The 57,671-nt window shown below is 38.7% G+C and carries 46 protein-coding genes (2 of these 46 only partly in view); 22 read left to right on the forward strand and 24 right to left on the reverse strand.

Annotated features, from left to right (window positions below):
- A protein-coding gene (locus ACQ334_RS23285) for a gliding motility-associated C-terminal domain-containing protein (protein WP_430990689.1) crosses the window boundary here: on the reverse strand, positions 1 to 1,258 show its beginning. It extends 1,760 nt beyond the left edge of the window; only the first 1,258 of its 3,018 coding nucleotides appear in the window; the start codon lies at positions 1,256 to 1,258; its stop codon lies off the left edge, out of view.
- Between the two features lie 166 nt (positions 1,259 to 1,424).
- On the opposite strand from ACQ334_RS23285, the gene ACQ334_RS23290 reads away from it, so the two are divergent.
- Positions 1,425 to 4,694 (forward strand): YCF48-related protein, encoded by a 3,270-nt coding sequence (locus tag ACQ334_RS23290; protein WP_430990690.1) that lies wholly within the window; start codon positions 1,425 to 1,427, stop codon positions 4,692 to 4,694.
- Positions 4,695 to 4,713: 19 nt separating this feature from the next.
- Positions 4,714 to 5,610, forward strand: coding sequence for a PorP/SprF family type IX secretion system membrane protein (locus ACQ334_RS23295; RefSeq protein WP_430990691.1), 897 nt, complete (start codon positions 4,714 to 4,716; stop codon positions 5,608 to 5,610).
- An 82-nt stretch (positions 5,611 to 5,692) separates the two neighbouring features.
- Here the strand turns inward: ACQ334_RS23295 and ACQ334_RS23300 are convergent, their stop codons facing one another.
- Positions 5,693 to 7,207, reverse strand: a complete 1,515-nt coding sequence (locus ACQ334_RS23300; protein WP_430990692.1) for a c-type cytochrome — start codon at positions 7,205 to 7,207, stop codon at positions 5,693 to 5,695.
- 156 nt (positions 7,208 to 7,363) lie between these two features.
- On the opposite strand from ACQ334_RS23300, the gene ACQ334_RS23305 reads away from it, so the two are divergent.
- Both ACQ334_RS23305 and ACQ334_RS23310 read left to right on the forward strand, forming a co-directional pair.
- Positions 7,364 to 8,635: an NAD(P)/FAD-dependent oxidoreductase gene (locus ACQ334_RS23305; RefSeq protein WP_430990693.1), complete on the forward strand. Its 1,272-nt coding sequence runs from the start codon at positions 7,364 to 7,366 to the stop codon at positions 8,633 to 8,635.
- 36 nt (positions 8,636 to 8,671) lie between these two features.
- A complete protein-coding gene (locus ACQ334_RS23310) occupies positions 8,672 to 9,385 on the forward strand; it encodes a YqjF family protein (protein WP_430990694.1) in 714 nt (237 codons plus the stop codon).
- A 68-nt stretch (positions 9,386 to 9,453) separates the two neighbouring features.
- On the opposite strand, the gene ACQ334_RS23315 is transcribed toward ACQ334_RS23310, so the two are convergent.
- From ACQ334_RS23315 to ACQ334_RS23330, 4 genes are all read right to left on the reverse strand, one after another.
- Positions 9,454 to 12,051 (reverse strand): PKD domain-containing protein, encoded by a 2,598-nt coding sequence (locus ACQ334_RS23315; RefSeq protein ID WP_430990695.1) that lies wholly within the window; start codon positions 12,049 to 12,051, stop codon positions 9,454 to 9,456.
- Between the two features lie 116 nt (positions 12,052 to 12,167).
- Positions 12,168 to 12,698 carry a hypothetical protein gene (locus tag ACQ334_RS23320; RefSeq protein ID WP_430990696.1) on the reverse strand — a complete coding sequence of 177 codons (531 nt, stop codon included), beginning with the start codon at positions 12,696 to 12,698 and terminating at the stop codon, positions 12,168 to 12,170.
- A gap of 105 nt (positions 12,699 to 12,803) precedes the next feature.
- On the reverse strand, positions 12,804 to 13,892 hold the full coding sequence (locus ACQ334_RS23325; RefSeq protein ID WP_430990697.1) for a DUF2279 domain-containing protein: 1,089 nt from the start codon (positions 13,890 to 13,892) through the stop codon (positions 12,804 to 12,806).
- A gap of 79 nt (positions 13,893 to 13,971) precedes the next feature.
- Entirely contained in the window at positions 13,972 to 14,355 is a 384-nt protein-coding gene (locus ACQ334_RS23330) for a hypothetical protein (protein ID WP_430990698.1), read from the reverse strand.
- A 71-nt stretch (positions 14,356 to 14,426) separates the two neighbouring features.
- On the opposite strand from ACQ334_RS23330, the gene ACQ334_RS23335 reads away from it, so the two are divergent.
- The 6 genes from ACQ334_RS23335 to ACQ334_RS23360 all read left to right on the forward strand — a co-directional run bounded on the left by ACQ334_RS23335 (position 14,427) and on the right by ACQ334_RS23360 (position 21,387).
- Positions 14,427 to 16,151: a phospho-sugar mutase gene (locus ACQ334_RS23335; protein WP_430990699.1), complete on the forward strand. Its 1,725-nt coding sequence runs from the start codon at positions 14,427 to 14,429 to the stop codon at positions 16,149 to 16,151.
- Between the two features lie 95 nt (positions 16,152 to 16,246).
- Positions 16,247 to 18,331 (forward strand): carboxy terminal-processing peptidase, encoded by a 2,085-nt coding sequence (locus ACQ334_RS23340; RefSeq protein WP_430990700.1) that lies wholly within the window; start codon positions 16,247 to 16,249, stop codon positions 18,329 to 18,331.
- A gap of 137 nt (positions 18,332 to 18,468) precedes the next feature.
- Positions 18,469 to 19,497, forward strand: coding sequence for an LIC11966 family surface protein (locus ACQ334_RS23345; RefSeq protein WP_430990701.1), 1,029 nt, complete (start codon positions 18,469 to 18,471; stop codon positions 19,495 to 19,497).
- Positions 19,498 to 19,607: 110 nt separating this feature from the next.
- Positions 19,608 to 20,264, forward strand: a complete 657-nt coding sequence (locus ACQ334_RS23350; protein WP_430990702.1) for a protein-L-isoaspartate(D-aspartate) O-methyltransferase — start codon at positions 19,608 to 19,610, stop codon at positions 20,262 to 20,264.
- A 34-nt stretch (positions 20,265 to 20,298) separates the two neighbouring features.
- Positions 20,299 to 20,601 carry a hypothetical protein gene (locus ACQ334_RS23355; protein ID WP_430990703.1) on the forward strand — a complete coding sequence of 101 codons (303 nt, stop codon included), beginning with the start codon at positions 20,299 to 20,301 and terminating at the stop codon, positions 20,599 to 20,601.
- A gap of 3 nt (positions 20,602 to 20,604) precedes the next feature.
- A complete protein-coding gene (locus ACQ334_RS23360; RefSeq protein ID WP_430990704.1) occupies positions 20,605 to 21,387 on the forward strand; it encodes a queuosine precursor transporter in 783 nt (260 codons plus the stop codon).
- A 2-nt stretch (positions 21,388 to 21,389) separates the two neighbouring features.
- Here ACQ334_RS23360 and ACQ334_RS23365 read toward each other — a convergent pair whose 3' ends face one another.
- Complete coding sequence (locus ACQ334_RS23365) at positions 21,390 to 21,959, reverse strand: DNA alkylation repair protein (RefSeq protein WP_430990705.1); 570 nt, start codon at positions 21,957 to 21,959, stop codon at positions 21,390 to 21,392.
- A gap of 203 nt (positions 21,960 to 22,162) precedes the next feature.
- Here ACQ334_RS23365 and ACQ334_RS23370 point away from each other — a divergent pair, with 203 nt between their 5' ends.
- A complete protein-coding gene (locus ACQ334_RS23370) occupies positions 22,163 to 25,132 on the forward strand; it encodes a PKD domain-containing protein (protein ID WP_430990706.1) in 2,970 nt (989 codons plus the stop codon).
- Between the two features lie 64 nt (positions 25,133 to 25,196).
- Here ACQ334_RS23370 and ACQ334_RS23375 read toward each other — a convergent pair whose 3' ends face one another.
- Both ACQ334_RS23375 and ACQ334_RS23380 read right to left on the reverse strand, forming a co-directional pair.
- Positions 25,197 to 25,964 (reverse strand): sulfite exporter TauE/SafE family protein, encoded by a 768-nt coding sequence (locus ACQ334_RS23375; protein WP_430990707.1) that lies wholly within the window; start codon positions 25,962 to 25,964, stop codon positions 25,197 to 25,199.
- Positions 25,964 to 26,632 carry a YggS family pyridoxal phosphate-dependent enzyme gene (locus ACQ334_RS23380; RefSeq protein ID WP_430990708.1) on the reverse strand — a complete coding sequence of 223 codons (669 nt, stop codon included), beginning with the start codon at positions 26,630 to 26,632 and terminating at the stop codon, positions 25,964 to 25,966. The genes ACQ334_RS23375 and ACQ334_RS23380 overlap by 1 nt, the downstream gene beginning before the upstream one ends.
- Positions 26,633 to 26,714: 82 nt before the next feature.
- Between ACQ334_RS23380 and ACQ334_RS23385 the strand changes: the two genes are divergently transcribed.
- The gene (locus ACQ334_RS23385; protein ID WP_430990709.1) at positions 26,715 to 27,374 is read left to right on the forward strand and encodes a hypothetical protein; all 660 of its coding nucleotides are present in this window, start codon (positions 26,715 to 26,717) and stop codon (positions 27,372 to 27,374) included.
- Between the two features lie 49 nt (positions 27,375 to 27,423).
- Here ACQ334_RS23385 and ACQ334_RS23390 read toward each other — a convergent pair whose 3' ends face one another.
- From ACQ334_RS23390 to ACQ334_RS23400, 3 genes are all read right to left on the reverse strand, one after another.
- The gene (locus tag ACQ334_RS23390) at positions 27,424 to 29,088 is read right to left on the reverse strand and encodes a hypothetical protein (protein WP_430990710.1); all 1,665 of its coding nucleotides are present in this window, start codon (positions 29,086 to 29,088) and stop codon (positions 27,424 to 27,426) included.
- 2 nt (positions 29,089 to 29,090) lie between these two features.
- On the reverse strand, positions 29,091 to 29,864 hold the full coding sequence (locus ACQ334_RS23395) for an ABC transporter ATP-binding protein (protein WP_430990711.1): 774 nt from the start codon (positions 29,862 to 29,864) through the stop codon (positions 29,091 to 29,093).
- Between the two features lie 114 nt (positions 29,865 to 29,978).
- Positions 29,979 to 31,133, reverse strand: a complete 1,155-nt coding sequence (locus ACQ334_RS23400) for an acyl-CoA dehydrogenase family protein (RefSeq protein WP_430990712.1) — start codon at positions 31,131 to 31,133, stop codon at positions 29,979 to 29,981.
- 145 nt (positions 31,134 to 31,278) lie between these two features.
- On the opposite strand from ACQ334_RS23400, the gene ACQ334_RS23405 reads away from it, so the two are divergent.
- The gene (locus ACQ334_RS23405; protein ID WP_430990713.1) at positions 31,279 to 32,274 is read left to right on the forward strand and encodes a cation diffusion facilitator family transporter; all 996 of its coding nucleotides are present in this window, start codon (positions 31,279 to 31,281) and stop codon (positions 32,272 to 32,274) included.
- 79 nt (positions 32,275 to 32,353) lie between these two features.
- Here ACQ334_RS23405 and ACQ334_RS23410 read toward each other — a convergent pair whose 3' ends face one another.
- The 3 genes from ACQ334_RS23410 to rocD all read right to left on the reverse strand — a co-directional run bounded on the left by ACQ334_RS23410 (position 32,354) and on the right by rocD (position 37,255).
- Positions 32,354 to 34,519 (reverse strand): right-handed parallel beta-helix repeat-containing protein, encoded by a 2,166-nt coding sequence (locus ACQ334_RS23410; protein ID WP_430990714.1) that lies wholly within the window; start codon positions 34,517 to 34,519, stop codon positions 32,354 to 32,356.
- A 763-nt stretch (positions 34,520 to 35,282) separates the two neighbouring features.
- On the reverse strand, positions 35,283 to 35,990 hold the full coding sequence (locus tag ACQ334_RS23415) for a VIT1/CCC1 transporter family protein (protein WP_430990715.1): 708 nt from the start codon (positions 35,988 to 35,990) through the stop codon (positions 35,283 to 35,285).
- A gap of 29 nt (positions 35,991 to 36,019) precedes the next feature.
- Positions 36,020 to 37,255, reverse strand: coding sequence for an ornithine--oxo-acid transaminase (gene rocD / locus ACQ334_RS23420; protein ID WP_430990716.1), 1,236 nt, complete (start codon positions 37,253 to 37,255; stop codon positions 36,020 to 36,022).
- A gap of 190 nt (positions 37,256 to 37,445) precedes the next feature.
- Here rocD and ACQ334_RS23425 point away from each other — a divergent pair, with 190 nt between their 5' ends.
- Complete coding sequence (locus tag ACQ334_RS23425; protein ID WP_430990717.1) at positions 37,446 to 37,931, forward strand: VOC family protein; 486 nt, start codon at positions 37,446 to 37,448, stop codon at positions 37,929 to 37,931.
- Here the strand turns inward: ACQ334_RS23425 and ispE are convergent.
- The 6 genes from ispE to ACQ334_RS23455 form a co-directional block, all read right to left on the reverse strand.
- Positions 37,928 to 38,749 (reverse strand): 4-(cytidine 5'-diphospho)-2-C-methyl-D-erythritol kinase, encoded by an 822-nt coding sequence (gene ispE, locus ACQ334_RS23430; protein ID WP_430990718.1) that lies wholly within the window; start codon positions 38,747 to 38,749, stop codon positions 37,928 to 37,930. The two genes, ACQ334_RS23425 and ispE, sit on opposite strands and share 4 nt — an antisense overlap.
- A gap of 135 nt (positions 38,750 to 38,884) precedes the next feature.
- Positions 38,885 to 39,469: a bifunctional nuclease domain-containing protein gene (locus tag ACQ334_RS23435; RefSeq protein ID WP_430990719.1), complete on the reverse strand. Its 585-nt coding sequence runs from the start codon at positions 39,467 to 39,469 to the stop codon at positions 38,885 to 38,887.
- A 91-nt stretch (positions 39,470 to 39,560) separates the two neighbouring features.
- The gene (locus tag ACQ334_RS23440) at positions 39,561 to 40,385 is read right to left on the reverse strand and encodes a hypothetical protein (RefSeq protein ID WP_430990720.1); all 825 of its coding nucleotides are present in this window, start codon (positions 40,383 to 40,385) and stop codon (positions 39,561 to 39,563) included.
- Between the two features lie 35 nt (positions 40,386 to 40,420).
- On the reverse strand, positions 40,421 to 41,233 hold the full coding sequence (locus ACQ334_RS23445; RefSeq protein ID WP_430990721.1) for a hypothetical protein: 813 nt from the start codon (positions 41,231 to 41,233) through the stop codon (positions 40,421 to 40,423).
- A gap of 83 nt (positions 41,234 to 41,316) precedes the next feature.
- Positions 41,317 to 42,279, reverse strand: coding sequence for an electron transfer flavoprotein subunit alpha/FixB family protein (locus ACQ334_RS23450; RefSeq protein WP_430990722.1), 963 nt, complete (start codon positions 42,277 to 42,279; stop codon positions 41,317 to 41,319).
- 21 nt (positions 42,280 to 42,300) lie between these two features.
- On the reverse strand, positions 42,301 to 43,044 hold the full coding sequence (locus ACQ334_RS23455; protein WP_430990723.1) for an electron transfer flavoprotein subunit beta/FixA family protein: 744 nt from the start codon (positions 43,042 to 43,044) through the stop codon (positions 42,301 to 42,303).
- Between the two features lie 122 nt (positions 43,045 to 43,166).
- On the opposite strand from ACQ334_RS23455, the gene ACQ334_RS23460 reads away from it, so the two are divergent.
- Both ACQ334_RS23460 and tilS read left to right on the forward strand, forming a co-directional pair.
- A complete protein-coding gene (locus tag ACQ334_RS23460; RefSeq protein ID WP_430990724.1) occupies positions 43,167 to 43,478 on the forward strand; it encodes a tetratricopeptide repeat protein in 312 nt (103 codons plus the stop codon).
- A 363-nt stretch (positions 43,479 to 43,841) separates the two neighbouring features.
- Positions 43,842 to 45,179, forward strand: a complete 1,338-nt coding sequence (gene tilS / locus ACQ334_RS23465; protein WP_430990725.1) for a tRNA lysidine(34) synthetase TilS — start codon at positions 43,842 to 43,844, stop codon at positions 45,177 to 45,179.
- On the opposite strand, the gene ACQ334_RS23470 is transcribed toward tilS, so the two are convergent.
- The 3 genes from ACQ334_RS23470 to ACQ334_RS23480 form a co-directional block, all read right to left on the reverse strand.
- Positions 45,160 to 45,780 (reverse strand): rhomboid family intramembrane serine protease, encoded by a 621-nt coding sequence (locus tag ACQ334_RS23470; protein WP_430990726.1) that lies wholly within the window; start codon positions 45,778 to 45,780, stop codon positions 45,160 to 45,162. The genes tilS and ACQ334_RS23470 overlap by 20 nt on opposite strands.
- Before the next feature lie 18 nt (positions 45,781 to 45,798).
- Entirely contained in the window at positions 45,799 to 46,272 is a 474-nt protein-coding gene (locus ACQ334_RS23475; protein ID WP_430990727.1) for a 23S rRNA (pseudouridine(1915)-N(3))-methyltransferase RlmH, read from the reverse strand.
- 61 nt (positions 46,273 to 46,333) lie between these two features.
- Entirely contained in the window at positions 46,334 to 47,377 is a 1,044-nt protein-coding gene (locus ACQ334_RS23480; protein WP_430990728.1) for a LacI family DNA-binding transcriptional regulator, read from the reverse strand.
- A gap of 236 nt (positions 47,378 to 47,613) precedes the next feature.
- Here ACQ334_RS23480 and ACQ334_RS23485 point away from each other — a divergent pair, with 236 nt between their 5' ends.
- The 6 genes from ACQ334_RS23485 to ACQ334_RS23510 form a co-directional block, all read left to right on the forward strand.
- The gene (locus tag ACQ334_RS23485; RefSeq protein ID WP_430990729.1) at positions 47,614 to 50,856 is read left to right on the forward strand and encodes a SusC/RagA family TonB-linked outer membrane protein; all 3,243 of its coding nucleotides are present in this window, start codon (positions 47,614 to 47,616) and stop codon (positions 50,854 to 50,856) included.
- A 22-nt stretch (positions 50,857 to 50,878) separates the two neighbouring features.
- Complete coding sequence (locus ACQ334_RS23490; protein WP_430990730.1) at positions 50,879 to 52,744, forward strand: RagB/SusD family nutrient uptake outer membrane protein; 1,866 nt, start codon at positions 50,879 to 50,881, stop codon at positions 52,742 to 52,744.
- Between the two features lie 71 nt (positions 52,745 to 52,815).
- Positions 52,816 to 53,778 (forward strand): pectinesterase family protein, encoded by a 963-nt coding sequence (locus tag ACQ334_RS23495; protein ID WP_430990731.1) that lies wholly within the window; start codon positions 52,816 to 52,818, stop codon positions 53,776 to 53,778.
- Positions 53,779 to 53,799: 21 nt separating this feature from the next.
- Positions 53,800 to 55,668 (forward strand): pectinesterase family protein, encoded by a 1,869-nt coding sequence (locus tag ACQ334_RS23500; protein WP_430990732.1) that lies wholly within the window; start codon positions 53,800 to 53,802, stop codon positions 55,666 to 55,668.
- 132 nt (positions 55,669 to 55,800) lie between these two features.
- Positions 55,801 to 56,589: an SDR family oxidoreductase gene (locus ACQ334_RS23505; protein ID WP_430990733.1), complete on the forward strand. Its 789-nt coding sequence runs from the start codon at positions 55,801 to 55,803 to the stop codon at positions 56,587 to 56,589.
- Positions 56,590 to 56,739: 150 nt separating this feature from the next.
- On the forward strand, positions 56,740 to 57,671 hold the 5' portion of the coding sequence (locus ACQ334_RS23510) for a Gfo/Idh/MocA family oxidoreductase (protein WP_430990734.1). The gene runs 112 nt beyond the window's last position; only the first 932 of its 1,044 coding nucleotides appear in the window; the start codon lies at positions 56,740 to 56,742; the stop codon falls past the right edge of the window.

The raw sequence follows: 57,671 nt of genomic DNA on the forward strand, positions 1-57,671 counted from the left end.
GACAACTAACGGTATGGGTGAAACTATCTACAGGATAAAAATAACTTTGGATAAAAGTAGGTAAGCCAAATGTTGACTTTTGGTTTGATTGCGACCACTGTATCGCACTATTGGTAAAATTGCATCCGCTGCCGTAAACATTAGGGCTGCTGATTGAGGAAATATATGTAGGAGAAGTAAGCGGGGATAAATTTTGTGCCATATACATTTTTCCGTCAGGAGCTATCTGTAAAGCTGCATATATTTCACCCGGATTAAATAGTCCTGATATGATTTGCCTGGATGCTCTTATTGCAGCAGGGGAACCAAGGGTAATATCATATTGATGCAGTTCGTTTTTACTAAACGCACTAGTTGCATCACGCCAGACAGTGGTGTATAACAGATCGCTGTTTGGCGAAAACTCAACGCCATAGGACAGGTAATGAGGATCGGTTGGCTGGAATAAGCTTATGGAGTTGGATACAATGCCTGTTGCATTGTCAAAATCACTTACATCAACGTTTACATTCCAGAAAGCAGTAGCTATTTTTTTTCCATTTGGCGAAGCTTTCATATAACCAAGAAAAGAAGAATCAATACGTGTAGTAGGTGTGCGGGGAAGGCCTGGTAGTACTGTGCCGGTATGGCTGATAATTGGTGTGGTGTTTACACCTGTGGCATTCACCAGGTAGGCATAATAACCATTTGAGGCCGTATCATGAGCCAATACCCAAATATCCTTATTGTTACAATGTTTTACGGCAGTAATTTTTTCTAAGCTGTTTTGTGTGAGCGGCACATTTTTTATCTCCACATCTCCCTTACCATTATCCAACGTCATGTTCACGACTGAATAATTTAATCCCTTGGTGGGGGTAAACGTTCCGGTAGGTGGCACAAACTGTACTGCATCTACAGTAAAAACATAATACCTTGCAGGGTCCCCGATTTTTGGAACAATAACTGCCGACTGCGTGGAAGAAGGGTCACCAAATAAACCAGTACCATTAGGCATTACCTGGTGTACTTTGTTCCAGATACTAATACCATCAGTATAAAAAAGTAAACCTCCGTTTGCATCGCAGATAGTAGCCACACCTTCAATTGTATGTAATTGCCCATTATTTAATGGAACGGGAGTTCCACTATTAAAGTCAATTCCTAAATAATTTCCAAAGTACCAGATATTCGCTTCCTTCTGAAAATTCTGCGCAAACAGCTGCTGCTTTGAAAAGGAAAACAGTAAAATAATAAGGCTTAATATATACCGCATCATAAAAAGTAAAATGACTGGTGACGATCAATTATACATCAAAAGAACTTCAAAATAGTTTCAGCACCAGTAGAGTTAATTCTACAAGCCTATCCTTTACCAGTAGATAATATTGCACTCTGAAATTTACTCCTGCCCTCATTCACCAAAACATTAAACGCTAAAAAAAATGGCAAAACGCAGCTTAAAAACAAAATTCAGTTCATTGGCAGTTATCATTCTTATGATTACAGGCCTGAACGTTAAAGCACAATTAAACCCGGCTGTTGGTGCAGGCCCCTGGAAGTATGTGGTTCCTTTTCAACATGGCTTTAATTTAACCGACATGTCTTTCATTGATAATAAAACCGGCTTAGCTGTTGGTAACAATGGCGCTATTGCCAGAACAACAGATAGCGGCCGCAACTGGCAATACATTCCCTTTAAATTTATCAATGCTTCCAACACATTGGCACTGGCACAGTTTAGTGATGTACAGTTTGTAACACCAACTATTGCGTACGCAGTTGGCGGCAGCGGTTTAATGATAAAGAGTACCGATGGTGGTTTAAACTGGGCACAGGTTACCACTCCTCTTACAGCATTAAGCAGGAATATTAATGCATTACATTTTTTAAATAAGGATACAGGGTATATTGGTGGTGCAGCAATTAACACTACCAATACCACCAATATTAACGATGCACCAAAAGTATATTTTACAAGAAATGGTGGTACTACATGGGATTCTTTAGCAAGCCCCTTCAGGCCGCAACAAAATAATATTACTTTAAGCGGTTTTAATTCTGCCGAAATACAACGTATCATGTTTGTGAATGACTCTGTAGGTTATGTGAGTGGCTCCTGCGGACAGTCTGTGCCTAACTACAGCGCCATACTCTGGAAAATTGAAAAAAATATTGTAAAAGATTACAGTTTGCATCGTACAAAATTTGGTGTATCGATTACTACCGGCACGGGAAGTAACCCTACACAGTGTACGCAAACTTATAAAGGGCTGTTGGGTATCAATGATTCGCTGGTGCTGATCTCCAGTAACTCAAATGGTATTGTTGTAAGAGTAAGAACGGGTAAAAATGATAGCACTGCTAATGCAGTACCACTGATATACGGCGCTTATGAAAGAGGTGTATATGAGGTAGTAGCCATTTCAAATACTTTTCCAACCACACCACCTAACTCTCCTTTAAATACTGGCGCTATGTGGCATATCAGAAAAGCACCGGGAGGAAAAATTGTGATGAGTGATGGAAGAAGCATTGCATTCTCTACAGATAATGGTACTAACTGGACGGCAACAAATCCTGTACCTGCCAGCAGCAATATTGCGCACTGGGGATACCAGGCAATGGATATAACACCAAATGGCAGAATAGTAGCTGCAGGGTATAATGGTATGACCTATGATTCATTACCGGGAGCAGCAGGATGGAGCACCGTATATAAAAATATAAGGCCATTATTTTACAGCTATTCTGATATGGATTGGGCTGATAATTGTAATGGTATTATTGTAGGAGCCAGCGGAACTATTGCCAAGACAAGTGATGGTGGAAAAAATTGGGTGGATGCTTCCAATGCGGTATTTGATGCCAATCAAATCAGTTTAACCAATGTATTTTATCCTGCAGTAAACAGTATGTTTTTCAGCACCAATACTTTTGGTTTTATTGGCATTCATAAATCTGCAGACCAGGGCCAAACCTATACACCAATATTTATTGAGCCTAATCAGAATACCGGTGGCATTACCAATTTTACAATGGTAGGCAACAGGGCATGGGCAGTAGGTTACAGGTTTAGCCCCGAAGTGCAAAGAACAGTGATCTTCCGTAGTTTAAATGTTAATGCAGCTACTCCTGTTTGGGATACTACGAAAACATTTCCTATAGGCACATTTGCACCACAATTAAAAAATATAAAATTTGCTAACCAGGATACAGGGTATACCTGCGGCAACAGAGGTAAAGTATACAGAACAGTTAATGGTGGTACTACATGGACAGATGTTAGCCCGGATACAACAGCAGCGGGTAATGCTACTGCTACTTACAATGCATTAAGCGTAATAGATGGTAAAACATTGTATGTAGGCGGATCAAGCAAAAAATTATTCAGATCAACAGATGCCGGTGCAACCTGGACGGACCTGACGCTGGTACAAACTACTAATCCAATAACAATATCTGCATTTACATCTATCAGTACAATAATAATGAACGATGTGAATAATGGTTATATAAACGCAGGTAGTCTTCTTTTAACCACTACCAATGGCTGGTCTACCTGGACGTATGATCTGAGCCCCCAGGGTATGTCGAATATTTCCATCTATCCTAAAATGGTAGCTCCAATACAAAATAAGAAATTGTATGCAATGCCATTGGTTGCCGGCTTTGGTGGCCCTATCAGTACTTCATCTGCCATCTTACTGGAATATGGTAATACTGCTTTTACTACAGTAAATTCTTCTGAAGTAGTTACTAATGCTACCTGTACAAATCCTAACGGAGGTAGTGTTACTATTAATACAACAGGCGGTATTGCACCATACACCTATACTTTAAACGGAAGTGCATTACAGTCTTCAAATGTATTTACAGGTTTAACGCAAGGTGTAAAAACAATTGTGATAAGAGATGCAGCCTGCCAGGTATTTACCAAAACTGTTACCATTGGTTTTACCGACAACCTTACCTTAACCACCAGCAATGATACAGCAGTATGTGCAGGTGCTCCGGTGCCGATGATTGCTACCAGTGCGGCCAATGTGTATTCATGGAGTCCTGCAGGAGGATTGTCAAACTCAACAATCAGTAATCCTGTAGCCACAGTTAACAGCAATACTACTTACACAGTTACGGCTACACTAAATGGTTGTGTAAGAACAAAAGCGATCAATATTTCTACCAAAGCCAATCCTGTAATAAGTGCAGGCCCTGACAAAACTATCATCAGTGGTGATGTGGTAACATTGGATGGTTCATCTCCTAATACTAATGTTACAAGCATCTTATGGTCGCCGGCAACAACTATTACAAGCGGTGCCAATAGTTATGTAGCTACTGCACAACCAACTGCAACCACTACATATACTTTAACAGTAAAAGATAATAACAGTTGTACTTCTACTGATAATACCGTGATCACAGTAATTCCATATTGCATTAAGATCATGGATGCCTTTACACCAAATGGTGATGGTATCAATGATAAATGGATCGTTACCAGTGGTGGTGCTTGTACCAGCCAGGTAATGGTAAATGTATTTAACCGTAATGGCGACCTGGTATACAGCAATGAAAATTACCAGAACGACTGGAATGGAACGTACAAAGGAAAAGCTTTACCGGATGCCACTTACTACTATGTTATCAGGTTTAAACTGATAACCGGTAATGGTTTGCAATTAAAAGGTGATGTAACAATTTTAAGATAATCTATTTATAATACTAATTATGAAACATAAAATATTAACAGCCCTTTTTGTAGCTTTTGTTGCCACAACAAATGCACAACAATTGCAAACTTCATCTATGTATGATATGCAGGGCGTTTTGCACAACCCTTCTACAGCAGGGGTTTACGAAAACAATTTTGTTGGTGTAAGTTACCGCAGCCAATGGGCAGGTATCAGTGGCAGTCCTAAAACTGCTACCGTGTTTGGTTCTTTTAATCTGCCTAAACAAGCCATTGGTATTGGTGGATATGTGTACCAGGATAAAACCGGGCCTACATCAAGAACAGGTATTGATCTTTCATTAGCCAAACATATAGTAATGGGAGATAAAGGAGTATTTTCTTTGGGATTAGAAACCCGTTTGCAACAATATGCATTAAACACTTCTAAACTGTATGCAACTTTAGGTAATGACCCTGTATTAGGTGGCGCAGACAGCAGGTTTAAATACGATGCCGGCTTTGGTGTTTCGTATACCAGTAAAACAATAGAAGTGGGAGCATCAGTATCGCAGCTGGTACAATCTAAATTAAATTTCTACAGTGGAAATTTAACCAGGACGGAAGAAGCCATGTTGTACAGGCATTATTATGCACATGCAGCTTATCATATTGATGTGGATGGTTATACCACTATTACACCAAATGCCATATTGGTTTATCTACCCAACGCCCCGGTGAATTACCAGGTGGGAGCAAGGTTTGAGCACAATAAAATTTTCTGGTGGGGATTAGGGTACAGGTCTCACCAGAGTTTTATGATCTCTGCAGGTATCAACATCAATAAGAAATTTACAGTGGGCTATGCTTACGATGATTATATTAATCCGGTAAGTAGTTTTGATAATGGTGCAAATGCACATGAAGTATTGATAAGATACAATTTTATAAAATAAGTAGTTTGTTTTGGTTAAGTTTAACGAGCGGCTGTTGAAAGACAGCCGTTTTTTTTGTTCTTTTTTATGCAACACAATAGTATTAAAACCCGTTTATAATAGCTTCTGCAGAAGTATCACTTGCCATACCATCACAGGGTTTTTGTCGTATTTCAAAATCTTCTTTTTTATTCAGGTCAATAGTAATGCCATCGATATTGTTTTTCAGAATAAAAGATTTTAATGCAGCTTCCGTGGTTTCTTTTACAGTAATAGGAATCAATTGCTCCGTTTTTATGTTGAAAGATGCGGTGCCGTAAAACATTTTATCTCCCTTGCTTCCAAAAGCAAGTATAACGGCTTTATCTGTAAGTGCTAAAGAAATGGTACCGGTATTGTCTGCAAAAGAAAAAATATTACCATCATTGCTGTTTGCTTCCGTAAGTAATCTTTTACCTGGGCAAAATAAAAATACATTCATGCCAGATTCAATTGGCGTCTGCAATTGTACCTTAAGTTTTACGGCAGTTAATGCAGGATAAGCTTTTAAAAAAACATCAAGATTGTACCAGCCCAAAGCTTTGATGGAAATATCGTACATGCCGCCGGTGCTGCTTTCATCTGTAAAGTCTAGTGGTATTGCCGACTCTGTGCCACTACTGAATTCATTAACAAAATCTGCTACTGCGCCACTGTCAGGAAATGCAGTTTGTTTTACAGTAGTATCATCAGGTATGATGGTAATTCCAGTATCAGCTCTATTGTAATACACGGTATCAAAACCACAAGGTGTTGCAGGTTTGGTAGCGACGGGCATTGGGGTTGTGGTGTCAGGTAAATTTATAGGAGGTATTAAAGTGGCCCTGTTATCACAATAATCAAAAATTGCGTGTATGTCTTCTTTAGATAAAATAAACTGCATCTGCTTGCTTCCCCATTTTTTAACAAGGGCTTTTGCATACGGATCAGTTTCATACATACGGTTACAATCAACCACAAACCGATAAGGCCATTCCCTGCTAGGTGCCCTGTCTCTGCAGCCTGCCAATGCCGGCCCGGTAAAATCCTTGTTTGGTTTATGACAACTGGAACAATTGGCTTTAAAAAGCCTTTCGCCTAAAAGTAATTTTTTTGCAGTAAGCCCGGTATCCAATGGTTGCGGATCTACCCAATTGATAGTGCTATCACTTTCCACTTGGCCTTTAAATAATTCCATATTATCATCATAAGCGTTTGTGGGTATTGATATTTTTATTGGCTTCAGCAATTCAAGCGCTTTGCCATCTGCTGTAGCGTTAATATAAAACATACCGCCACTCTGAAGTGGATTGCCATTACTTTCTGTTTTTAAGCCAGCCATAATAATGTCCTGCAAGCTATAAGCTTCTTTAAATTCTAATTGCACTTTACTGGCATTACCTGCAATAAATGCATGAGCAGGAATTTTTATTATAGCACCTTTAGGGGTTTTTAAAGTGTATGCCGCCATCGCATCTAAAGTGATAAAAGTACTCTTAAGGTTTTTGGCGGTTAAAAGGGTTTGTGTTGATTTACTGCTGTTTTTACAAGCTGCAAATAACAGCAACAGCAGGGGAGTAAGTATAAGAATACGTTTCATTAAAAGTAGTTTAAGCATTTGGCAAGATAGTATACCGTAATCAGGTTATTTATACATAAATGTAGTTTTTGTAACGGGTTTGCCGGAATAATTTATTTCCTAAATTTTCAAAAATTATTGAAAATAGTGTATCTTTGTGGTGTAAATTAAAAGATCATGAAACTAATTATAATAGGAGGTGGTTTTGGCGGGCTCAGGTTAGCCCGTAACCTCAGTAATAAACCCGGGTTTGAGATTACCCTTATTGATAAATTCAACTTTCACCAGTTTCAGCCCTTGTTTTACCAGGTAGCTACAGCCGGGCTGGATGCCAGTAATATTTCATTTCCCTTGCGTAAGGTTTTTCACAACAGTAAGAACATACGCTTTAGAATGGCGGAAGTGCAACAAATAATCGGTGCTGAAAATAAAGTGGTGACCAATATAGGTTCATTTGAGTATGATGCCCTGGTAATTGCCACCGGTGCCGATACTAATTTTTTCGGCAACCAAAATTTAATGAACCATGCTTTGCCCATGAAGAGTACATTGGAAGCGTTGCAATTGCGGTATAAGTTGTTGCAGAATTTTGAAGCAGCAATCAATACCAAAGATGAAGCCCTTATAAAACAACTGATGAACATTGTAGTTGTAGGCGGCGGCCCTACAGGAGTAGAGTTGAGCGGTGCTATTGCCGATATGAGAAAATATGTATTGCCTAAAGATTATCCCGAACTGGATTTTTCTCAAATGAAAATTTATTTGCTGGAAGGTACCGGTAAAACATTGAGCAATATGAGTGAAAAAAGCAGCAACGAATCGGGAAAGTATTTAGAGAAATTAGGTGTTACTGTTTTAACCAATACTTTATTAAAAGATTATGACGGCGAGAAAATTACTTTGCAGGATGGCAACACTATTGATACAAAAATTGTGATATGGGCTGCAGGTATTAAAGGCAATGTGCCCGAAGGCGTAGATAAAAATTTAATTGCAAGAGGCAACCGGATTAAAATTGACAGGCAGTGTAAAGTAATGGGCACCACTAATATTTTTGCTATTGGCGATGTGGCGTATATGGAGGAACCTGCATGGCCTAACGGGCACCCGCAGGTAGCACCTGTGGCTACGCAAATGGCAGATATGATTGCAAAGAATTTGCGTAACATAGAAATGAAAAGCAATACAAAAGCTTTGGAAGAATTTGTGTACAATGATAAAGGTAGTATGGCAACAGTGGGCCGGAATTTAGCAGTGGTGGATATGCCTAAACCTAAATTACATTTTAAAGGTTTTTTTGCCTGGATGATCTGGATGGGATTGCACCTGATGCTGATACTGGGCGTGAAAAACCGGTTCTTTGTTTTTTGTAACTGGTTGTATAATTATTTTACCTACGATCAGAATTTGCGTTTGATATTTAAAGAAGTAGATAAAAAGAAAAGTTAGGTAAACCTTTCCTTTGTAAATCTGTTTATAAAAAATATGTCTGCTACATTTTTAACTGCCGAATGGAATAATCTTATCATGGCGAATTATATTACAGATCCTGCCATTTTAAAAAAATATGTACCTGATAAAACAGAACTGGATGTGTACAATGGCAACGTGTATGTAAGCCTGATTGGTTTTATGTTTCAAAAAACAAAGATCTTAGGTGTTAAAATTCCTTTTCATGTAAATTTTGAAGAAGTAAACCTGCGCTTTTATGTACGGTATAATGATAACGGGCAATGGAAAAGGGGCGCTGTTTTTATAAAGGAGATCGTTCCAAAACCAGCGATCAGCATTATTGCCAATACTTTATACCACGAAAAGTACAGTACTATGCGGATGAAACATTTCTTCAAACAAACAGCAGACACTATCAATTTAGGGTATCATTGGAAACACAAAGGCAAGTGGAATAAGCTGGAAGCTACAACTGCAACTGAGCCTTTACCCATGCAGCCCGGCAGCGAAGAGGAATTTATTGCAGAACATTACTGGGGGTATTCACAATATAATACAGCCACCACTTTTGAATATAATGTGCAGCACCCGGCATGGAAAGTATATCCTGTAAAACAATACATTATTGATTGCGATTTTAAAACTTTATACGGTGATGAATTTGCTTTCTTACAAAACACTGTGCCCAATTCGGTTTTTATGGCACAGGGATCTGCAATTGCTATTTTAAAAAAGCGACGTTTGTAACCAGAACTGTATAAACCTGGTGTATGAGTGGGAGAGCAGCGGCAATATTTTAAATCGGCCTTACTTACCTAGCGGATCAATACAGAAGTACCTTGTTTATTGATCACCCTGCCATAAATATCCACGGCTTGCACCATCCAGGCAAAAGAACCAATAGGCTGCAACACGCCACTGATCCTGCCATCCCAGCCTTTACCTAATTCTTTGGTGCTGAAAAGTTCCTGGCCAAAACGGTTATACACTTTAAAATAATTGATATGGTCGATGCCAATTGGCGAAGGCCGCAATACATCATTGCTGCCATCGCTGTTAGGTGTAAACGCAGCTGGAATATAGATATCAAAAACGGGCACTACTTTTACCAGCACATCATCTGTTGCTACGCAACCTTCTGCACTGGTGGTAGTTAATATAAATAACTCATTACTCTTTAAACGGGCAATGGGATCAGGAATGGAGGGATCATTTAAATTAGCGGCTGACCTCCAGCTATAAGTACCGCCACCACTACCATTCAATTGTATGGGCTTATCAAATAGCGTAATTGTATCCCGCCCTGCATTGGCAAAAGCTTTTATTACAGTAATTGTTTTTGTTAAAGTAACACTGCAGCCATTCTGCGTAACCAATGTAAGGCTTACAGCAGGATTGCCTGCTTTAGTGTATTGATGCACAGGATTTATAGAAGCCGAACTGGTATTATCACCAAACAACCAGGTATTGCTTATGATTGTGCCGAATACATTAGAAGAACCATTTGTAAATAATGTGGCTTTATCCAGGCAGGGATATTGATAGTCAAAGAGCACATTGGGTTTACTGTCTATCACTACCGGGTGAGTGACAATTGCCGGCGATAAACAACCGAAAGAAGCCACCTGCAACTGCACGGTATAGTTGCCATAATTACGATAGCTATGTAAAGGATTTTTTAATTCAGAGGAATCACCATCTCCAAAAAACCATTTCCAGGAATTTACAGGTGTGGTACTGCCAGCAGATTGATCGGTAAATTGCAAAGGCGTGTTTTCGCAACCGCTAGTTATTGAAAAGGCGGTTGCAGGCGGGGTTCCGATATATACATCCTTTACCATGCTGTCTGTTTTACAAATGCCGCTGGTAGTTACTAAAAGTTTTACGCTGTATTTTCCGGGAGCAGTATAAGTGTGTACAGGGTTAAGCAGGTTTAATGCCGTAAAGCCATCACCAAAATCCCAGGTGCTGCTGGTGATAGTACCGGTGCTTAATACCGTACTGTCAAAAAATTTCGTGGGCTGGTTTACACAGTTACCGCTATAGCCATAGTCCACCGCAAAAATATTATTGGTAATGGTTACCTGTTTGGTTACTGAAAAGCTATCTGCAATAAGTGGTCCGCAGGAGGAGGAGCTGGTGATCACTTTTAAAGTAACATCATAAGTACCTGCCTTTTTAAAAGAGTGGTTAATGGTTTGGCCGGCACCAACACTGCCATCTCCAAAATCCCATTTCCATTCCAGGTTGCCTGCCAGGTCGGTAGATCCGGTAAACTGGCTATGGCAATCAATAAAGGCATGAGTAAAATCAACATGGCTGCTGTTATCAAAAAGGCTGGCAATAAAAGAAGGCAGTCCTGCCCAGCAAAGCTTGTCGTTGAGGTCAACTGCTGCATACGCATAATTACAACCCGGGCCATACACATCCGGGTTATTAATAACACTCACATTAGTATTTTGCGCAAAGGCCACAAATATCCTTTTATCAGGAGAAAGCTGTAATGAATTAGGAAGAAATAATGATGTGCCGATCACATATTTAGAAGCATTAATGGTTACCGGGTCACCGGAAGTGATATCGTATTGGTTAATGCTGTTATCAAACACGGTAGAGATATAAAGCAGTTTACTGTTGGGAGAAAATTCTACACCATAAATATGTCCTACCCCTTGCGTATACCCGCTAAGATCAATAGCGTTAGACACTTTGCCGGTAATATTATCAAAATCAAATAACTGGGCCTTGGTAACCGGCCAGGAAATAGGTAAACATAATTTTTTGCCATCAGGCGAAACTTTCATTTGCCCTGTGCCTACATACTGGCGTGGGTCAAATGTATGTACAATACCTGCATTGGATAATACGGGTGTGAGGTTTACGCCCTTGCAATCTACTTTGTAAGCGGCAAATTGATTATTATTCAATCCTTTCGTTATTACCCAATAATCTATTCCGTTAGCTGCTTTTACAGCAGCCAGTCTTTCTGTACAGGGTTTGTAAAGGTTTATGTTTTTTTGAGCTGTTACATTGCCTAATCCTCCATTCAGCCTCATGTCTACTACAGAAAAATTATAGCCTTTTACAAAAGAATTTTCTGAACAATCGGAAGTGAAAATATAATAAATGTCAGAGTCGCCGGGATTAGGAATGATAATGGCTGCCTGGGTGGAAGAATTATCACCTGCAAGGCCGCTTCCGTTGGGCATGATGGCGTGGTTCCTGTTGTATACTTTTGTTCCGTCGGTGTAAAATAAAAGCTGTCCTTTTTTATTACAAAAACTGGCACAACCTTCAAAAGAAATTAAAGCGCCACCAGTTAATGGCTGAGGTGGATTTACATTAAAATTAAGACCGGCATTTATTCCAAAATGCCATACATTGGCTTGTTGCGCAGCAACCTTATGTACCATTGTGAAGGATAAGGCCAACAAAAACACTATGGTAGTTTTAAAAGCAGCCATAGTGTAATTTACAAAAATTAGTGGTAAACTTATAAGATTATTATTACATAAATGAAGACGGTTGTTTACTTCATTTTTTCAGCGGCTTCTAAAAATTTTCTTGCCCTTACTTTAAATGCTGCTGTTTCCCTGCCTTGCTGTGCCGCTATCAGCAATTTTATTTCCGCAATAATTTCGGGATATTGCTTGGCAAGCCCGGTAAGTATAGTAAGCGCAAAAGCTTTAACAGCAATTGCTTCCGTCGGGCTTTCAACATATTTAAAACAAAGGTCCATTATAGGGCCCTGGTATTTTTCGGGAATAGGAATGTCTGCCAATAACCTCAGGCTGTTACGTTTTACGGCATTGTGTAAATTGGGCTGCTGTAAATTTTTTACCAGGCCGTTCCAGTGTTTTTTAATAAACTCCGGGTGAGCAATAACACAATAACTTACCGGCCAGGCAGCTCTTTGCACCACACGGTATTCATCTTTTAAAAATAAATGGAACAGCTCATCAAAACGCTGTTGCGATGCACCTACCCAATTAACAATAAGTGTGCATTGCGCTTTGGAATGTTCTTTTAATATTTCATCACGTAAAATAAATTGTGCCACCAATTAAAAGGTTTATACAAATGTAGTTTTTCAAAAACAGATATAGAAAAAAGCAGGCTTTTTAAATTTATACTTCTGTGTAATTGGTGTAATCTGTGGCAACCTCTAAAAAGTAAACGCATTCAATTTAAACCTGCCATTGGAATATTCCAGTGAAGGCATGGGGAATTTTACAATATTAAGAATATTGAGTGCTACTTTAATTCCCTTTCGGTTGGTTTTAATTTTAGTAAGATCAATATCCGGTGCCAGGTACCATTGGCGGTAACGTTTAATATCGGTACGGTTAAAAATAATATTGCCATTGGCATCTTTACCAATATTTTCATTGGCACCAAACATACCTTCTGCACCGGTACCAACAGAAAGCATCAGCCATTCAGGTATTTTACTTTCAGGAAAAAAAGATTTTATGTTAGCGCTCAGCCAATACGTTTGTCCGTTATAGTCTTTTAAAAAACGTTCGGCTGTACTACTGCCAAAAATTTTATTGCTGCGTTGTATCAGTGCAGGATCACTATAAGTTTTGTGATGAAACGAAAATTTGAATTGAATGCGTTGTTCACCCCAGGCCAGTTCCTGCGATACTAACATACCACTACCAACAATGTTTGCCGCAAAGTCGCCCCAGCTCCAGCCCCATTCACTGCTAAAGCCATCCAGTGTTTCAATTACCGTTTGATAAAATGCACCGCTCATACCACCCAGCCAGATCCTTTTTTTTCTGTCAATTCCAGTCCATCGCCACAGTTCCATACTGGCCTTGCTTTCGGCATACGCACTGTATGCATGGCCAATCTTATCAATGCCCTTCCATTCGCTGATATCATTAAAAGCATGAAAATTACTTTGCGGATAATTTTTGTACCAGGCTGAATAAAGTCCTACCATCGCACCGCTGTAGCCAATGATGTTGGTAGCAGCAATGATCTTGACTCTATGGTCAATCTGTTTTTTTGAAAGAGGCTTTTCTTTTATTTTATTTGAATCAGCAATACTATCGCCGGTTCTGAAATAATAATTTTTTTGAGGAAGTAAGGAAGCTTTTGCAGAAGAATCCTGGGCTTCAACCGAAGTAGCACCAATCTGAAAACAAAAACTCAATAAAAAAACCATAGCAGAAAAACTACAGGATAACCGGGATGTTATTTGCGACGCCAACGAAATCGATTTATGATCTGGTGTTTGGTTCATAAAAAACAAAAATAGCCCTATATGTTGTTAATGAGATACGAAAAATGCAATGATAAAGATCTGTTGAAAAAGAAGGAGTTTAAAATTTGGGTACTACGGCCACTTTTGTTTTCTTCTTCAGGATATTAGTAATAATATCTTTTGCAATTACAGAAGAAGGTTTGTTCTCCTGCACATATTGCCTGCGCCTGCGTTCAAATTCTGTTGGCGTTAAGGGGAAATTAGGCCAGCTCATCAATTGATTATTGGGCCTGGTATAATTGATATGTGTATAAGGGCGTGTGGTTGTTTTAGCACTGGTAAATGAATGGTAAAAAGATAAATTGTTGTAGGTATTGCTACTGTCTTTTTTAACAGTGGTATTTTGTGCCGATGTTGTAATGGAAAGCAACAAAAATATAGGCACGCCCAACAAAGGCTTCCTTATGCAGCAAGGCAAATATTTACGTTGGGTAAAAATCATAAAACAAATTTACATAATTTGCTTTATTGAAGCCTGAAACATTTATTTTTGGATTATATAAATTATAAAATATGGAAGCAACTACCCTTAAAAGAATTAACGACTGGCTTAGCGGTAATTACGAGCAATCAGTTAAAGACGAAATTACTAAGCTGCAACAAGATAATCCTGCGGAGTTAGAAGACTCTTTTTACAGAAATTTAGAATTTGGTACCGGTGGCCTCAGAGGCATTATGGGCATTGGCACCAACCGGATGAATAAATATACAGTAGGTATGGCTACACAGGGCTTTGCCAATTATTTAAAAAAATCTTTTACCGGTGAAGTAAGCGTGGCTATTGCACACGACTGCAGGAATAACGGCCGTTTTTTTGCCGAAACCACCGCTAATATTTTTGCTGCCAATGGCATAAAAGTGTATTTGTTTGAAGCGTTGCGCCCTACACCAGAATTAAGTTTTGCGATACGAAAATTAGGTTGCCAGGCTGGTGTGGTGTTAACTGCATCGCATAATCCAAAAGAATATAATGGCTATAAAGCTTATTGGGATGATGGTGCACAATTAGTGCCACCACATGATAAAAATGTAATTGTGGAAGTGGAAAAAATTGCCAGTGTTGACGAAGTAAAATGGACTGGTGGCGAAGCTAATATTGTAGCACTGGGAAAAGATCTGGATAATGCTTACCTGGATATGGTAAAAACATTATCGGTATATCCTGATGTGTGTGCAGCACAACACGATTTGAAGATTGTGTACACACCTATACATGGCACAGGCATTACCCTTGTACCTGCGGTATTGGAACGTTTTGGTTTTACCAACGTTACCATAGTTACAGAGCAGGCAACCCCGGATGGCAATTTCCCGACTGTAGTATATCCCAACCCCGAAGAAAAAGAAACCATGGGCATTGGATTGCAAAAAGCAAAAGAACTGGATGCTGATATTTTATTAGGTACCGATCCGGATAGTGACCGTGTGGCTATCGGTGTAAAAAACAGCAAAGGCGAATGGATACTGATGAATGGTAACCAGACTGCAGTACTGGCTTTTAATTATATGATTGAGGCAAGAAAAGTAAAAGGTATTGCACAGGCTAATGATATGGTGGTGAAAACGATTGTAACAACAGATATGATTGATACTATCGCCAAAGCAAATAACATCAGTTGTTATAATGTGCTTACCGGTTTTAAATGGATCGCTGCCATGATAAAAGATAAAGAAGATAAAGAGAACTATGTAATTGGCGGTGAAGAAAGTTTTGGTTTAATGATAGGAGACAAGGTAAGAGATAAAGATGCGATAAGTGCTGTAGCGCTGCTTTGTGAAATGGCAGCTTACGAAAAAAATAAAGGCCGCAGTTTATACGACAAGATGATTGATATGTACCTGCAATACGGTTTGTATAAAGAAGACCTGGTAAGCATTACTAAAAAAGGCATGAATGGTGCAGCAGAAATTGCCGACATGATGAAAGGCTACAGGGATAATCCGCCTGCAATGCTGGATGGCGTTGCCGTAAATGAATTGCTGGATTATGAAATGCAGACCGGTAAAAATTTAACCACCGGCAAAAGCTGGACCATTGACCTGCCGAAAAGTAACGTACTGCAATTTGTATTGGCAGATGGCAGTAAAATTTCTGCAAGGCCAAGTGGTACCGAACCTAAGATAAAATTTTATTTTAGTGTAAAGGGAGAATTAAAAAGTGCTGCTGAATTTGAAGAAGCACAAAAATCATTGGATGATAAAATTGCAAGGATTGTGAGTGAGATGAAATTGAAATAAAATCCGGATAGGTGTCTGACGGTTCAAAACCGTCTGACACCTAAAACCGTCTGACACCTAAAGCCGTCATGACACCTACACCAAACCAACTGCACATGAAGAAAATCTGTACACTCTTATTCCTCTTACTGCCAACACTGATATTTTCTCAAACGGATTTTCGTGCCAAAACACTTACGCTCCGCCGCTTTTTAGAACAGCAGCATTATAAACCATTGCAATGGAACGATACATCATCAACCATGCTGTATAATAAATGGATGAAGGAATTAGACGAAGAAAAATTATTCTTTACCCAGAAAGAAATAACCGTTTTAGAAACGTACAAAACAAATCTGGATGAAGAAATAATGGGCAAAACTACTATAGCAAAGGGGAAAGATTTCTTTAGCCAGTCAACCAGCCTGTACAAATTGCGTTTGCAAAAAGCAGACAGTATTATTAAAGCACTTACTGTAAAACCATTTGACTTTACTAAGCCTGATAATATTACCTGGCCATTTACAACTTATGCAGTCAGCGAACAGGATATTGCCCTACGTTGGTTACGCTATTTAAAATGGCGGGTATTGAACCAGGTAGCGGAAAAAGTTTCAGACTCTACAGGAACAGATACCAAACTACCGGTAAACTTTGCAAAATTAGAATCTGATGCAAGAGAAAAAATAAAGCAGCGTGAATTGGCGTACGTCAATAATCTTTTATCAACACCTGCAGATTTTACGCATGATCTAGAAGACGAATATTTAAACAGCATTGCATGGTGTTACGATCCGCACACGAGCTACATGAACTTAAAAGAAAAAAAAGAATTTGATACAGAATTAAGTGGTACAGAATATAGTGCCGGCCTGGATTTGGAAGAAGATGAAAAAGGAGATAAGTCCATCAGTTATTTGCAACCCGGCGGCAGCGCATGGCGCAGCGGCCAATTGCACAAAGGCGATATTGTAATTGCCATTAAAGCAGATGGTAAAGAAAAAAACGTAGCAGATATTTCTGACGAAGAATTAAGTAGTTACTTAAATGGTAATAGCGAAAGCGATGTGGCAATAACTGTAAAAACATCTGCAGGCGAAACAAAAACTGCTATTCTGCATAAAGAAAAAGTGGATGCTGACGAAGGCATTGTAAAAAGTTATGTGTTGCATGGCAAACAAAATATTGGTTACATTAACCTGCCGGGTTTTTACAGCAGGGAAGATGAAGCTATCAAAGACGAAAACGATATTAAGTACGATGGTTGTGCCAATGATGTAAGTAAGGAAATTGTAAAACTGAAAAAAGATACTATCGGAGGATTGATCCTGGATCTGCGTTTTAATGGCGGAGGCAGTATGTGGGAAGCCATGCAGCTGGCAGGTATTTTTATTGATATCGGTCCTGTAGCTTCAGTAAAAGATAAAACTGCCAAAGTACAATTCTTAAAAGATCCTAACAGGGGGACTATTTATGATGGTCCGCTGATTGTATTGGTAAACGGTGCCAGCGCCAGTGCCAGCGAATTTGTGAGTGCAGTTTTACAGGATTATAACAGGGCATTAATTGTTGGCGGTACTACTTATGGCAAAGGAACTGCACAACAGGTATTGCCATTAGATACTATTAAACCAGATGAAAGAAAAAAATATGAAGACTATGTAAAAGTTACGCTGGAAAAATTTTATCGTGTTAATGGCAGCACCACGCAGTGGAAAGGTGTGGTGCCGGATATAGCATTGCCTGATATGTATTCGGATGATGAGTACAAAGAAAAAAGTAATGCCAGTGCCTTACAACCCGATAACAGTAAAGCAGGAATGTACCAGGCTTTACCGGTTTTGCCGGTTGCAACCTTAGCTGCCAAAAGTAAACAGCGCATTGATGCCAGCAATTATTTTAAAAAGATCAGTAGTTTTATCAGCTGGATGCAGCAGTATAAAAAAGAAAGGAATATCAGCCTGCAATGGAGTGGGTATGCGGCGCAATATACTACTGCAATTAAAATGTACAAGCAATTCAGCAGTGAAGAAAAAAGTAATACCGGCATTGTGGTAACCAATAATGGTTTCGACTGGCAACGTATTGCACAATCAGCACAGCGTAGTAAAGAAATAAATGACACTTATCTGAAGCATTTGCAAACTGATGAAACATTGGCAGAAGCCTACAGGATATTAATGGATTGGAACGGGAAGTAGCGTGAGACGTGAATGGTGAGTCGTGAATGGTGAATCGTCAAGGGGTTAGTTGTTGAAAGAGTCCTTTAAAAAATTTTACTCGTTAGCAGTTATAAATATATTTTATCTTCATTTTCTAAATTAAAAAATCACCCGGCATGAAACAATTATTTACCCTTATTATTTTATTAGCACTCAGTACAGTTGGCTTTGCACAAAATTTTGATAATGCAGGCGACTACATGAGTTATATCGGCAAACAGCAGGAAAATATTTCTAAAAAATATTTAAGCTATACCAGCGCTTCTGCACATGGTAAAAAAGAAAAGAAAGTAGAGGCATTACGTAATAAACTTATTAACGAAGTGGATGAATCGAGGATGAATATTTCCGGTATGCCTTCTTTTAAAAATGACAAATCCTACAGGGATACTGCGGTTAATTTTATGAAGCTGTATTATAGTGTACTGAATGATGATTACAGCAAGATCATCAACATGGAAGAGATAGCAGAACAGAGTTATGATGATATGGAAGCGTATTTATTAATGCAGGAAAAAGTAAATGAAAAATTAGAGCAGGGTAATGAAAAAATGCGCCTTGCTGAAGCAGCATTTGCGGCAAAAAATAATATTAACCTCATCAGTCAGAAAGATGGATTAGGAGAAATGATGGAACAGGTACACCAGATGAATGTGTATTATCACCAGGTGTATTTATTGTTCTTTCGTCCTTATAAACAAGAAGCTTACTTATTGGAAGCTATTCAGAAAGGCAATATCACAGGTATTGAACAAAACAAAAATGCTTTGTTGAAATATGCACAGGAAGGATTGGATAAATTGACTGCCATAAAACCCTTCCAGGGCGATAACAGCATTGCTGCTGCCTGCAAAACCATGCTTACGTTTTATGTAAAAGAAGTGAATGATAAGATGGGTACTATCAGCGATTTCTTTTTAACCAAAGAACGGTTTGAAAAAATGAAAAAAGATTTTGAAAAGAAAAGCGATCCTTCTAAAGATGATGTGGCGGCTTATAATAAAGGGGTTGTTGATATCAATAAAGCATCTGATGCCTACAATAAAAACAATCAGACTTTAAATCAGCAACGCCAGGAAGCATTAAATAACTGGAATGCAACAGAAAAAACTTTCTTTGATGAACATACACCGCATTATAAATAGAGATTAATAAGAAATAAATGAAGATGTCAGGATTTACTCCTGACATTTTTTTTATCTTGCACTCACCAGGGTGTCTGACGGCTTGGAGCCGTCTTGACACCAGAACACTTATGAGAAAATACGAAGATACTTACCGGCACAAAGGCCTTAGAAAAAAACTGATTGATATTCTTAAAGAAAAAGGCATTACAGATAACAATGTGCTGGAGGCTATTAATAATATTCCACGCCATTATTTTTTAGACAGTGCCTTTGATGAAATTGCTTATGAAGACAGGGCGTTTCCTATTAGCGACGGGCAAACTATTTCGCAACCTTATACTGTTGCTTACCAGACACAGTTGCTGCAGATAAAGCCGGGTGAAAAAGTTTTGGAGATAGGAACGGGAAGTATTTACCAGGCATCTGTACTTGCCGAAATGGGCGCCAAAGTATTTACCATTGAGCGACAGAAAAACCTGTTTGAAAAAACAAAAAGTTTTGTATTAAAATCTAAATACCCAACGCTTAAATTTTTTTATGGCGATGGTTTTGAAGGGTTGCCTACCTATGCACCATTTGATAAAGTGATCATCACTGCTGCTGCACCTTTTGTGCCACCCAAATTAATTGCACAATTAAAAACGGGCGGTAAAATGGTGATACCTGTTGATGAAGGGCCGCACCAGCGTATGCTGCGCCTTACTAAAAATGCTGATGGCAGTTATGAAGAAGAAGCGTTTGAGAATTTTTCTTTTGTACCCATGCTTACCGGTAAGAATGGATAATCACACAAACTATTTATATTTATAAAAAATACGGATGAAATTTTTTTCGAAATTTGTTTTACTCTGTAACCTTTGTTTTATTGTAACCGTGGTAATGCATTTTGTGGAATTGCATGATAAAGTAAAAGGGAAATCAGACGTTGCTGTTCCATTACAATTTGTGGAAGGCACAATGGCTGTGCTGGGTTTGATATCGATAATGGTAAATGCTGTTTTTTGTTTGATTGCATTGGGATTGATGGCTGCAAAAAAAATAAAACAAATTCCACTTTGGATTGTTGTATTTAACTTTATAGCACTACTTGCAGAAATCTATTGGTACTTTATCAGTAAATAACACATGATACAAAACATACTTAAAGACAAGCCGACAAAGATCTTTGTCATCTTCACTGCCTTTTTTGTAGCCAATGCTTTGATAGCAGAATGCATCGGTACAAAAATATTTTCGCTGGAAAAATTATTCGGCATGCAGCCTTCTGATTTTAGTTTGTTTGGCGAAAAGCATTTGTCCATCAGCCTTACCTGCGGGGTTTTGTTATGGCCATTGGAATTTATAATGACAGATATTGTGAATGAATATTACGGCCCTAAAGCAGTGCGCCGCATCTCTTATACTGCCATCGCTTTAATCGCATATGCATTCTTAATGTTTTACCTGGCCATGGGGGTACCACCGGCAGCATTCTGGTACGGTACCGGTGTGCAGGATGGTATTCCAGATATGTCAAAAGCATTCAATGGTATTTTTGGCCAGGGTATGTGGATCATCTTTGGTAGCCTTACTGCATTTTTAGTAAGCCAGATAGTAGATGTTACTGTGTTTCATAAAATAAAAAAAGTAACCGGCGAGAAAAAAGTTTGGTTAAGGGCAACAGGCTCTACACTGGTGTCTCAACTGGTAGATAGTTTCATCGTATTGTTTATCGCATTTAAAATAGGGAAGGGCTGGAGCTGGCAACTGGTATTTGCCATTTGCCTGGTTAACTATGCCTACAAAGCCACCATGGCAATTATTTTAACACCCGTTATTTATTTTGTAGAAGGAAGAATTGAAAAATACCTTGGTCATGAAACAGCTGCAAAAATGAAACAGGCGGCAATGGGAATTGAAAGTGAGTAATATCATTTATTCTTCGCAAAATTTTTATTGATCCACACCACTGCTTTTTTTACATAGTATTCGCTATCATTTTCTAAAGGGGCGATCAGTTTTTTTATTGCTTCATGATATGTTTTATCCCTGGTGTACCATTCCACTAATACTAAACTTAATCGTCGCTCCCATAAATTAGAAGACCGGTTGTACTTTTTTGCCAATGCAAAAATTGCCGCAGCATGCGTTTTTGTAATGGTTTGCAAAGCCTGCATACCAATTGCATCACATACAGCCCAATTGTCAATGCCCGGTGCAAAGTATTGCACTAACTGTAATGATTGTTCAGCATCCTGCCTGGCAATTTGCTGTAATATTTTTACCGCCAGTAATTTTTCTTCCAGCGCCCCGGCATCCCATAATGTTTTTATCAACTCGAATCCGCCGGGCTTAAATTGTTTGCTTAATTCATTAAGTACAGGAGTACGAACACCATAAATTTTCATGTTGCCGGGCACAAATTTTTTAAATGCGGCCAAAGCTTCGGGAAGGCTTTTGTTCCGGAGAATTTTTTGTATGGCTTTTAATTCATTGCTCATTTTGGGTATTACCGGCAGTTTGACAAGTCGTATGGTGATTTTTAAAAATAATTAAATTTTCCAGGTACCAGGCAGCATATTCAGAATTGTTGTAATCATAAACCTCTGAAGCCCAGTAAACAAAGGGTTGTGAACGAGATGGGCTTTTGTTTTCAGGTTTTTTGCCTTATCTTCATACTCAATTCTACCAACCATTACTACGCATGCAACAAATTTACAGAAACTACCCTTTACCGGGCCTTAAACCTGTTTTACGTACTCTCATCATCGCTTTATTATTTTCATTTCAAAATTTTAATGCAGCGGCGCAGTGCCCGGTTAATATAGGTTTTGAAGATGGAACTTTTAACGGATGGCAATGTCTGACCGGGACATTTAATGCAGGAAACATTACTGTTAATCCCACAGCGCCAATACCCGGAAGGCATGATATTATTTCAGCAGCTACTCTGCCTGCCGTTGATCCCTACGGAGGGTTTCCGGTGTTATGTCCCAACGGAAGTAACTATTCAATCAGAATTGGTGTACAAAATACAGGTACCAATGCCGATGGTGTTTCTTATACTTTAACCATTCCTCCGGGACAAGATAAATTCAGGCTAATTTATAATTATGCACTTGTAATTAATAATGGTGGCGGACATGGTGCAATTGATCAGCCGAGATTAAGAGTAGTGGTTAAAAACCTTACAGATAATACGGTCAATTACGGTTGTGATTCAATGGATATTGCTTATTCAAATGCAAACCCATTACCTGGTTTTCAACCAGAGCCCAATATACCGTCGCAGTTTAGATGGAAACCATGGGCTGCCAGGTCAATCAACCTGGATAACAATGCTGGTAAAACCATACAGCTTACCTTTATCGCCACCGGTTGTGGCCTTACAAATGGTACACATTTTGGCTATGCTTATCTTGACCTGAACTCTACTTGCAGCGGCTCATTCGATGGAGCAATATTTTGTCCTGATGATGCTTCTGTTACTGTAAATGCACCTCCGGGCTATCAATCCTATAACTGGTACAATGGCTTGATGACCCAATTATTAGGTACCGGTCAATCCATTACTTTATCTCCGCCACCATTGTCTGGTGATTCGTTAAAAATAGAATTGATACCTTATCCAACTTATGGTTGTACAGATACACTTACCGCTTATTTATGGGATACTTTAACGGTACATTCTTATGCAGGGCCCAACAGGCAAACATGCGATAATAATCCTGTTCAATTGGGCTATCCTCCTGAACCTAATCGTTTATATAAATGGACTCCCGTCACGGGGCTAAGTGATCCCAATATTTCCAATCCCATAGCAACGCCATCAGTTACAACAACCTACACGCTCACGGTAACCACAGCAGGAGGAGGTTGTGCCACCCAGGATGAAGTGGATGTGAAAGTTGATATCCTGAGTGATTCGATACAACAGATAGGCCCTTCTTCTCATTGTGCCATAACAGGGGAAACGGTAGAATTAAAAGTGTTACCCCATGATAAAATACAATGGTATAATAGCAGCGGGCCAATACCAGGCGCTACATCCACCTCGTTGTTTGTAACGCAAACAGGGGCTTACTATGCCATTGTTTCCAGCAATACGGGTTGCAGCCGCACTACAAAAACAAAACAAATAGATGTATGGGCATCACCGGTAGCAGGTTTTACCAACAACGCTGCTACACAGTGTGATAAGGGGCACCAGTTTGTGTTTACCAATACCAGTACTTTAGCAACTGGTACCTTGCAATATTTATGGGATATGGGAGATGGAAATACCTACACAACAGCAGATGTTACACATAGCTATGCTAAGCCAGGCGCTTACAATGTAAAATTATTAGTTACCGCACCGGGCGGATGTACCGATACCCGTAATATTGACGTACTGGTAAACCCAAGCCCCGTTTCGGCATTTGTGGTGGATGAACCTATACAATGTTTTAAAGACAACTGGTTTATATTTAATAACAGGAGTACAGTATCAGCTGGTGTATTAACCTATACCTGGGATTTTGGCGATGGTAATTTTGATTACTCCAATGATATTGCACATCACTATGCTGTTGCAGGAACCTACAATGTAAAACTAAGTGCTAAAGAAACCAGTGGCGGTTGTACTACCGATAGCATTTTTAAAGTGCTGGTACAGCAAAGTCCTGTTGCTAATTTTACAATTGATAATAACATCCAGTGTTTTCCCGGCCATGTATTTACATTAACTAATGGCACTACTATTACATCCGATCCTTTGGCTTATACCTGGGATATGGGAGATGGAGTAATTAAAACAGGAACTAACCTTACTTACAGTTACGCAAAAGCAGGTAACTACACTATAAAACTATTAGCGGCTACGCCTGGCGGTTGTAATGATAGCATCAGTTATAATGTAATTGTGCATCCTGTACCTGCAGCAGATTTCACCATTCGCCCGGTGTGCGAAAATTTACGGGTGCCTATCATCAACAGAACATTTAATAATACTACTTCTACTGTTAACTACCTGTGGGATTTTGGAAACGGGCATACCGATAATGTAAAAACACCGGTATACAGTTATCCTGCAGCAGGTACTTATATTGTTAAGTTGTCAGTAAGCACAGCAGAATGCCCGGTATCTTTTGATGTAAAGACAGCAAGTGTTACCATTGACCCAACTACACCGGGAGTTGTTTATCCTGATAAAGATGCAGCCTTTAATTTTCCTGAACAATTACAGGCAAGATCAATTGGTACTACTGTTACATGGACACCACCGGTAAGTTTAAGTAACCGTTACAGCTTTAGCCCGGTATTTAAAGGTATTGCACCTCAATTGTATACCATAGAATTAAAAACTGCTAATGGTTGCATTACAGTAGATACACAATTGGTGAAAACACACAAGAAGATCGAGATCTATGTGCCTACAGGCTTTACGCCAAATGGCGATGGAACAAATGACAGGTTGAGGCCAATACTGATCGGTTTTACCAAAGTAAATTACTTTAGAGTGTACAACCGCTGGGGTGGTTTATTATTCAGTATGAATAGTGATTTACCCGGCTGGGATGGTAAAATAAATAATAAGCCGGCAGAAACGCAAACCGTGGTTTGGATGATTGAAGCGGTGGATGTGGATGGCGTAGTGCATAGCAAGCAAGGGACTACGGTTTTGTACCGGTAAAATAATTAATGATTATTAATTAATGATTATTGAAGGCAACTTTTAAAAAAGTTGCCTTTTTTTATCATTTTTTTAAAAAGATATCGTACCCAAAACGGATGATGGTTCCTGCCACTACAATTAAAAAAAAGATACGGATAAATTTATTGCCTTTTAAAATTGCCAGTCTTGAACCGAGCAATGATCCGCAGAAATTAAAAATAGCCATAGGGATAGCGTATTGATATAAAATATGTCCGCTGCCACTGAAGTAAATAATGGAACCAAGATTAGTAGATACATTCAGCAGTTTGGAGTGAGCACTGGCCTTTAAAAAATCAAAACCCAGAACGCTGATAAAAAAAAGCACCATAAAACTTCCTGCACCCGGGCCAATGAAACCATCGTAAAAACCAATCGCTAAAGCGAATAGTAGCGAATAAATTAATTCTCTTTTACGGCTTAAAGATGTGGTAACAGCGAGGCCGAAATCTTTTTTGGTATAGGTATAAATGGCAACTGCGATCAGTACACAAAATATTACGGGCTTCATAAAACTATTGCTTACTAAAGCCACCGTACGTGAGCCAGCGTAAGCTGCGGTTAATGCAATGCTGCACATGGTGGCTAGTAAGCGCCAGTTCAGTTTTACTTTTACACTGTACTGAAATGCTGCAATACCGGCACCAAAGATGGAAGGGATTTTTGTAGTACCTAAAAGTGTTGCCAGTGGATGCTGACGTAAGGTTACTAAAACCACGGGAGTTTGCACCAGTCCGCCACCACCTACAATAGAATCGATAAAACCTGCTGCAAACGCCGCGGCGCAAAGGATAATTATTTCCTGGCTCATCAATGCGTATAATTTCTTTCGCCAAATAATAAACTGCCAATGCGAACCATATTGCTGCCTTCTTCTACTGCGATGGTATAATCACCGCTCATGCCCATGCTTAAAGTTGAAAGTTGAAAGTTGAAAGTTGAAAGTTGTGCCTTCTCAGTAAATATCGTTTTTAAATTTCTGAATTCTTTTCTTATTAATGCCTTATCATCAGAAAAAGAAGCCATGCCCATTAATCCAATAATACGCATGTTTTTTAATGCTTCTAATCCTTGTAATTGTTTCAATTCCTGTTCATCAAAACCAAACTTCGTTTCTTCTTTTGCTATGTGGATTTGCAAAAGGCAATCAATAATGCGATTGTTTTTTAACGCCTGTTTATTGATCTCTTTTAATAAACTAAAACTATCCACGCCATGTATCAGGTGCACAAAGGGGGCAATGTATTTTACTTTATTGCTTTGCAGATGCCCGATAAAATGCCAGCGGATATCTTTAGGTAAAGCAGCTTCTTTTTCTACCAGTTCCTGTACATAGTTTTCTCCAAAGTCACGCTGCCCCAAATCGTATAAGGTTCGTATGTCTTCGATAGGTTTTGTCTTGGAAACAGCAACCAGGCAAACGTTTTTTTCTTTCAACTGGTTATTAAGTATGGAATATGCTTCTTTGTTAACAGGCATTATAGAGATTTGAAGTGCAAAAATACCCACAAAATGGTATAGGGAAGGGGATATAAAAAACTATTTTACAGAAAATATGTTTATGCGCTTTTTCATCTTGTTTTTTATTTGTTTTCTTTTAACCGTTGCAGAAGGTAGTGCTCAGCAGCAATACAATGGCAAATTGGTGCTGTTGTATACTGATACCATTGCAGGAACTTTTCGTTTGGATATGCACGGCTCTAATAATTTGATGGTGGAAATGATTTCCATCGAGAGGAGGAAAAATAAAGATAGAAAAGCCAGGCAAAAAATTATTACTGATACAATACGGGAAAAATATAACCCTGGCATTATCACCAATATTTTAATTGGCAATACCTGGTATAAACTCCGTGACCTGAAAAATAATTATGGTGATAGTATGACTAAAAGAAACTGCTTTGTAAAAAGAATTGCCGGTACAGATACGCTGGGCCTGTTTGAATTTGTAAATGCAGCAGGGGCATCTTCTTTTTATATACAAACACAAAAGGATGGAGCACAAATTTACAATATCAGCCATCCTTACCTTGCAGGAGATTTTAAATCTTTTAGTTTACTGCGTTTTTATGATTGTGTTTTTTTAAGAGAAAAGATCAGCAGTAAAACTCCAGGCTACTTTTATGATGAAAGCGGAAATGATACAGGGGAGAGGGTTACAGTTTGGAAAAATATCATCAAAGGCTATTACGATAATTGCAATATTGTAAAGCCGCACTAAAAAGAGCAATGCTTACTGACCGCTGACTTTAATATTTTCTTACTAAATTTTAAAAAGATATTTTTACCCAGGATAAATTCTGTAACCGCTGTAACAAAAAATAACAGCCTGCAATTGAAAGCGGTACCAGGCACCAGCTTAACCAGGGGAGTGGTAAAATTAAATAATGCAAACCCACTAATCCTCCAATTAAGATCAACTGTAAAAGCGTCTTCACAAATTTGCCACTTTGTTGTTTAATATTCGGTTGCCTTGAAAAAGGAAGGTAATAATCGCTCAGGTTAGTAATTAATAAAAACAGCAGGATGGTATTGAAAAAGCCTAAAACAAAATCATCCACAATGGCAATTCCCCATACATACAATGCAAAGGCAAACATAATAAGGTAAATGAGCAGGAAGAATTTGATAAGGATCGCCTTTACTCCCCCGGTTATCAGATATCCCGGCTTAGCTATTGGTGTTGACTGGTAGATCCATGAAGCCTGGAAATTTTCATTAGTGGTTATTATTGCCATACTGTTGGCAATACTGAATACCGGCATGTAAATAAAGAATAAAAACATGTTTGTAGAGGGTAAATTGTGCCACAGGGTTTGTACATCCTTTCCGCTTTTAAACACAAATACAAAAACAAAAATCAATATGTAAGCAAGGCTGGGATAGAACTGCATTTTAAAATTCTTATCTCTTCCTGTTATTTTCCATACGGCTTCAAAGCTGCTGCTTTCTGTTTTGGTATGGCAGATAACAGCAGATATCTTTTCCGAAAGGCTCCTTTTTTGTTGCGTAAGTGTGGCGGCAGTTTTTTTATCTGAACTATCATTAGTTAGTGCGGCAAGTTTTTTTGCAAAGGAAGGGGCAAGGTAGCTGATCATTAACCAAAATGTAAACACGGGTAATATTACGGCGCAGGCAATCATTATTAAATGAATGCTGTCAAAATTAAATTGCTGTATAGCTTCCAGGGTCAACGCCATCCATACCGGTGGTAAAAAATATGAATAAGTGTGCAATTGAAAACCGGCTGACAGTTGGTTGAAATTGATAAGCCGTGGAATGATCTGGAAACCGGCTGCAAAAAAAATGGTCATGAATATCTGGAAATAGCCAACGATGTCTTTCACTTTTTGTTCGTTACTGAAACGGAGTATTAGTGCATACAGCAGGTAAGTTATGAATACTGCAAAAGCAACAGTTAATAAAACTGTAACAATGCCGGCAAAACCTGTTAACAATCCAAATTGTATAAAAATAAATATTACCGGAAAAATAGCTAATGCAATGGTGAATTGTAAAAGGTATACCAGTATATGCACCAGCCTGGCTGCAAACAATGTTTTGCTGCTTACGGGTTTAGGTAAAATGATCTGGTTATCGGTAGTGTCCAGCAACACAGAACTGAAATCGGTGATCATCGTCATGGCCATCATAAACAAAATGTAGGCATGAATAAAAATCATTGAGAGTACCAGCGATTTTAATGTAAATACTAAGGCCCCGATGAACAAACCAAAAAAAGCGTAGGTGATCAGTGTAAATAAAAGCGGGTTGCTGTTTTCTTTTTGCTGCCTTTGTTTCCAGCTCATGTATACCCTGCGGCGATCCATGAGTATCTTTGTTTCGGCAATTATTTTCAGCCTTTCAAAGTCCACATCTTTTTTCATTAAGATCCTGGCAAAGAATAACACGAATTTTAAAATCAGTTTATCCATGTTCAGCTGTTTAAAATGTCAATGAATTGTCCGGCAGTATTCTGGTGTTGTTCTGTTCCGCCGGTTAAAGCGGTGAAAATATTTTCCAGGGAACCTGCATGGGCATTATTCTTCAGCGTTTCAAAACTGCCATCTGCAATTACTTCTCCTTTATTGATGATGATGATCCTGTCGCTGATCTTTTCCACCACATCCATAATATGTGAGGAATAGAAAATTGTTTTGCCACTTTGCTTTAACTGTGCCAAAATCTCTTTTACAAGGATAACAGCATTAGCATCCAGTCCACTTAAAGGTTCATCTAAAAAAATAATTTCCGGGTTGTGTATCAGTCCGCTTATCAATAGTACTTTTTGTTTCATGCCTTTGCTGTATCCATTCATACGGTTGCCGGCTTTATCACTCAGTTCAAAAAGGTGCAGCAGGTCCAGCGATTTTTTTTCTATCACCGCATCTTCCATCTGGTATAGTTTACCCACAAAGCGCAGGTATTCCATTGGCGTTAATACGTCATACAATGCTGCCTGCTCCGGTATGTACCCGATCTTTTGTTTTATCTCAATTGGATTTTTTCTTACATCAAGGCCCAACACGTTGGCGTCTCCTTCAAAATCACCAATGATACCGGTCAGTATTTTTATCGTGGTACTTTTACCGGCACCGTTGGGGCCAATGTAGCCAACAATTTGCCCGGCATCAATAGACAGGTTAATGCCTTTTAAAACATAATTGCGGTTGTATTGTTTTTTCAGGGAAGAAATTTGAATGATACTCACAGGTTATATTTTAAGTGAACTTAAGAACACACAAAATAACATAAACTCATTAATAAAAGATGTGCAAACGAATTACTGTTTGCACATCTTTTATCAACTGTATGTCACATCTTTCTATTTTAAGATACTCCTGCTGATCACAATGCGCTGCACTTCACTGGTGCCTTCATATATCTGTGTGATCTTTGCATCTCTCATCATACGTTCTACATGGTATTCTTTTACAAAACCATAACCACCGTGAATCTGCACAGCCTCGGTTGCAGTCCACATAGCTGTTTCACTTGCAAAAACTTTTGCCATGCTGCCACTTAAAGTGTAATCGATCTTGTTATCTTTTTCCCATGCTGCTTTTAAACAAAGTAACCTGGCGCATTCAATTTTTGTTGCCATATCGGCTAACTTAAATTGTATAGCCTGGTGGTGCATGATCTCCTTACCAAAAGCTTTGCGTTGTTTACTGTAAGCTAATGCTCTTTCATAAGCGCCGCTGGCAATACCCAGGGCCTGCGATGCAATACCAATTCTTCCGCCGGCCAAAGTTTTCATGGCAAACTTAAAACCAAATCCGTCTTCGCCAATCCTGTTTTCTTTAGGCACTTTTACATCGTTGAATAAAATGCTGTGCGTATCACTTCCACGGATGCCCAGTTTATTTTCTTTGGCACCAACGGTTACGCCTGCCCAGTTTTTTTCCACAATAAAAGCATTGATACCACGGCTGCCTTTACTTACATCTGTTTGCGCAATCACTAAATATACCGAAGCACTGTTGCCATTAGTGATCCAGTTTTTGGTGCCATTCAATAAATAATAATCCCCTTTGTCTTCGGCAGTAGTTTGTTGTGATGTGGCATCGCTACCAGCTTCAGGTTCGCTCAATAAAAATGCACCAATATGCAGCTCGCCATCTTTTTTGCCTTGTGCCAATGGCGTTAAATATTTTACTTTTTGTTCTTCATTGCCATATTCCTGCAGGCCATAGCAAACCAGGCTGTTGTTTACGCTCATACAAACGCTTACACTGGCATCTACTTTACTTATTTCTTCCATGGCTAAAACATAACTCACTGTATCCATGCCACTACCACCATATTCCGGTTTTACCATCATCCCCATAAAACCAAGGTCAGCCAGTTTTTCTATCTGGTCTTTAGGAAATTTTTGTAGTTCGTCCCGTTCAATAACACCGGGAAGGCATTCGTTCACTGCAAAATCTCTTGCAGCCTGCCTGATCATTAGTTGTTCTTCTGAAAATTGAAAATCCATATGCAGTCGTTTTAGTTTATTAACAAAAATACGGGTTGGGGGTTGTGTTTGGAAAGATTGTGAAGGATATTTTTGAACACGGTCTGACGTCCTCGTCTGACCGTGTGTTACAGCTTTTGTATATTTGCACCCTAAATTTCTTCTTTTGCAAACAACTCAACAGAACCTGCGGCTACAGAAAATCATTACTTCCATCAGTATAGTTTTATTTGTGTTGAAACTTATCGCATGGTATCTCACGGGTTCGGTGGCTATTCTTACCGATGCCCTGGAAAGTACGGTAAATGTAATAGCAGGGTTAATTGGCGTGTATAGCCTTTATGTGTCTGCAAAACCTAAGGATTATGATCATCCTTACGGCCATGGCAAAGCTGAGTTCCTTTCTGCCGCAGTAGAAGGAACACTAATAACTGTTGCAGGGTTTGTGATTATTTATGAAGCCATCAATAACCTGCAGCATCCGCACACTATAAAAAAGCTGGACTCTGGTTTAATACTGGTGGCTATTACCGGGTTGATCAATTATATCGCAGGGGCCGTTTGTATTAAAACCGGAAAGAAAAATAATTCATTGCCATTAATAGCAAGCGGTAAACATCTGCAATCGGACACCTGGAGTACGGCGGGTATTGTTATCGGACTTTTATTGATGATATTGTTTCCAAAAATATCCTGGATAGATAGTGCGGTGGCGATTTTATTTTCGATGATCATTATTTACACCGGTTATAAAATTATCCGTAGCTCTATTGCCGGTATTATGGATGAAGCAGACGAAGCATTATTGAAAAAAATGGTGGAAATGCTGAATGCTAACCGCAAAGAAAACTGGATAGACCTGCATAACCTCCGGATAATAAAATACGGCGCAACAATACATCTCGATTGTCATCTCACAGTGCCCTGGTATTTAAATGTACATGAAGCACATGCTGAAATTGATTCACTCTCTGCCCTGGTGAAAAATGAATACGGAGAATCGGTGGAATTGTTTGTGCATTCTGATGGTTGCCTCGATTTCAGTTGTAATATCTGTTTAAAAGAAAATTGTAATGTGCGTAAACATCCATTTGAGAAAAAAATAGAATGGACGATGAAAAATATTTCCAGTAATCATAAGCATACTGAGTCAACCGCTTAATAATAAAGGAAGCTGATACATGTATAAAAAAAACTCCCGCTGGTTTGCAGCGGGAGTTTTTTATAACTATAAATAAAATTTAATCGTTGGTAAGAATATTCTTTACTGTCATTTCTCCTGCAGTAAATAATTTAAAGTAATAAATACCCCTAGATACTGAACTGATATTTTTATTTATCGTGTTCATTCCTTTTTGTAAAAGAACAGGTTCATTTACAAACAACCTGCCGTTGGCGTCGTATAAAGCAATAGTAGCTTTTTGATTTTGAGAACTAACTATAGATACTGCCATTTCTTTTTTGCCTGCAGAAACCTGTGCAGCAGTAATACTCAGCGACTGATCTTTTTTATTCATCACCGCAACAGTGTTGCTGTAATCTTTGCTGGCATCTTTATCCAGCATTACCAGGCGGTAATAATTTACACCGGCACCAGGAGTGGCATCGGTAAAAGAATAGCTGAGTTCTGATGAACTGAAGCCTGCTGCAGTTACCCTGCCAATAGCAGTAAAGTGCTGCCCATCGCTGCTTCTTTCAATACTGAAATAATCGCTGTTGCTTTCAGTGGCTGTTTTCCATTGCAATATATTTTTACCACTCTTTTCTGTGGCAGTAAAATCGAGCAATTTAACCGGTAGTATAATGCTGCCAAATTCGGCAAAGCCCTTATCAGGTGCTGCACCTGCATAAGGTATACCTACATATACGCCATTATCTATCATGGGTGATGCTACCTGCAAATGAAAATCGGTAGCTGAAACAAACATGGGAACTACATGCTGGTTATTGGTATTGGTATAGTTGGTTGGTGCAACACCATTAAAGTTTGGGTTGTTGCTGTTACCGTTATTGTAGGTATTGTTATTCTGGATATACACTGAATCCATACCTACAGCACCGCCTTGTACCAAAAAGCCACTGAGTATGTTCATGATGATATTATTCTTGATGCTGATGTTCCTGGCAGTACCTGCATTTAATGCCCCGAAATTTATACCCCACCATGGTGCTGAACCTGCTGTGGCTACCATCGTATTGTTAAGCACGTTAAAGTTATTGATGCTGAAGTCACCTGCATTGCTGAAAACGCCGATCAATCCGCCGGTGTTCTGTGCCATGGTAATATTGGTAAGCAGGTTTTTGCGGATGGTAACATCTTTGATCATATCACCCGAACGGGGGTTGAATTCAATGCCATGTGCTTTTTTATCAATGGTATTGTTTTCAATGATAGCACCATCAGTACCATATTCCAGTACAATGCCGCTTTCTATCCAGGTATTTAAAGTAGTTTGCTTAATTACATTATCGTGTATCCATACACTATAGGCATAACCATTTTTGGTTTGAAAGTTAAGATCGATAGAACCACCAGTGATGGTATTGCCATAAATTTCAAGGCCTGATTCATTAAATAATTCAATGGCAAAATTCCAGCCGGTATTACCGGTAGAGTTACCCATGGGTATTTTGTTGAGGGTATTGTTGTAGATCTTACAACCTCTTACATAGCCTTCGTTCCAGCCTTTAATAGGCCAGCCATTATAACCTTCGGGCCTGCTGGTTTGCGAAATGGTGTTGTTATAGATCAACATACCATCCTGGCCGCCGATATTTAAACAACCACGGCCATAGGCACCGGTAGATAAATTATAGGCAGCGCAATTGGTAACGGTATTATTATAAAAACTATTACCGGTAGCATAAATAGTTGGAGGTGCGCCATTGCCATCATTACGGCCGCCGAATAAAACACCACGGTCTTTAAAATCCACCATGGTAATATCGTGAATGCTTACATTGCTTCTTCCGCCTACATAAATACCCCAGAAGGTAGACAGGTTTTGTCCATCAAATTTTACAAAGGAAATGTGCTGGTTACCATTGGTGCCTTCTGCAGAACGCAGGGATAACATTTCTGTCCAGTCGGCAGTTAAACTGCTTTTAAGTATTGAAGTAACGCCATCGCCTTCAATACTTACGCCTGGTTTTACAACGCACTGTAATGTTTCAAGATAAGTACCTGCATTTACATGGATAATGTCGCCCACACCTGCAACGGTGTTAGTGGCTTTGTACAATGTCTTCCATGGATTGGCACTGCTGCCGGTACCTGTAGCATCATTACCCGATGGGCTGATGTAATAAGTAGTAGCAGAAACTGCAAAGGAAAAACAAAAAATAAAAGTGAACAGTGAGGCAATAGAGCGCATAGCTCTCCTGATAGAAAAGTCAACAGTTTTCATTGGGTTGAATTTAGTTTTTAACAGATATTGGTTTTATTTTTCGCCTGATTTCTCAGTCAAAAAACTTAAATGTAAAGCTACACAAGAGTGAAAATGCAAACTGTAGTAGTATGTACTATTTGCCAGTAGAAATAATTTTAAACTTCATGTATAAAGCTACTATAGTGGCAGCTTTACAGAAAATAAAAATTACTTACACCATTTCAAAATTGTGTCTGCTTTGCTGATTAGGAGGGGAGTAAAAGGGTAATTAAAAACTATTAGATTGTTGGTATTGAATAACTATTATTCAATCAGCGTTTTTTGATTTCGGATATAGTACGAATGATTTTGATGAAACGAAACAAACGAACCGTGTTTGTTTGCTGCTTTTTTGTAAAGATTAGTTTTCATTGGATTTTTATTTTTGATTTTAAAGCGGAACTGCTGAATTAGTTTCAAAAATTATACCAATTTGTTAAATAAATGTTGAAACATCAGATATAAATATTGCCCATATAAAAACAGACTTTTTTGCCTGTTGCAGTACGTATAAATAATAATTATTTATTGAATTTTTAAACAGTTATAACTTGCCTGTAATCAGTAACGTTAGATAGTAAATGATGATTATTTTTTTGCCAGTTATTTATGTAAAGCATAATGGTGGTTTTACGCTTGTAGTACAAAAAACTTTTTGGTGTAGTAAGATTACTACTTAGTGTTATTACTACACAATGTAATATTTACGATATAGGAAGGTGTAAATAACTAATTAGTTTAATTAGTGCTCAAAAAGTTTAGCCACCCCAAAGGCTGCTGCTGCTGCCATTGCGCCAATCAAGGTAACCCTTAATGCACCCCACCATGGATTAATACCGGTGATTTTGCTTTTAAAGAAACCGAATATAAAAAGACATACCAATGTTGCAACAACGGATATTTTTAATGCTTCAGTGGAATCGCTGATAAAGAAATAGGGGCTGAGAGGAATAATGCCACCTGCTATATATGACAGGCCGATATTTAATGCACTTTTGGTAGCTCTTTTAGGGTCGGGTTTTTCTAAACCCAGTTCGTACTTCATCATAAAGTCCACCCAGCGATCTTTGTCCTGGGCAATTTCTTCTGTGGCTTTATCCTGTAATGCGGGGCTTAAACCAATGTTGGCAAAAAACTCTTTGGTTTCTTCAATCTCTTTGTGGCGCAAATTTTCCACTTCATCATATTCCCTGCGCTGTTCACTTTTATAATGATCCTGTTCGGTTTTGCCAGCAAGGTATCCACCAAGGCCCATGGCAATACTGCCTGCACAAATTTCTGCAATGCCTGCAATTACAATAATACCGCTGCTGCTTACAGCACCACTTAAACCTGCTGCTAATGCAAACGGAACTGTAAGCCCATCGCTCATACCAATTACAATATCAGTTAAGGCTTCTGAACTTTTTAAATGTGATTCTGTATGGCCGTGGTGCAGGTGTGTATTCATAAAATAAATTGTGCAACAAATATAAACGTTTATGCAAGTAGCTGTAAACTCTTTTCAATAATTGTTACACAATCTGCAATCTGTGCAGCTGTAATTACCAGGGGTGGTGCAAAGCGTATCTTATCGCCATGTGTTGGTTTTGCCAGCAAGCCATTTTCTTTTAATGCCAGGCAAAGTTCCCAGGCAGCTTCAGGATTATTGTGTTTTATTACAATTGCATTCAATAAACCTTTGCCTCTAACTGTTTCAATAAAAGGAGAATTTAAATTACGTAACGATGTTCTTAATAATTCGCCCATCTGTTCAGCATTTTCTGTAAGCTTTTCATTTTTCAATACTTCCAATGCAGTAATAGCAACTTTGCAGGCTAATGGATTACCACCGTAAGTACTGCCGTGTTCTCCCGGTTTAATGGTCATCATAATTTCATCGTCGCACAATACAGCACTTACAGGCAACACACCGCCGCTTAATGCTTTTCCTAAAATTAAAATATCGGCACGAACAGCTTCATGATCGCAAGCCAGCATTTTTCCTGTTCTTGCCAAACCGGTTTGTATTTCATCTGCCACCATCAATACATTATATTCTGTACATAGTGTTCTTATCTTTTTATAATAACCTTCATCCGGTACCACAACGCCTGCTTCGCCTTGTATGGGTTCAAATAAAAAGGCTGCTGCGTTTTTATCCTGGAATGCTTTTTCCAAAGCCGCTGTATCATTAAAAGGAATTGCCTGGTAGCCTGACATATAAGGGCCAAAGTTTTTTGTAGCAGAAGTATCGTTACTAAAAGAAATTACACCGGTTGTGCGGCCATGAAAATTTCCTTCACAAACAATAATTTTAGCCTGGTTCTCTGCAACGCCTTTTACCTGGTACGCCCATTTGCGGCTTAACTTTATTGCGGTTTCAACAGCTTCCACGCCGGTATTCATCGGCAATACTTTATCATAGCCAAAGTAGGTTGTGATATACTGTTCGTATTCTCCCAGTAAATTACTGTGAAAAGCCCTTGAAGTAAGTGTTAGTTTTTGAGCCTGCTCAATTAATGCAGCAATAATTTTTGGATGGCAATGGCCCTGGTTAACCGCTGAATAACCACTAAGGAAATCATAATAACTTTTCCCATCTACATCATATAAAAAAACACCTTCACCACGATCGAGCACTACCGGTAATGGATGATAATTGTGTGCGCCGAATTTTTCTTCTAAATCAAGATAATGTTGGGATGTTGCTGATAAAGCAATAGTAGTGTGCATATGAAAAGTATAAAAAGTAAATAGAGAAAATAAAGAAAAAGGTAAATAGAGAAAAGTACCCCGCCGGTTGGGCAGAGTTTACAGACTACATACTTCGATGATTGAGCAGATCGAGGTTGCTGCGTAGAAAAGATACTATATTGTATAAATTACTGATAGTTGTAAATTTGGTGCAAGATAAAAAAAAAATATGAGTTATGCAATTCCGGCGCAGACCCATATCGGGCATGTGCATTTAAAAGTAACAGATCTTGATAAAGCATTAGGATTTTATAAAGATCTGCTGGGCTTTGAAATTACACAACGCTATGGCGATAGCGCTGTGTTTATTTCTGCCGGTGGTTACCATCATCATATTGGGTTAAATACCTGGCATAGTAAAAATGCAGGGCCTGCACCGGTGAGGGCAGCAGGTTTATATCATGTGGCTATTGTGTACCCAACAAGAAAAGACCTGGCCATGATATTTAAAAGACTAACAGATGCTGAATATCCATTGACAGGAGCATCTGATCATGGTGTATCTGAAGCCATTTATTTAAACGATCCTGATGGCAATGGAGTAGAATTATATTGGGACAGGCCAAAGGAGCATTGGCCCGTTAATACAGAAGGAAAACTGTGGATGGGCACTTCGGCATTAGACCTCGATTCTTTATTATTTGAGTTGGCTTAAACAATTGTTTTTACAAAATAACCAGTACCTGTAAATTGCGGAGCAGCCATTGCTTTTTCAAAAATACCATACACAGTACTTCCACTGCCACTCATAGATGCATATACAGCACCTTGTGTGTATAAGGCCTCTTTAATGTTTTTTATAGCAGGATATTTTTCAAACACCGGCATTTCAAAATCATTTTTTAATTCCTGTTGCCATGATGTTATGGGTTGTGTAATAATTTCCTTTATCGTTTTTTGCGGAAGGGCAGGAGTGAGTTGTGAAAAAGCCCAACCGGTATTTATATGAATACCCGGATTGATCAAAATGATTGTATACTTCGACAGATCCGTATTTATAGCTTCCAGTATTTCTCCACGGCCGGTAGCATAGCAAGGTTTATTGATGATAAAGAAAGGGCAGTCGCTGCCAAGCTGAGATGCATAGTTTAGAAGTTCAGGCGTTGAAAGATTTAGATTGAATTTTTTGTTTAATAGCATTAATACAAAAGCCCCGTCCGCAGAACCGCCACCTAAACCTGCGCCCATTGGAATGGCTTTATGTAAATGCATTTTTATTGCAGGTAATTCAGGAAAATCTTTTTTTAAAAGATGGTATGCCTTAATGCAAATATTATCCCCGTTATTGCCATCTACAATTAAACCGGATGAAGTGAATGTTATTGGTGAGGTAGTATTGTGAGCAGGGATAATTTCCACTGCATCTTTTAAACCAACGGGATAAAATACTGTTTCCAGGTTATGAAAACCATCTTCCCTTTTATTAAGAATATGTAAGCCGAGGTTTATTTTACAGTTAGGGAAAGAAAGCATTTTTAATTGATAATGGGATAATTGATAATGGATAATGTTTTAGAAGGAAACAGTACACTAAAAATAAATATTTTAGAAAATCAGCAGAAACCACCAATGGAAAACATTTTCAACTATCCATTTAATAATTATCCATTATTTCCCCTTCCTGCTTTTTATCTCATCTCTTATAGCAATGGCACGTATATAATCTTCGCTATCCAATACTTCGTTGAGTAAAGTATTCAATTCTTCGATGCTCATGGTTTTTAAATCGTCACTACCACCGGTTTCGGTAGTTACAGCCTGTACTTTTTTCTTTTTGCCATCATCTTCCATTAAAATACCGGCCTGGTCCAAAATTGAATCGTAAGTATACACCGGGCAACCAAAACGTACTGCCAATGCCAGGGCATCTGAGGTACGGGAATCAATTTCTACTGTATCGTTAGCTGAACTGCATACTAATTTGCTATAAAAAATGCCTTCCTGCAGATCATTGATCACTACTTCATGCAGTTCCACATTAAAAGCCAGCATAAAGTTCTTCATCAGGTCGTGTGTAAGCGGACGGCTGGGGCTCATACGTTCCAGCGCTACTGCAATGGCCTGCGCTTCAAAGCCGCCAATTACAATAGGCAAACGGCGTAAGCCATTCACTTCTCCCAATACAACGGCATAAGAATGCGTTTGTGTAATGCTGTGCGATAATGCTACTATTTCCAGTTCTATTTTCTTCATATCCTATCTCCGCTGAATGCGAAGTACTGATTATAGATGATTAATAAAAGCAAATATAAAAACAAAAGCCCTTAAAATACTAAAAGAATAGCTACTCTTTTCTTCTTGTTGCGGCGCTCTTTATACCGGCTTTATTTTTAACGGGCTTGTGGGGTGTTTTTTTCTTCAATTCTTCTGCCGCTGCTATTATCTTAACCGCACTGTCGGCTGCTTTCATCATCATCATTTGCGCAGAGTCAGTTATAGCAGAGTCGCTTATAATCGTTCTGTAATCAACAGTCTCTACAGTATAATCTCCGGGTATTTCAAATAAAGAATCCGGCAGGTGCATTGGTTCTACCTGCGCAGGTATTAATTCAAATACCTGTTTGATATTGCCAGCCTGGGTAGTTACACTAATACCCATGCCAATAGTTTTACCATTAGTAAAGAGTGTTACTTCATCTGATTGCAGATATTTTTCATCAATTGTGAAATATAATGAGTCAGCATACCAAAAGAGAAAATCCATTTCTCCCATAAATTCATTTTTACCATTACCAGTTATTGTAAAAGCACTGCAGGAATGATCGAGTATGGTTTTGTTTTTCCCAGGTAGTTTTAGTAATGTGCCGAAAACGGTATTTTTTTTATTGATAAAAGTGTCTGCACTATACGTTTTTGTAACTGCATTGATCTTATAAAGAATACCTTTTGTAAAATCAATTACCAGGTCGTCCGTACCATTTTCGTTTTCTTTGCCTTTTATTTTTTTGAGGCCTTTTATTTTCTGGTTGCCATAAAACACTTCTATCGTGCCGGTTTCATTTTCTCTTTCAGTTATAAATGTATGGGTAACTTTTCCTTCAAACTGTGTTTGTGCAAAAAGGGTTAAACCAAAAATTGCCAGTAAGATTGATAATGCTATTTTGTTCATTTGTTTTGATTGATAAAATTTCAACAGCGTAATTGCTATTCTTTTTTTGATGCCACTTTTGGTTTAATAGTAGCTTTGGTTTTGGCCTTGCCTTTACTTGCAGGCATTCTTTTTTTTGTTGTTCTCATCACTTTTACCGCACTATCAACCATCGCAGCAGTAGTATCAACAATTACAGGTGGTTCAAATGAAATGTTTTTCCTGTCGGTATAATCAGCAGGAATTATAAATTCATTTTCATCTATTGGCATCGGTTTAATAGAAACGGCTTCTACTGTAATTACCTGGTTACTTGTAGTGCCGGAATTAAATTCTTCCTCCGACGGCGGATTGGTCATTTGTAACTCGGCACCTAAAACTATTCTGCCCTGTTGAATATTTACCAACTCCATGTTGCCCCTGTATTTTTCAGGTATAAAATAAGTAAGGGAATCTGCCAGGTAAAAAGTAGCATTAGAAGAACCCAGAAGCCTCGTATACAAACCACTCAAACCATTTTTTTCAGGTTGAAAGGGAGTAGTGGTATAACCGCTGATTGTTTTCTTTTGCGGAGCAGGTAAAGGCAGGTTGGTTATCAATAATTTTTTCTTAAACATTTTATCAGCAGCGCTGAGTGTGTAAACAGCACCGGAATCTAAAAGGACTAAAAGCGCATTCTGCTCATATTCCTGACCTTCTTTAAAAAACAATTTTATTTTGCGTTCGCCAAACAATACTTTTAATTCAGCGTCTGTTTTTTCATCGCCACTGGCATGTAGCTTATAAATTATTTCTCCACGAAAATCTTTTTGTGCATGTACAAAGGCAGTAATGCAAAGAGTGGTAAGGATCAGAAAAAATACTTTCATTTTTTTTGTTTAGTAAACAAATGTAAAAAAATAAAGCCTTTCAAACATGATTGAAAGGCTTTGTATGATCCTTGTGTTTTAGTTTATGCTCCTTTTAACTTTCTTACTGCTTCAATTATCTTAGGCATCACTTCAAAAGCATCGCCCACAATACCATAATCAGCTGCTTTAAAGAAAGGTGCTTCGGGATCTTTATTGATCACTACAATTACCTTACTTCTGTTTACACCAGCCAGATGCTGAATAGAACCGCTGATGCCGATAGCAAAATATAAATTAGGCGCAATGGCCAAACCGGTTTGTCCTACGTGCTCGTGATGTGGCCTCCAGCCGATATCTGCAACGGGGCGGCTGCAGGCAGTAGCGGCGCCTAATAATTTAGCCAGGTCGGTAACCAGTCCCCAGTTTTCGGGACCTTTTAAACCACGGCCCCCACTTATTACTAATTCGGCTTCGTTTAATGGCACTTCGCCAACAATTTTATTTACAGCAGTTACGGTAACTTTTGGTGCATCAATTGCAGGTGCGAATGCAACAACTTCCGCAGTGGCATCAGTAGTAGTAATATTAAATGAGTTAGGACTTAAGGCGATAATTTTTACCGCAGTATTTAAAGCGATATTAGCAAATGCTTTACCGCTGAAAACATTTTTCTTTACCACAAATCCATTGCTGGTATCTGGCAATGCGATGGCACCACTTACCAAACCTGCTTTAAGTTTAGCACTTAAACGTGGTGCAATTGATTTACCATTAAGGTTATTAGAGAATACAACAACAGTAGCACCTGTTGCGGCAATGGCTTGCGCCATTACATTGGTAAATACCTGTGCATCTAAATGATCAAGTGCATCATTTTTTACGGTGTGTACTTTTTTTAATCCGTATTTTCCTAATGCTGCCAAGTCTTCGGTCACATTACCTAAAACAATTCCTTCTGCAGTTGTACTTAATTGTTCTGCAACTTTACTTGCGTAAGATGCAGCTTCCAAAGAAGATTTTTTGATATGGCCTTCAGATTGATCCAGAAATATTAATACTGACATATAAATAAGTTGACGGGTTAATTAAAATGCTTTTGCTTCTTCGTGTAATAATCTTACCAATTCTTCCGGTGTATCAGGAGATACTAATTTAACACCAGCTTTTGCAGGTGGCAGATCAAATGACACAACAGCAGTTAATGCATCAGCAGCAACAGGCTCCTGTACTTTTAATGGTTTGCTCCTGGCACCCATAATACCTTTCATATTTGGAATGCGTTGCTCTGCCATTCCTTTCTGGCAACTAACGGTAAGAGGTAGCCCAACTTTATTGGTTTCTTCCCCACCATCAATTTCACGAACAATTACTGCAGCACCATCTATCAAATCAAATTTAATAGCATGAGAAACATAAGGCAGGTCCAGTAACTCGGCCACCATACCACCAATAGAAGAGCCATTGTAATCTATTGTTTCTTTACCGGTAAAAATTAAATCGTAGCCACCTGTTTTGGCTACTTCGGCAATCTGCGAAGCGATATAAAAACTATCCTGGCTGTCGGCATTAATACGGATAGCTTCATCGCCACCCAATGCCAGTGCTTTGCGGATGATGGGTTCAGTATCGGCACCACCAACGGTTACCAAATGAATGACTGTGGAAGGATCAGCTTCTTTTAATTCGATAGCCCTTACCAAAGCGTACCATTCATCGTACGGATTGATGATCCATTGTACGCCGTCAGCAGCAAATTTCGTATTGTTATCGCTGAAGGCTATTTTTGCCGTTGTGTCCGGCGTTTTTGAAATGCAAACGAGTATCTTCATATTGACAATCTTTTAGCCCCTTTCAAATAGCGGGGAGTTAATTAGTTGTTTATGCAACTATTCGCAAAGATAAGAGCAAAAGACATTATACGAAGCAAAAACTAAAAAATATTTTTAATACCATGAGCAGGATAGAAAAATTGCTGGAATACATGAAAACATCTGATAAGGATAGCTTTCTGCAACATGCGCTGGCACTGGAATACATTAAGGTAGATAAAGATGAGGAAGCCCGTAAGCTGTTTAATGAAATTTTACTGCGGGAGCCTACTTATATCGGTTCTTACTATCATTTGGGTAAATTACTGGAACGTGCCGGGGAATTTGAAAAAGCCATTAAAGTGTATGAAAGAGGCATGTGGGAGGCTAAAAGATCTGGAGATAATCATTCTTATAATGAGTTGCAGGGAGCTAAAGAGGACCTGGAAGAATAAAAGCCTCCTGCCACTGAAATAGAACCTGGTTATGGACAAGATTGAAGCGTATCTGCCTCTAAATTTGAATAAGGTTCAATAAATAATAATAAGCAAGAATGGAAAAGGAGCTGATGACAATGGTTACTATTCTTTTTTGAAAAAAATAAAATGTCAAAGCAATCAAAAAGAGAATACCTGTGATAAGGCTGTTAAGCATTTGCTGCTTTACTATTAAAAGAATTGTTGATGAAGGGATGATCGGGGAAACCAATTGATAGTTAGCCTGGAAAAAACTAACATAACCTGACAAAGCAATAATGCAATTCAATACCAAAAAAATTCTGCAAGGCCATTCCAGTTTGTGCATAGATTAAAGATAGTATGATTTTACAAAAACAGTTTACTGATTATATAAAAAAAGAAAATCTTTTTCACCCAAAAGATAAACTGCTGCTTGCTGTAAGCGGTGGGGTTGATTCGGCTGTGCTATGTGCATTATGCAAACAAGCTGGTTTTGATTTTGCAATTGCACATTGTAATTTTCAATTGAGGGGAGAAGATAGCAAGAGGGATGAAGTATTTGTACAGTCATTGTCGGAGCAATACAGTGTTGCTTTTCATGTTATTTCATTTGATACAAACACTATTGCAAAACAACAAAAAAAATCTGTTGAAGAAGTTGCAAGAGATCTGCGTTATGCCTGGTTTGAACAGTTAAGAATTGATAACGGTTATAATTACATTGTAACAGCACATCATGCTGATGACAATGTTGAAACAGTGCTGATGAATTTTTTCAGGGGCACAGGTATTAAAGGTTTGCACGGTATTTTACCTAAACAAAATAAAATTATACGGCCATTGCTCTTTGCAAATAAAAAAGAATTAATAGCATTTGCAATAGAAAATAAACTACAGTTTGTAACCGACTACACTAATACACAAAATGATTTTACACGTAATTATTTCCGCAATGAATTAATTCCTGCTGTTCAAAAAGTATTTCCTGCTGCTAATGAAAATATTTTAAAAAATATCAACAGGTTGGCAGAAGCAGAGCAATTGTATAACCAGGCTATCGAAATGTATAAAAAGAAATTACTGGAAATAAGGGGCAATGAAATTCATATTCCTGTATTGAAACTGCAAAAACTAATGCCATTATCAAGCATTGTTTACGAGATCATTAAAGACTATGGCTTTACAGCACTTCAAACCGAAGAAGTTATTGGTTTATTGCAAAGTGAATCAGGAAAGTACGTTCAGTCTTTGTCTTACAGAATTATCAGGAACCGTAAGTGGCTGATCATTTCTCCCAATAAAACTGAAAACGCACAAAATATTCTGATTGAAGAAACAGATAAAAAAATATTTTTTGAAAGCGGTGTATTGGAAATTGAAAAATCTTTGCCACTATCCACTATCAACAATCAACTTTCAACTGCACAGCTTGATGCAAGCGAAATACAATTTCCGCTGCTGCTACGCAAATGGAAGCAAGGCGATTATTTTTATCCGCTGGGCATGCAAAAGAAAAAAAAACTGAGCCGTTTTTTTATTGATCAGAAATTATCCCTTACACAAAAAGAAAATGTTTGGGTAATAGAAACTAATAAAAAAATATTGTGGGTGATCGGGTTACGTATCGATAACCGTTTTAAGATCACCGATACAACAAAACAAATACTGCAGATCGCATTTAAAAAGACGGGTGAATAAGTTTCTCTATAAAACCTTTAAATAAATCCGGCCTTAATATGGCAGCAAACACAAACCCATATACGCTGCCCGAAAAGTGAGCATTGTGTCCGATATTGTCACCACCACGTTTGCTGCTGTATATGCAATACCATAAATACAATACCGCAAATACGATATTAGGAAGTGTAATTACGCCAAATAAGGCAACATTTTTTGCCCATGGGTCGAAAATAATGGAGGAGAACAACACTGCCGAAACTGCACCGGAAGCACCTAATGCAGCATAGCTGGGGTTGTTACGGTTTTTTATAAAATCATATACCGATGCTACAGCTAATGCTGTAATGTAAAGGATTAAATACTCTGACCTGTTAAATAAATACATCTCCACAAAGCGGCCAAAGGAGTATAAGGTAAACATGTTGAAGAACAAATGGATAAAATCAGCGTGTATTAATCCATGGCTTAAAAACCTGTAATATTCTGATGGAGCATTCATCCCGTAAGGATAGAATATGGCTTTATTTTTCAGGTCGTGATTATTGAACCCAAGCAGCGAAACAACAACAGTTAAAGCGATGATTGAAAACGTAACGGGAAATTGTGATAATTCTTCCATAAATGCGAATTAAATAATTTAAGTGTGGTGATATTTTTCATTTTTAATAATAGTACATGCCCTGTAAACCTGTTCTGCCAAAATTAAGCGCACCAACTGATGCGGAAAAACCAATGGCGATAAACTCCATTTGTAATTAGCTCTTTTCATCACTTCATCGCTTACACCAAATGCACCGCCAATTAAAAATACCATTTTCTTCACGCTTTCATTGGCCCGCATTTCAATAAACTTTGCCAGCTCTTCACTTTTTATCAGTTTGCCCCGCTCATCTAACAATATTAAATAATCATCTTTTTGTAAAAAATTTAAAATGGCCTCGCCTTCTTTTTTCTTCAGGTCTGTTTCACTTAGCATAGCTGTGTTTTTAGGCACGGGAATAATATTCCATTCTACCGGGTAATAATGTGAGATGCGTTTAGTAAACATTTCCACAGCTTCTTTTACATGTGGTTCGTGTGCTTTGCCTACCGACCAGAATTGGAGTTTCATTTGTGTGAGTGGTGAATGGTGAATCGTCAATGGTGAATGGTGAGTCGTGAATCGTCAGTCATCATTTACTTGCTTTTATTTTTGAAGTGGAGTCTCTTATTATTAGCTCTGTCTGCAGTGCTTTGGATTGAAAATCTGTGACCGGCCTTTTGCTTTCGATCATACTGATCAATAATTCAGTTGCCACCTGCCCAATTTCAAATGCCGGCTGGCGTACTACCGAAAGTGGCGGATTGAATAATTCGCCCAGGTTGGTATTAGTAAAACCTATCACTGCAATATCGTCTGGAATTTTTTTGCCCAGTTTTTGTAATGCCTGCATGCAGGTAGTGGTAAGGCGATCGCCGGCAGCAAATAAAGCATCTGCTTTTTGTTTTTGCTTGAATACTTTTTTCAGCGCCTCTTCCACTTCGTCGTATATCATTCCACCATGGTAACAATAGTGCACTAATTTTTCATCAAACTCAATATTGTTTTTACGCAGTGCTTCTTTGTAGCCTTCTAATCTTTCTTCGGAAATAGATAAATAGGGAGCACTGGTAATATGGGCAATTCTTTTAAAACCATTCTGAATTAAATGTTCCGTAGCATCATAGGCGCCTTTAAAATTATCAGCAATTACTTTGTGTGTATTGATCTCATTAACGATCCTGTCGAAAAAAACTATCGGCAGGCCTTTATCATACAATTGTTTAAAATGAGCATAATCCTTGGTTTCGCTGGAAACAGAAACCAGTAAGCCATCTACCGATCTTGACGCCATATGGTCCACGATCACCGATTCTCTTTCAAAAGATTCATGGCTTTGTGATATAATTACATGGTAGCCGCGGTTGTAAGCAATAGATTCGATACCATTGATGGCCTGGGAAAAAAAGTTGTTGGCAATTTCGCAAACAATAATGCCCAGGGAATGATTGCGTCTTTCCTTTAAACTCAGCGCAATAGGGTTGGGCCTGTAGTTGATCTTTTCGGCATACTCCAACACCATTTTTTTTGTTTCTGAACTTATCTCGTAGCTGCCACGCAACGCCCTGCTTACAGTGGAAGTAGATAATCCTAATGCTTTTCCTATATCCTTTATTGTAACCGGTTCAAACTTCATCTTTTCATTTTTGGCAAGTGCAAATCACCGTTATTTTTTTCAAGTTACAGCTTTTTAAGGGTATAAAATAATGTGGCAACGTTATCGGGAACGTTTGCGTAAAAATTCTAAGCCTGCTCAATTAGTGCAGTAAAAAAAAGTTCTAACATTGAGTATTGATTGCTGCAGCATTTGGTTGATTTTCTCCCCGAAAAAAGATAATGCTGCTCATAATTTTGTAAATTAAATACTGCTATATGAATAAGTTGTTAGTACTGCTCACAATCTTTTTTATTCTGCCTTTTACACTTTTGGCGCAAAATAAAACCATTAAGGGTAAGGTTACGGATGAAAATGGTGCGGCTATTTCCGGCGTCACCGTTGTTTCAAAAAATGCCCCGAGAGGCACTCAGACAGACAAGGAAGGAAACTTTTCTATTTCGCTTTCCAGCTCTAATGCTGTTAATCTTGTTTTTACCTCAGTAGGATATGGCAGCAAAACTGTTCCAGTGACTACTGAAACCTTTATTACAGTTCAGTTAAAAAAAGAAGCCATCACCCAGGAAGACGTGGTGGTGATCGGCTACCAGACCATCAGGCGTAAGGACTTGCTGGCATCCGTTTCGTCAATCGGAGCTAAAGATCTGAAAGACATCCCTATTAATTCTGCTGCTGAGGCGCTGAATGGCAGGTTGGCTGGTGTTACCGCCACTACTGCAGAGGGGTCACCTGATGCAGCCATCAGGATCAGAATTCGTGGTGGAATTTCTATTACACAGGATAATTCTCCATTATACATTGTGGATGGAATTCAAATGGAGAATGCTTTAAATGTTCTTTCTCCACAGGATATACAAAGTATTGATGTATTAAAAGATGCAGCAGCTACAGCTATTTATGGAGCTAGAGGTGGTAATGGCGTAATTGTAATAACCACCAAAAGTGGCAAACAAGGCAAATTAAAAGTATTGTATAATGGTTTTGTCGGTATCAAAAAGCTGGCTAAAGAATTGGATGTATTAAGCCCTTATGATTTTATTTATTACCAGTCTGAGAGGTCGAGAGGTAGTGGTACCGACAGTACCACATTCGGAAAAAACTACGGTACCACATGGGATACCCTGAATGTATATAAAAACGTACCGGCAGTTGACTGGCAGAAAGAGACGTACGGTAAAACAGGATTTACGCAAACTCATAATCTTTCTTTATCAGGAGGTTCTAATAGATTTACTTACAATATCGGCTATACTTTCAATTCAGACAAAGCTATTGTGATCAATTCATCCTACAAAAGACACTTAGCTAACTTCAGAGGCGACTATAAGATCAATAGTAAAATGAAAATAGGTATCAGCGCCAGGTTAACACAACAGGAAGTGCTTGGAGCCGGGATCTCTTCTGAAAACGGAACTTCGTATAACCGTTTGAGAAATACAATCAAATACAGGCCTTTCCTAATGCCTAACCAGGCACTTACTGATGCAGATCAATTTAGTGATCCCAGTGCAGGAAATGGGTTATTATTATTTAATCCTATTCTCTATGCTAACGCAGAATACAGGCAAAAAACTACTAAGAATAATAATATCAGTTTAACATATACCTATAACATACTTAAAAATTTAAGTTTAAGGTCAACGGTGGGGTATGTGTATAATAAATTTTACGACTGGCAGTTCAGTGATTCCAGTACATCAATTGCTATTACGCAGGGAGCGCAAAGACCTGTAACCAGCCTGGACAGTACATTTACAAGAACGTATACTAATTCGAATGTGCTGACCTATACCGTAAAAGGGTTCAGGAAAAAACATGATTTCAGTGTTTTGGCTGGCGAAGAAACTTACCAGCTAAATACAACAGTATCTAACAGGTCGTATAAATTATTTCCTCTGTTTATTCCCCCGGTTGCGGCTTTATTGAATCCACAGAATGGTACTTCATTTACAGGCTTTCCCAGACTTACGAAATCAAAATACACCAACCTATCATTCTTTGGCAGAATGAGCTATGGTTTTAAAGATAAATACCTGGCAAGTGTTGATGTTCGTGCAGATGGTGCATCTAAATTCGGGCCTGGAAATAAATGGGGGTACTTCCCTGCAGCTTCATTGGCATGGCGTGTGAAGAAAGAAAAATTTCTACAGAATGTTGACTTTATAACCGACCTTAAATTCAGGGCGGGTATGGGTGTTGCCGGAAATAACCGTATCCCTGATTACCTGTACATTTCTACATTCAGCAGCAACGGTACTTATTTCTATGGTATCAATAACCAGGCTGTATTGGCATATTATTCTGCCGGGCTTGTTAACCCAACTTTAAAATGGGAGTCAACTTTAAACAAAAACCTGGGTCTTGATCTTGCTATATTAAAGAACAGGCTGAGTTTAAGTGTGGATGTATACAGTAACGAATCGAAAGACCTGTTGCTGAATGTTCCCATTGCCTCTACTTACGGATATTCTACCCAATTACAGAATGTAGGTAAAACAAGAAATAAAGGGATTGAACTACAGTTGAATGGGCAGATCGTTAACAAAAGAGATTTTACATGGAGCGCTACCTTTAATATCTCCAGCAATAAAAATAAAGTAGAACAATTAGGTGTTAATCAAACCAGTTTCTTCCCTGCTGCAAGCTGGGGTGTTTCTGGCCAGCCAACAGATTATATTATTAGGATCGGCGACCCTGTTGGATCAATGTACGGATTGGTAAATGATGGTTTTTATACCACGGCTGATTTTGATTATAATTCCGCTACGGGTGCTTATACTTTAAAATCTGGTGTAACCAATGCTACTGGTGTAATAGGTGTAGTGCAGCCGGGAATGGTAAAATTTAAAGATATCAGCGGCCCTGCAGGCAAGCCTGACGGAGTAATAGACCTGACTTACGACAGGCAAATTATTGGTAATCCAACGCCTAAATTTACCGGAGGTTTAAACCAGCAGTTTACTTACAAGCGTTGGGAGTTGAGTGCCTTTGTGAATTTCTCTTATGGCAATGATGTGTACAACGCTAACAAAGTGGAATTAACTAACGCTTATACTAATAATTCAAACCTGCTTGCGATTATGGCTAACCGGTGGAAAATTGTAAATGCAAGCGGTCAAACTACACAATGGGTAATAGGAAATACTGCTTATGGTTTCAGCCCCGATCAGCTGAATGCATTAAATGCCAACGCCACAATATGGCAGCCAATAAAAAGTGCCGGCGCATTTTATCCCAGCAGCTGGGCTATTGAAGATGGTTCATTCTTACGTATTAATAATATCAGTGTAGGATATAATATGCCGGTTAACCGTTTAACCAGATTGCACATGAGTAAACTGAAGTTTTATTTTACTGCAAATAATGTAGCTATCATTACCAACTATAGCGGTTACGATCCTGAAGTTAGTGTGCGAAACAGCCCGTTAACTCCCGGTTTGGATTATTCAGCATATCCAAAGAGCCGTTCTTATATTTTTGGTATCAATGCTTCATTTTAATTAACGTAATAAATCTTTTTATATGAACAAGAATTTTTTTAAAATATCAATTGTGGCTATGGCAACCCTGCTGATAGTGATCAGCGGTTGTAAAAAATACCTGGAGCAAACACCTATTACAGAAGTGGATGCTTCCGTAGTATTTAGTGATGTAAACTCCACCTATAAAGCCATTGCCGGTGTGTACAGCAGGCTGGTAGGAGACCAGGGCTTTGGTATCCGTTTAAGTTTGTACTATACAGTTGATAATGATGAAATGCAGGGCCCAACCGGGGCTGGTGATGCAGACAGAAGGGATATAGCACGTTTTACCGCTACTCCCACCAATGCACAATTAAACTCTCCATTCAACCAGTTGTTTCAGGGTATTGAGTTTGCCAATAACTGTATTGATAATATACCCAACATGGAAATGTATAAAACCGGTAGTGATCAGCAAAAAAAGCAATTGCAAAGAATGTATGGGGAGGCGTTAACTTTAAGGGCACAGTTTTACCTGGAAGCAATGATGATATGGGGAGATTTACCGGCGCACTTTCAATCAGCTTCAGCAACTGCACTAACCAACCCGTTTCCTAAACGTACCAGTACGGATACACTATACGATCATTTACTTGCCGACCTGAAAACTGCGGAAGACCTGGTGCCCTGGCGCAACGAAGTGGCTGCAATAGGAGACCCTGCAGACGAAAGAATTACAAAAGGTACAGTGAAAGGTTTAAGGGCTAGAGTTGCATTGTTCAGGGGCGGGTATTCTTTACGCCAGAATTCTACTATGCAACGTAGTTCAGACTATTTAACTTATTACCAGATTGCGAAAGCTGAATGTACAGATATTGTGAATTCTGCCCAGCATAGTTTAAATCCTAGTTTTAAATCTTTGTGGAAAGACCAGGTTTGCGCTCATGCTCTTGCAGATCCCAACGGAGAACTAATGTTCCAGGCAAGCGCTATCGGATTAACAGGAGCCGAAGATACCAAACTGGGTTATTACAACGGACCAACAGTAAATGCACTTGGAAATAAAAGCATCAATGTACTGCCTAATTATTTTTATCTTTTTGATTCTACTGATCTGAGAAGGGATGTTACTTGCGCTCCTTATAATGTTGCAGCTAATGGTGCTACTAAAATCGGACAAGCTATTACTGCCATTTGCGATGGTAAATATAGAAGAGACTGGGTTACAAATCCAACTATTTCGCCTACCAATGCTGTGCAATACCTTGGCTTGAAGTGGCAGATATTGCGCTATTCGGATGTGTTACTTATGCTGGCAGAAGCTGAGAATGAAATTAATGGCCCAACAACAATCGCTTATGATGCAATTAACCAGGTAAGGAGAAGAGGATACGGAAAACCCATTGCCACACCAAACGCAACTATAGACCTGGCCGGTTTAAATAAAGCCACGTTTTTTGCTGCGCTGGTAAGAGAACGTTCTTTGGAACTCGGCGGCGAAGGAGTACGTAAATTTGATCTGATACGCTGGAATTTATTAGGGGCTGCAATTGCTGATTCAAAAGCTAACATGACAAAAATGTCTACATTAACTGCAATGGCAGATCCTTCCTACATGGCTGGTTTCCCTTCTTATTGCAAATCAGCAACACTTCCCATTGCCATGTATTATATTACCACAACAGTTTCGGATGATAATAATATCAATGGTATCTGGAAAAACTCTTTGTATAAAACGGCGCCAACAGCCACGCCTGCCGGTACTACCAAAGTAGTTTGGCTTAGCAGCGCTATTGCAACTGCAGGTACAACCTCATCTTTAGGCAGGTATGCCACAGGCTATACGGCTGGTAAATCAGAATTGAGCCCTATACCTCAGCCAGCAAGGGATGCCAATTTTAACTTAACACAAAACCCGGGATATTAAGATAGTTTTTCTCATTAATCGTTTATGTTTTGAAGGCTGCCCCAGTGGCAGCCTTTTTTAAAAAATACACAATGAAAAGGGGAGTAAAAAAAATGGTATTCTTATTTGGATTGCTATTTGCTTTGCAATCAACAGCACAACAAACCAAAAAAACTGTTGCACAAGATGGCAGCGGTGACTATACAACAATGCAGGAAGCATTCAATGCTATTCCCTTCAATAATAAAAAGCCAATAACTATTTTTATAAAGAACGGAATCTATAAAGAAAAATTATTGCTGGATACTTCGAAGAATTTTGTAACTATTATTGGAGAAGATAAATTTAATACCATTCTTACTTATGATGATCATACCGGAAAAGCATCACCAAAAGGAGATACCATTAATACAAGGTCTTCCTATAGTTTTTTAATTAAGGCCAATAGTTTTTCTGCCAGCAATATTACTTTCCAAAACGATGCAGGCTTTACAGCAGGGCAGGCAGTTGCTGTAGAATCGGATGGCGATAAAGCAATCTTTACAAATTGCAGGTTCATCGGTTTCCAGGATGTATTATTTACTAACAGTGATAAAAGCCGGCAGTATTACAACAACTGTTATATTGAAGGTACTACTGATTTTATTTTTGGCTCCGCAACAGCCTGGTTTCAGCAATGCCATATCCACAGTAAAAAGAATTCGCATGTTACTGCAGCATCCACTGCAAAAGAAAAAACATTCGGCTATATTTTTAATGATTGTGTAGTAACGGGAGATACATCTGTACACAGTGCTTCATTAGGCAGGCCATGGAAACCTTATGCAGCAGTGGTTTATATGCATTGCTTTATCGGTCAGCACATACGTGCTGAAGGATGGAGCAACTGGAACAACACAGACAGCTACAAAACTGCCCGTTATGCTGAATATAAAAATTACGGCCCATCGGCAGATATCACAAAAAGAGTGGATTGGAGTAAACAGTTAACGGACGAAGAAGCCAAAGCCTATACTTTAAAAAATGTTTTTGGAGATTGGAATCCGGAACAATAAAAGAAACTAAATTACAGTATCATGAAAAGAAATTTTTTACTTGTTGCATTGCTGTTTTTAAGCCATGTAAATATTTTTGCGCAAACCGCTAATCCTCAGCAATACAAATATATATTTACTGTTGCCAAAGATGGTACAGGGGATTATTTATTTATACAGGATGCTATTGATGCCATGAGGGTGTATCCATTGGCACCAATTACATTGTATATTAAAAACGGGGTGTACAACGAAAAAATTGAATTGCCGGCTAATAATACCGATGTGAATTTTATTGGAGAAAGTGTGGATAGTACCATCATTGTTTTTAATGATTATTCCGGCAAAGGGAAATTAACAACTTTTACTTCTTACACAGCAAAAATTTCCGGCAATCGTTTCCGGGCAGAGAATATTACTTTCGCTAATAATGCAGGCGCTGTAGGGCAGGCGGTAGCATTGTATGTTGATGCCGATAAAGCGGTATTTAAAAATTGTAAATTCCTGGGCAACCAGGATACCATTTTTGCCAGTGGCGAAAAATCAAACCAGTTATTTGACAGCTGTTATATTGAAGGCACCACAGATTTTATTTTTGGTCCCGCTACTGCAGTATTTAAAAACTGTACTATAAAAGGCAAGACCAATTCATTCATTACAGCAGCAAGCACAAGTGTTGGAAAATCGTACGGGTTTGTTTTTTTAGATTGTAAAATTATTACAGACAGTGCGGTAACAAAATTATATTTGGGACGGCCCTGGCGCACCAATGCCAAAACAGTTTTTATTAATTGTAATTTGCCAAAGGTAATAGCGCCGGAAGGTTGGGATAACTGGAACAATCCTGCCAATGAAAAAACTGTTTATTATGCAGAATATAAAAATACAGGTGACGGAGCAGTAATTACGAACAGGGCAAAATGGGCAAAACAATTAAATAAATCACAGGTTAATTTATATAATCTGCCTGTTATATACAACTATGTTAAGGCTGTGGATTCAAATGGCTATGCATGGTTTAACAGGCCGCTTATAAAATCTTTTGATAAAACTCTATTTGTGAATAAAGCAGCTTTGGAAATACCGTTATACAAAAATGGCGTACCTAATTCAACGGGTGCTGCTGACAGGGAAAATGCTACTTTTAAAGATAATGTAACAAGGATTGCAAAAGTGAGTACACCAACACTTACCATTTTTAAACCGGCAAAACCCAATGGTAAAGCAGTGATCATTTGTCCGGGTGGTGGTTACAGCATTTTAGCATTTGATAAAGAAGGTACAAAAGTGGCTGAAGAAATGAACCGCTGGGGTATTACAGCTTTTGTGCTGAAATATCGCTTACCTGATGATAGTTTTAATATAGATAAAAGCCTGGCGCCATTACAAGACGCACAACAGGCAATCCGGTTGGTAAGAAGCAATGCTAAAGAATGGGGCGTCAACAGCAAACAAATCGCCATCATGGGCTTTTCGGCCGGAGGCCATGTAGCGTCAACAGCAGCCACACATTTTAATTTTAAAGCAGATGCTAACAATAATGATACTACTTCTGTTCGTCCCGATTTTGCCATACTCATCTACCCGGTTATAAGTTTTGATAGTACGATCACTCATAAAGGATCCCGGAATAATTTAATTGGCACCAAAGCCACCACTGAACAAACAAATTTTTTTAGTAACGAATTGCAGGTTACCAAAAACACACCGCCCTCTTTTTTGGTACAGGCAGGAGATGATGGTGCTGTACCAGTACAGAACAGCCTGCGGTATTATGAAGCCTGCATAAAAAATAATGTACCGGCCGAAATGCATTTATATCCCAAAGGTGGCCACGGTTTTGGTATGAATAATAAAACCACCGACGATAACTGGCTGGAAAGATTAAGGAACTGGATCAACCGCTGGTAACAGCACAATTTCCTCATCATACAGGTACAGGATAGTGCAATGTCGTAAAATTGTAATCTTACAAAATAATTGTACGATTGCATACATTTTGCCTGCGCATTAAACTACATTTGAAGTATAATACAAACACATATGGATTTACATTTAAAAGATAAGGTGATTATCGTAAGTGGCGGTGCCAAAGGCATTGGCGAAGGCATTGTAAAAGTATTGGCAGCAGAAGGCGCTGTAACAATAATTATTGGCCGTAACGAGGCTGATAATTTAAAAACAGTTGCTGCTGTTGAAGCCACTGGTGGTAAAGCTTTCCAGGTAGTGGCCGAATTATCGGAGCCTGCTGAATGTGAAAAAGCAATAAAAGAAATAGTTGAAAAATTTAAACGTATTGATGGCCTGGTAAACAACGCCGGTGTAAATGATGGCGTTGGTTTAGAGAGCGGCAATTACGAAAAGTTTATGGCATCATTGCATAAAAATTTAGTGCATTATTATTTACTGGCACATCATGCATTGCCTGAATTAATAAAATCAAAAGGGGCCATTGTAAATATCACTTCTAAGACTGCTGATACAGGCCAGGGCAATACTTCAGCCTATGCAGCAAGCAATGGTGGAAGAAATGCATTAACAAGAGAATGGGCAGTGGAATTATTGAAATATGGTATCAGGGTAAATGCAGTAGTGGTGGCAGAATGTTTTACACCTTTGTATGCCAAATGGATTGAAACATTGCCTAATCCACAGGAAAAATTAAAAGAGATAGAAGCAAAAATTCCTTTGGAAAACAGGATGACGACAGCAGAAGAAATTGCGAATGCGGTAGCCTTTTTATTATCTTCTAAATCAAGCCATACCACAGGGCAATTAGTTTATGTAGATGGCGGCTATGTGCACCTGGATAGGGCTTTGGCAAATGCGTAGATTTTATTGCTTCGCAACAAAATAGTTTTGCCACAGATGGCACAGATTACACAGAAAAAAGCAATGAATTAATTTGTGTAATCTGTGCCATCTGTGGCGAACCAAAACCACGAAGTGGTTTCAATATTAATGGTGTATTAAACAACGATCATGCAAACTATTAAAACCGCATTGTGTTCTTTCGGAATGAGTGGCTGGGTCTTTCATGCACCCTTTTTAAATTTACACAAAGGCTTCGAATTATACGGTGTATGGGAAAGAAGTAAAAAAACGGCTGCAGAAAAATATCCTTCCATAAAATCTTTTGATACTTATGAAGCTCTATTAAGTGATGAAGCTATTGAGCTGGTAATTGTAAATACACCCAACTTTACACATTTTGACCTTGCAAAAAAAGCGTTGCTGGCAGATAAAAATGTAATTGTAGAAAAACCATTTTGTATTACCGTTACAGAATGTGATGAATTGATCGCTTTAGCGAAAGAAAAAAATAAATTGTTATCCGTTTACCAAAACCGCAGGTACGACAGTGATTATAAAATCATAAAGAAAGTAGTTAATGAAGGCTGGCTCGGCGATATAGTGGAAGCCGAATTTCACTTCGACAGGTTCAGTGAAATATTGAGTCCTAAAGTGCATAAAGAAACACCCGGTCCCGGTACAGGTTTATTGTACGATCTTGGCGCACACCTGATTGATCAGGCATTACAATTATTCGGTATGCCGGAAGCGGTTTTTGCAGATATCTACGCTGCAAGAAAAATTTCTTTGGTGGATGATTATATGGAGCTGCTCTTATTCTATACTTCAATGAGAGTGCGGATAAAAGCTAGTTATGTTGTAAGAGAGCCATTGCCTTCCTACGCATTGCACGGCACCAAAGGTTCTTTCATTAAAGCCAGGACAGATGTACAGGAAAAAGCTTTGCAAGCTGGCTTAAATCCGGATATGGACAATTGGGGCAAAGAACCGGAAAATGAAATGGGGTTATTACATACAGAAAAAGATGGCCAGCTGATCCGTGAATACCTTCCTGCTGCCAACGGAAATTATATGGATTATTATGATGGTGTTTATAAAGC

The sequence above is a fragment of the Ferruginibacter sp. SUN106 genome (genome assembly GCF_050611765.1).
Lineage (GTDB): Bacteria > Bacteroidota > Bacteroidia > Chitinophagales > Chitinophagaceae > Ferruginibacter.

Coding starts and splice junctions, on each gene's coding strand:
- ACQ334_RS23290 (WP_430990690.1), top strand. CDS start 1,425: ATGGCAAAACGCAGCTTAAAAACAAAATTCAGTTCATTGGCAGTTATC.
- ACQ334_RS23295 (WP_430990691.1), top strand. CDS start 4,714: ATGAAACATAAAATATTAACAGCCCTTTTTGTAGCTTTTGTTGCCACA.
- ACQ334_RS23300 (WP_430990692.1), bottom strand. CDS start 7,207: ATGAAACGTATTCTTATACTTACTCCCCTGCTGTTGCTGTTATTTGCA.
- ACQ334_RS23305 (WP_430990693.1), top strand. CDS start 7,364: ATGAAACTAATTATAATAGGAGGTGGTTTTGGCGGGCTCAGGTTAGCC.
- ACQ334_RS23310 (WP_430990694.1), top strand. CDS start 8,672: ATGTCTGCTACATTTTTAACTGCCGAATGGAATAATCTTATCATGGCG.
- ACQ334_RS23315 (WP_430990695.1), bottom strand. CDS start 12,051: ATGGTACATAAGGTTGCTGCGCAACAAGCCAATGTATGGCATTTTGGA.
- ACQ334_RS23325 (WP_430990697.1), bottom strand. CDS start 13,892: ATGAACCAAACACCAGATCATAAATCGATTTCGTTGGCGTCGCAAATA.
- ACQ334_RS23330 (WP_430990698.1), bottom strand. CDS start 14,355: ATGATTTTTACCCAACGTAAATATTTGCCTTGCTGCATAAGGAAGCCT.
- ACQ334_RS23335 (WP_430990699.1), top strand. CDS start 14,427: ATGGAAGCAACTACCCTTAAAAGAATTAACGACTGGCTTAGCGGTAAT.
- ACQ334_RS23340 (WP_430990700.1), top strand. CDS start 16,247: ATGAAGAAAATCTGTACACTCTTATTCCTCTTACTGCCAACACTGATA.
- ACQ334_RS23345 (WP_430990701.1), top strand. CDS start 18,469: ATGAAACAATTATTTACCCTTATTATTTTATTAGCACTCAGTACAGTT.
- ACQ334_RS23350 (WP_430990702.1), top strand. CDS start 19,608: ATGAGAAAATACGAAGATACTTACCGGCACAAAGGCCTTAGAAAAAAA.
- ACQ334_RS23355 (WP_430990703.1), top strand. CDS start 20,299: ATGAAATTTTTTTCGAAATTTGTTTTACTCTGTAACCTTTGTTTTATT.
- ACQ334_RS23360 (WP_430990704.1), top strand. CDS start 20,605: ATGATACAAAACATACTTAAAGACAAGCCGACAAAGATCTTTGTCATC.
- ACQ334_RS23365 (WP_430990705.1), bottom strand. CDS start 21,959: ATGAGCAATGAATTAAAAGCCATACAAAAAATTCTCCGGAACAAAAGC.
- ACQ334_RS23370 (WP_430990706.1), top strand. CDS start 22,163: ATGCAACAAATTTACAGAAACTACCCTTTACCGGGCCTTAAACCTGTT.
- ACQ334_RS23375 (WP_430990707.1), bottom strand. CDS start 25,964: ATGAGCCAGGAAATAATTATCCTTTGCGCCGCGGCGTTTGCAGCAGGT.
- ACQ334_RS23380 (WP_430990708.1), bottom strand. CDS start 26,632: ATGCCTGTTAACAAAGAAGCATATTCCATACTTAATAACCAGTTGAAA.
- ACQ334_RS23385 (WP_430990709.1), top strand. CDS start 26,715: ATGCGCTTTTTCATCTTGTTTTTTATTTGTTTTCTTTTAACCGTTGCA.
- ACQ334_RS23390 (WP_430990710.1), bottom strand. CDS start 29,088: ATGGATAAACTGATTTTAAAATTCGTGTTATTCTTTGCCAGGATCTTA.
- ACQ334_RS23400 (WP_430990712.1), bottom strand. CDS start 31,133: ATGGATTTTCAATTTTCAGAAGAACAACTAATGATCAGGCAGGCTGCA.
- ACQ334_RS23410 (WP_430990714.1), bottom strand. CDS start 34,519: ATGAAAACTGTTGACTTTTCTATCAGGAGAGCTATGCGCTCTATTGCC.
- ACQ334_RS23415 (WP_430990715.1), bottom strand. CDS start 35,990: ATGAATACACACCTGCACCACGGCCATACAGAATCACATTTAAAAAGT.
- rocD (WP_430990716.1), bottom strand. CDS start 37,255: ATGCACACTACTATTGCTTTATCAGCAACATCCCAACATTATCTTGAT.
- ACQ334_RS23425 (WP_430990717.1), top strand. CDS start 37,446: ATGAGTTATGCAATTCCGGCGCAGACCCATATCGGGCATGTGCATTTA.
- ispE (WP_430990718.1), bottom strand. CDS start 38,749: ATGCTTTCTTTCCCTAACTGTAAAATAAACCTCGGCTTACATATTCTT.
- ACQ334_RS23435 (WP_430990719.1), bottom strand. CDS start 39,469: ATGAAGAAAATAGAACTGGAAATAGTAGCATTATCGCACAGCATTACA.
- ACQ334_RS23440 (WP_430990720.1), bottom strand. CDS start 40,385: ATGAACAAAATAGCATTATCAATCTTACTGGCAATTTTTGGTTTAACC.
- ACQ334_RS23445 (WP_430990721.1), bottom strand. CDS start 41,233: ATGAAAGTATTTTTTCTGATCCTTACCACTCTTTGCATTACTGCCTTT.
- ACQ334_RS23450 (WP_430990722.1), bottom strand. CDS start 42,279: ATGTCAGTATTAATATTTCTGGATCAATCTGAAGGCCATATCAAAAAA.
- ACQ334_RS23455 (WP_430990723.1), bottom strand. CDS start 43,044: ATGAAGATACTCGTTTGCATTTCAAAAACGCCGGACACAACGGCAAAA.
- ACQ334_RS23460 (WP_430990724.1), top strand. CDS start 43,167: ATGAGCAGGATAGAAAAATTGCTGGAATACATGAAAACATCTGATAAG.
- tilS (WP_430990725.1), top strand. CDS start 43,842: ATGATTTTACAAAAACAGTTTACTGATTATATAAAAAAAGAAAATCTT.
- ACQ334_RS23470 (WP_430990726.1), bottom strand. CDS start 45,780: ATGGAAGAATTATCACAATTTCCCGTTACGTTTTCAATCATCGCTTTA.
- ACQ334_RS23475 (WP_430990727.1), bottom strand. CDS start 46,272: ATGAAACTCCAATTCTGGTCGGTAGGCAAAGCACACGAACCACATGTA.
- ACQ334_RS23480 (WP_430990728.1), bottom strand. CDS start 47,377: ATGAAGTTTGAACCGGTTACAATAAAGGATATAGGAAAAGCATTAGGA.
- ACQ334_RS23485 (WP_430990729.1), top strand. CDS start 47,614: ATGAATAAGTTGTTAGTACTGCTCACAATCTTTTTTATTCTGCCTTTT.
- ACQ334_RS23490 (WP_430990730.1), top strand. CDS start 50,879: ATGAACAAGAATTTTTTTAAAATATCAATTGTGGCTATGGCAACCCTG.
- ACQ334_RS23495 (WP_430990731.1), top strand. CDS start 52,816: ATGAAAAGGGGAGTAAAAAAAATGGTATTCTTATTTGGATTGCTATTT.
- ACQ334_RS23500 (WP_430990732.1), top strand. CDS start 53,800: ATGAAAAGAAATTTTTTACTTGTTGCATTGCTGTTTTTAAGCCATGTA.
- ACQ334_RS23505 (WP_430990733.1), top strand. CDS start 55,801: ATGGATTTACATTTAAAAGATAAGGTGATTATCGTAAGTGGCGGTGCC.